The organism is Streptomyces liliiviolaceus (genome assembly GCF_018070025.1).
Classification (GTDB): domain Bacteria; phylum Actinomycetota; class Actinomycetes; order Streptomycetales; family Streptomycetaceae; genus Streptomyces; species Streptomyces liliiviolaceus.
Map to the genome: position 1 here is coordinate 3,894,559 of NZ_JAGPYQ010000001.1, position 55,397 is coordinate 3,949,955.

Annotated in this window: 54 protein-coding genes and 1 pseudogene (2 of these 55 only partly in view); 34 read left to right on the forward strand and 21 right to left on the reverse strand. The window is 70.7% G+C overall.

All coding sequences use genetic code 11. The annotated features are described in order from the left end of the window. The 4 genes from J8N05_RS16990 to J8N05_RS17005 all read right to left on the reverse strand — a co-directional run. Positions 1–440, reverse strand: partial view of a COX15/CtaA family protein gene (locus J8N05_RS16990; RefSeq protein WP_210890225.1) — the 5' end (the start) only. It extends 550 nt beyond the left edge of the window; 440 of the gene's 990 nt are visible here — the first part of the coding sequence; the start codon lies at positions 438–440; its stop codon lies beyond the left edge, outside the window. An 86-nt stretch (positions 441–526) separates the two neighbouring features. Further along, a complete protein-coding gene (locus J8N05_RS16995; RefSeq protein ID WP_210883716.1) occupies positions 527–1,342 on the reverse strand; it encodes an ABC transporter permease in 816 nt (271 codons plus the stop codon). Continuing rightward, the gene (locus tag J8N05_RS17000; RefSeq protein ID WP_210883717.1) at positions 1,339–2,262 is read right to left on the reverse strand and encodes an ABC transporter ATP-binding protein; all 924 of its coding nucleotides are present in this window, start codon (positions 2,260–2,262) and stop codon (positions 1,339–1,341) included. The genes J8N05_RS16995 and J8N05_RS17000 overlap by 4 nt, the downstream gene beginning before the upstream one ends. A gap of 68 nt (positions 2,263–2,330) precedes the next feature. Next, a complete protein-coding gene (locus J8N05_RS17005) occupies positions 2,331–3,194 on the reverse strand; it encodes an aminoglycoside N(3)-acetyltransferase (RefSeq protein WP_210883718.1) in 864 nt (287 codons plus the stop codon). 160 nt (positions 3,195–3,354) lie between these two features. Here J8N05_RS17005 and J8N05_RS17010 point away from each other — a divergent pair, with 160 nt between their 5' ends. The 8 genes from J8N05_RS17010 to J8N05_RS17045 all read left to right on the forward strand — a co-directional run bounded on the left by J8N05_RS17010 (position 3,355) and on the right by J8N05_RS17045 (position 9,983). Further along, complete coding sequence (locus J8N05_RS17010) at positions 3,355–4,143, forward strand: helix-turn-helix transcriptional regulator (protein ID WP_210883719.1); 789 nt, start codon at positions 3,355–3,357, stop codon at positions 4,141–4,143. Continuing rightward, complete coding sequence (gene sufB / locus J8N05_RS17015; RefSeq protein ID WP_210883721.1) at positions 4,140–5,564, forward strand: Fe-S cluster assembly protein SufB; 1,425 nt, start codon at positions 4,140–4,142, stop codon at positions 5,562–5,564. The genes J8N05_RS17010 and sufB overlap by 4 nt, the downstream gene beginning before the upstream one ends. A gap of 65 nt (positions 5,565–5,629) precedes the next feature. Further along, the gene (gene sufD / locus J8N05_RS17020; RefSeq protein ID WP_210883723.1) at positions 5,630–6,808 is read left to right on the forward strand and encodes a Fe-S cluster assembly protein SufD; all 1,179 of its coding nucleotides are present in this window, start codon (positions 5,630–5,632) and stop codon (positions 6,806–6,808) included. Then, on the forward strand, positions 6,808–7,128 hold the full coding sequence (locus J8N05_RS17025; RefSeq protein ID WP_210883725.1) for a non-heme iron oxygenase ferredoxin subunit: 321 nt from the start codon (positions 6,808–6,810) through the stop codon (positions 7,126–7,128). Before sufD ends, J8N05_RS17025 begins: the two co-directional genes overlap by 1 nt. A gap of 7 nt (positions 7,129–7,135) precedes the next feature. Next, positions 7,136–7,900 carry a Fe-S cluster assembly ATPase SufC gene (sufC, locus tag J8N05_RS17030; protein ID WP_210883727.1) on the forward strand — a complete coding sequence of 255 codons (765 nt, stop codon included), beginning with the start codon at positions 7,136–7,138 and terminating at the stop codon, positions 7,898–7,900. Then, entirely contained in the window at positions 7,897–9,171 is a 1,275-nt protein-coding gene (locus tag J8N05_RS17035) for a cysteine desulfurase (protein ID WP_210883729.1), read from the forward strand. Before sufC ends, J8N05_RS17035 begins: the two co-directional genes overlap by 4 nt. A gap of 15 nt (positions 9,172–9,186) precedes the next feature. Further along, a complete protein-coding gene (sufU, locus tag J8N05_RS17040; RefSeq protein ID WP_210883730.1) occupies positions 9,187–9,654 on the forward strand; it encodes a Fe-S cluster assembly sulfur transfer protein SufU in 468 nt (155 codons plus the stop codon). After that, the gene (locus J8N05_RS17045; RefSeq protein WP_107017666.1) at positions 9,651–9,983 is read left to right on the forward strand and encodes a metal-sulfur cluster assembly factor; all 333 of its coding nucleotides are present in this window, start codon (positions 9,651–9,653) and stop codon (positions 9,981–9,983) included. The genes sufU and J8N05_RS17045 overlap by 4 nt, the downstream gene beginning before the upstream one ends. Before the next feature lie 85 nt (positions 9,984–10,068). On the opposite strand, the gene J8N05_RS17050 is transcribed toward J8N05_RS17045, so the two are convergent. Both J8N05_RS17050 and J8N05_RS17055 read right to left on the reverse strand, forming a co-directional pair. After that, on the reverse strand, positions 10,069–10,932 hold the full coding sequence (locus J8N05_RS17050) for an AbfB domain-containing protein (protein ID WP_210883731.1): 864 nt from the start codon (positions 10,930–10,932) through the stop codon (positions 10,069–10,071). A 388-nt stretch (positions 10,933–11,320) separates the two neighbouring features. Further along, on the reverse strand, positions 11,321–13,108 hold the full coding sequence (locus J8N05_RS17055) for a hypothetical protein (protein ID WP_247706304.1): 1,788 nt from the start codon (positions 13,106–13,108) through the stop codon (positions 11,321–11,323). A gap of 207 nt (positions 13,109–13,315) precedes the next feature. Between J8N05_RS17055 and J8N05_RS17060 the strand changes: the two genes are divergently transcribed. From J8N05_RS17060 to J8N05_RS17080, 5 genes are all read left to right on the forward strand, one after another. Next, positions 13,316–13,636 (forward strand): DMT family transporter, encoded by a 321-nt coding sequence (locus tag J8N05_RS17060; RefSeq protein ID WP_107017831.1) that lies wholly within the window; start codon positions 13,316–13,318, stop codon positions 13,634–13,636. Between the two features lie 46 nt (positions 13,637–13,682). Next, complete coding sequence (locus tag J8N05_RS17065) at positions 13,683–14,219, forward strand: TetR/AcrR family transcriptional regulator (RefSeq protein WP_210883732.1); 537 nt, start codon at positions 13,683–13,685, stop codon at positions 14,217–14,219. A 159-nt stretch (positions 14,220–14,378) separates the two neighbouring features. Beyond that, complete coding sequence (dapD, locus tag J8N05_RS17070) at positions 14,379–15,368, forward strand: 2,3,4,5-tetrahydropyridine-2,6-dicarboxylate N-succinyltransferase (protein ID WP_210883733.1); 990 nt, start codon at positions 14,379–14,381, stop codon at positions 15,366–15,368. Positions 15,369–15,953: 585 nt separating this feature from the next. Next, positions 15,954–16,508, forward strand: coding sequence for a SigE family RNA polymerase sigma factor (locus tag J8N05_RS17075; protein WP_210890227.1), 555 nt, complete (start codon positions 15,954–15,956; stop codon positions 16,506–16,508). Continuing rightward, on the forward strand, positions 16,505–17,719 hold the full coding sequence (locus tag J8N05_RS17080) for a WD40 repeat domain-containing protein (RefSeq protein ID WP_210883734.1): 1,215 nt from the start codon (positions 16,505–16,507) through the stop codon (positions 17,717–17,719). The genes J8N05_RS17075 and J8N05_RS17080 overlap by 4 nt, the downstream gene beginning before the upstream one ends. Positions 17,720–17,748: 29 nt before the next feature. Here the strand turns inward: J8N05_RS17080 and dapA are convergent, their stop codons facing one another. Further along, positions 17,749–18,669 carry a 4-hydroxy-tetrahydrodipicolinate synthase gene (gene dapA / locus J8N05_RS17085; protein WP_210883735.1) on the reverse strand — a complete coding sequence of 307 codons (921 nt, stop codon included), beginning with the start codon at positions 18,667–18,669 and terminating at the stop codon, positions 17,749–17,751. A 175-nt stretch (positions 18,670–18,844) separates the two neighbouring features. On the opposite strand from dapA, the gene J8N05_RS17090 reads away from it, so the two are divergent. From J8N05_RS17090 to J8N05_RS17115, 6 genes are all read left to right on the forward strand, one after another. Then, a complete protein-coding gene (locus J8N05_RS17090) occupies positions 18,845–18,994 on the forward strand; it encodes a hypothetical protein (RefSeq protein WP_210883737.1) in 150 nt (49 codons plus the stop codon). Next, on the forward strand, positions 18,991–19,671 hold the full coding sequence (locus J8N05_RS17095; protein WP_210883738.1) for a hypothetical protein: 681 nt from the start codon (positions 18,991–18,993) through the stop codon (positions 19,669–19,671). The genes J8N05_RS17090 and J8N05_RS17095 overlap by 4 nt, the downstream gene beginning before the upstream one ends. A 56-nt stretch (positions 19,672–19,727) precedes the next feature. Continuing rightward, positions 19,728–20,141 (forward strand): phage holin family protein, encoded by a 414-nt coding sequence (locus J8N05_RS17100; RefSeq protein ID WP_210883739.1) that lies wholly within the window; start codon positions 19,728–19,730, stop codon positions 20,139–20,141. Further along, entirely contained in the window at positions 20,138–20,581 is a 444-nt protein-coding gene (locus J8N05_RS17105) for a DUF3618 domain-containing protein (protein ID WP_210883740.1), read from the forward strand. Before J8N05_RS17100 ends, J8N05_RS17105 begins: the two co-directional genes overlap by 4 nt. 430 nt (positions 20,582–21,011) lie before the next feature. Then, positions 21,012–22,658 (forward strand): MFS transporter, encoded by a 1,647-nt coding sequence (locus tag J8N05_RS17110; RefSeq protein WP_210883741.1) that lies wholly within the window; start codon positions 21,012–21,014, stop codon positions 22,656–22,658. 190 nt (positions 22,659–22,848) lie between these two features. Further along, complete coding sequence (locus J8N05_RS17115; protein ID WP_383942378.1) at positions 22,849–23,832, forward strand: Lrp/AsnC family transcriptional regulator; 984 nt, start codon at positions 22,849–22,851, stop codon at positions 23,830–23,832. Positions 23,833–23,937: 105 nt separating this feature from the next. Here J8N05_RS17115 and J8N05_RS17120 read toward each other — a convergent pair whose 3' ends face one another. Continuing rightward, positions 23,938–25,770, reverse strand: coding sequence for an endonuclease/exonuclease/phosphatase family protein (locus tag J8N05_RS17120; protein WP_210883743.1), 1,833 nt, complete (start codon positions 25,768–25,770; stop codon positions 23,938–23,940). A gap of 332 nt (positions 25,771–26,102) precedes the next feature. Here J8N05_RS17120 and J8N05_RS17125 point away from each other — a divergent pair, with 332 nt between their 5' ends. Then, entirely contained in the window at positions 26,103–27,542 is a 1,440-nt protein-coding gene (locus J8N05_RS17125) for a hypothetical protein (protein ID WP_210883745.1), read from the forward strand. 216 nt (positions 27,543–27,758) lie between these two features. Here J8N05_RS17125 and J8N05_RS17130 read toward each other — a convergent pair whose 3' ends face one another. Next, positions 27,759–27,938: a hypothetical protein gene (locus J8N05_RS17130; protein WP_247706305.1), complete on the reverse strand. Its 180-nt coding sequence runs from the start codon at positions 27,936–27,938 to the stop codon at positions 27,759–27,761. A gap of 331 nt (positions 27,939–28,269) precedes the next feature. Here J8N05_RS17130 and J8N05_RS17135 point away from each other — a divergent pair, with 331 nt between their 5' ends. The 4 genes and pseudogenes from J8N05_RS17135 (at position 28,270) to J8N05_RS17150 (ending at position 32,574) form a co-directional block, all read left to right on the forward strand. Beyond that, complete coding sequence (locus tag J8N05_RS17135) at positions 28,270–29,748, forward strand: alkaline phosphatase PhoX (protein ID WP_210883750.1); 1,479 nt, start codon at positions 28,270–28,272, stop codon at positions 29,746–29,748. A 405-nt stretch (positions 29,749–30,153) separates the two neighbouring features. Beyond that, positions 30,154–30,804, forward strand: a pseudogene (locus tag J8N05_RS17140) (TROVE domain-containing protein); the annotation flags it as partial. Positions 30,805–30,882: 78 nt separating this feature from the next. Further along, positions 30,883–31,527 (forward strand): GntR family transcriptional regulator, encoded by a 645-nt coding sequence (locus J8N05_RS17145; RefSeq protein ID WP_210883752.1) that lies wholly within the window; start codon positions 30,883–30,885, stop codon positions 31,525–31,527. 30 nt (positions 31,528–31,557) lie between these two features. Further along, positions 31,558–32,574 carry a 1-aminocyclopropane-1-carboxylate deaminase gene (locus J8N05_RS17150; RefSeq protein WP_210883753.1) on the forward strand — a complete coding sequence of 339 codons (1,017 nt, stop codon included), beginning with the start codon at positions 31,558–31,560 and terminating at the stop codon, positions 32,572–32,574. 268 nt (positions 32,575–32,842) lie between these two features. Here the strand turns inward: J8N05_RS17150 and J8N05_RS17155 are convergent, their stop codons facing one another. From J8N05_RS17155 to J8N05_RS17190, 8 genes are all read right to left on the reverse strand, one after another. Continuing rightward, positions 32,843–34,045 carry a TerD family protein gene (locus tag J8N05_RS17155; RefSeq protein WP_210890228.1) on the reverse strand — a complete coding sequence of 401 codons (1,203 nt, stop codon included), beginning with the start codon at positions 34,043–34,045 and terminating at the stop codon, positions 32,843–32,845. Between the two features lie 72 nt (positions 34,046–34,117). Then, positions 34,118–34,339: a hypothetical protein gene (locus J8N05_RS17160; RefSeq protein WP_210883755.1), complete on the reverse strand. Its 222-nt coding sequence runs from the start codon at positions 34,337–34,339 to the stop codon at positions 34,118–34,120. Positions 34,340–34,580: 241 nt separating this feature from the next. After that, positions 34,581–35,570: a zinc-dependent alcohol dehydrogenase family protein gene (locus J8N05_RS17165; protein WP_210883757.1), complete on the reverse strand. Its 990-nt coding sequence runs from the start codon at positions 35,568–35,570 to the stop codon at positions 34,581–34,583. Beyond that, the gene (locus tag J8N05_RS17170) at positions 35,567–36,445 is read right to left on the reverse strand and encodes a carbohydrate ABC transporter permease (RefSeq protein WP_210883759.1); all 879 of its coding nucleotides are present in this window, start codon (positions 36,443–36,445) and stop codon (positions 35,567–35,569) included. The genes J8N05_RS17165 and J8N05_RS17170 overlap by 4 nt, the downstream gene beginning before the upstream one ends. Further along, on the reverse strand, positions 36,442–37,383 hold the full coding sequence (locus tag J8N05_RS17175) for a carbohydrate ABC transporter permease (RefSeq protein WP_210883761.1): 942 nt from the start codon (positions 37,381–37,383) through the stop codon (positions 36,442–36,444). Before J8N05_RS17175 ends, J8N05_RS17170 begins: the two co-directional genes overlap by 4 nt. Next, positions 37,380–38,750 carry an ABC transporter substrate-binding protein gene (locus J8N05_RS17180; protein WP_210883764.1) on the reverse strand — a complete coding sequence of 457 codons (1,371 nt, stop codon included), beginning with the start codon at positions 38,748–38,750 and terminating at the stop codon, positions 37,380–37,382. The genes J8N05_RS17175 and J8N05_RS17180 overlap by 4 nt, the downstream gene beginning before the upstream one ends. A gap of 122 nt (positions 38,751–38,872) precedes the next feature. Further along, complete coding sequence (locus J8N05_RS17185) at positions 38,873–39,643, reverse strand: DeoR/GlpR family DNA-binding transcription regulator (protein ID WP_210883766.1); 771 nt, start codon at positions 39,641–39,643, stop codon at positions 38,873–38,875. 299 nt (positions 39,644–39,942) lie between these two features. Beyond that, complete coding sequence (locus J8N05_RS17190) at positions 39,943–40,779, reverse strand: NAD-dependent epimerase/dehydratase family protein (RefSeq protein WP_210883768.1); 837 nt, start codon at positions 40,777–40,779, stop codon at positions 39,943–39,945. Between the two features lie 298 nt (positions 40,780–41,077). On the opposite strand from J8N05_RS17190, the gene J8N05_RS17195 reads away from it, so the two are divergent. Together J8N05_RS17195 and J8N05_RS17200 are read left to right on the forward strand one after the other, a co-directional pair. After that, positions 41,078–42,019 (forward strand): 5-dehydro-4-deoxyglucarate dehydratase, encoded by a 942-nt coding sequence (locus tag J8N05_RS17195; RefSeq protein WP_210883769.1) that lies wholly within the window; start codon positions 41,078–41,080, stop codon positions 42,017–42,019. After that, positions 42,016–43,185 (forward strand): hypothetical protein, encoded by a 1,170-nt coding sequence (locus tag J8N05_RS17200; protein WP_210883770.1) that lies wholly within the window; start codon positions 42,016–42,018, stop codon positions 43,183–43,185. Before J8N05_RS17195 ends, J8N05_RS17200 begins: the two co-directional genes overlap by 4 nt. 36 nt (positions 43,186–43,221) lie before the next feature. On the opposite strand, the gene J8N05_RS17205 is transcribed toward J8N05_RS17200, so the two are convergent. Together J8N05_RS17205 and J8N05_RS17210 are read right to left on the reverse strand one after the other, a co-directional pair. Then, complete coding sequence (locus J8N05_RS17205; RefSeq protein ID WP_210883771.1) at positions 43,222–44,469, reverse strand: MFS transporter; 1,248 nt, start codon at positions 44,467–44,469, stop codon at positions 43,222–43,224. Positions 44,470–44,570: 101 nt separating this feature from the next. Next, complete coding sequence (locus tag J8N05_RS17210) at positions 44,571–45,548, reverse strand: NAD(P)-dependent alcohol dehydrogenase (protein WP_210883772.1); 978 nt, start codon at positions 45,546–45,548, stop codon at positions 44,571–44,573. A 231-nt stretch (positions 45,549–45,779) separates the two neighbouring features. Between J8N05_RS17210 and J8N05_RS17215 the strand changes: the two genes are divergently transcribed. Then, positions 45,780–46,394: a TIGR03086 family metal-binding protein gene (locus J8N05_RS17215; protein ID WP_210883773.1), complete on the forward strand. Its 615-nt coding sequence runs from the start codon at positions 45,780–45,782 to the stop codon at positions 46,392–46,394. A 49-nt stretch (positions 46,395–46,443) separates the two neighbouring features. Here the strand turns inward: J8N05_RS17215 and J8N05_RS17220 are convergent, their stop codons facing one another. Together J8N05_RS17220 and J8N05_RS17225 are read right to left on the reverse strand one after the other, a co-directional pair. Next, the gene (locus J8N05_RS17220; protein ID WP_210883774.1) at positions 46,444–47,538 is read right to left on the reverse strand and encodes a sensor histidine kinase; all 1,095 of its coding nucleotides are present in this window, start codon (positions 47,536–47,538) and stop codon (positions 46,444–46,446) included. Next, a complete protein-coding gene (locus J8N05_RS17225; protein ID WP_210883776.1) occupies positions 47,531–48,235 on the reverse strand; it encodes a response regulator transcription factor in 705 nt (234 codons plus the stop codon). The genes J8N05_RS17220 and J8N05_RS17225 overlap by 8 nt, the downstream gene beginning before the upstream one ends. A gap of 87 nt (positions 48,236–48,322) precedes the next feature. On the opposite strand from J8N05_RS17225, the gene J8N05_RS17230 reads away from it, so the two are divergent. The 7 genes from J8N05_RS17230 to J8N05_RS17260 form a co-directional block, all read left to right on the forward strand. Then, on the forward strand, positions 48,323–48,979 hold the full coding sequence (locus J8N05_RS17230; RefSeq protein WP_210883777.1) for a M15 family metallopeptidase: 657 nt from the start codon (positions 48,323–48,325) through the stop codon (positions 48,977–48,979). Beyond that, a complete protein-coding gene (locus J8N05_RS17235) occupies positions 48,976–50,097 on the forward strand; it encodes an endonuclease/exonuclease/phosphatase family protein (protein ID WP_247706306.1) in 1,122 nt (373 codons plus the stop codon). The genes J8N05_RS17230 and J8N05_RS17235 overlap by 4 nt, the downstream gene beginning before the upstream one ends. Positions 50,098–50,285: 188 nt before the next feature. After that, complete coding sequence (locus J8N05_RS17240; RefSeq protein ID WP_210883778.1) at positions 50,286–50,942, forward strand: GntR family transcriptional regulator; 657 nt, start codon at positions 50,286–50,288, stop codon at positions 50,940–50,942. Continuing rightward, complete coding sequence (locus J8N05_RS17245) at positions 50,939–51,856, forward strand: dihydrodipicolinate synthase family protein (RefSeq protein WP_210883779.1); 918 nt, start codon at positions 50,939–50,941, stop codon at positions 51,854–51,856. The genes J8N05_RS17240 and J8N05_RS17245 overlap by 4 nt, the downstream gene beginning before the upstream one ends. Beyond that, a complete protein-coding gene (gene araD, locus J8N05_RS17250) occupies positions 51,853–53,616 on the forward strand; it encodes an L-arabinonate dehydratase (protein WP_210883780.1) in 1,764 nt (587 codons plus the stop codon). The genes J8N05_RS17245 and araD overlap by 4 nt, the downstream gene beginning before the upstream one ends. Positions 53,617–53,797: 181 nt before the next feature. Then, a complete protein-coding gene (locus tag J8N05_RS17255) occupies positions 53,798–54,736 on the forward strand; it encodes a carbohydrate ABC transporter permease (protein WP_210890230.1) in 939 nt (312 codons plus the stop codon). A gap of 20 nt (positions 54,737–54,756) precedes the next feature. Then, a protein-coding gene (locus J8N05_RS17260; RefSeq protein WP_383937701.1) for a carbohydrate ABC transporter permease crosses the window boundary here: on the forward strand, positions 54,757–55,397 show its 5' portion. 241 nt of this gene lie beyond the right edge of the window; the window shows 641 of its 882 coding nt (coding positions 1–641); the start codon lies at positions 54,757–54,759; the stop codon falls past the right edge of the window.

A 55,397-nucleotide genomic window follows, 5' to 3' on the forward strand; every position in this document is an offset into this window, starting at 1 on the left:
TGCGCGGCGACCGTGTACGGGTTCAGGCCCACGAGGACGACGATCCCGCCGAGGATCGCATTGCCCATGACGACCCAGAACTGCGTCCAGCCGAGCCGGGTCAGGCTGCGGCGGTACGGCTTCTGCGAGCGCGCGGCGACGATCGCCCAGCCGACCGCCGCGCACAGCACGTACGTCAGCATGCGGTTGCCGAACTCGATGACGCCGTGCACGCCCATCTCGCTCGTCGTGGTGAGCGAGTTGTCGGTGCACTTGGGCCAGGTCGGGCAGCCGAGGCCCGAGCCGGTCAGCCGGACGGCACCACCGGTCACCACGATCAGCACCGCCATGACGAGCGCGGCGAGAGCGGCACGCCGGACCGTCCGGGGGGACGGGGTCCAGCGCCCTGCGATGAAGGCGAGCGGGTTGCGCACGGCTTGAGCGGCGTCCGCTCGGGTCACGTTCGGCACGGCTCCATCGTAGGGGGCCGCTTGTGCACGCGTTCACGAGGCCCCTCCGGCCCGCCGCGCGCCGTCACCGCCGGCCGTCACTCCCAGCGGAAGAACCGCCCGGCCGCCGCCAGACCGACGACCGCCCACACGGCCAGGATCCCGAGATTGCCCCAGGGTATCCCGGCCCCGTGCTGGAGCACGTCCCGCAGCCCCTCCGAGAGGGCCGAGATCGGCAGCAGACCGAGGACGTCCTGCGCTCCTTGCGGGAACCTGTCCAGCGGGACGATCACCCCGCCGCCGATGAGCAACAGCAGGAAGACCAGGTTCGCGGCGGCCAGCGTGGCCTCCGCCTTCAGCGTCCCGGCCATCAGCAGACCGAGCCCCGAGAACGCCGCCGTGCCGAGGACCAGCAGGAGCAGCACGGCGAACGGATTGCCGTGCGGGGACCAGCCCAGCGCGAGGGCGATCACCGTCACGAGGATCACCTGGAGGACCTCCGTGACCAGCACGGACAGGCTCTTCGCCGTCATCAGGCCCCAGCGGGGCAGCGGGGAGACGGCGAGCCGCTTCAGCACGCCGTACCGCCGCTCGAAGCCCGTCGCGATCGCCTGGCCGGTGAACGCCGTCGACATCACGGCCAGCGCCAGGATGCCCGGCGCCAGGAAGTCGACGGCCTCGCCGTCACCGGTGTCGACGACGTCCACCGCGCTGAACAGCACGAGCAGCAGCGTCGGGATGATCACCGTCAGCAGCAGCTGCTCGCCGTTGCGCAGCAGCATCTTCGTTTCGAGGGCCGCCTGCGTCGCGATCATGCGGGGCAGCGGGGCCGCTCCCGGCTTCGGCGCGTAGGTGCCCGCGGCCGTCGACCGGGCGTCCGTTCCCGCCCCCGTGCCCGTCGTTTCCGCGCTCATCCGCGCAGCTCCTTACCGGTGAGCTCCAAGAAGACGTCCTCCAGAGTGTGCCGCTCCACGGAGATCTTCTCCGGCATCACGCCGTGCTGGGCGCACCAGCTCGTCACGGTCGCGAGCAGCTGCGGGTCGATCTTGCCGCCCACCCGGTACGAGCCCGGGGTCAGCTCGGCCGCCGTGGAGTCCGCCGGGAGGGCCTTGAGGAGGGAGGCCACGTCCAGGCCGGGGCGCCCGCCGAACCGCAGGGTGTTCTCGGCGCCGCCGCGGCACAGCTCCTCGGGGGAGCCCTGCGCGATGACCCGGCCGGCGTCGATGATCGCCACGTCGTCGGCGAGCTGCTCGGCCTCGTCCATGTGGTGCGTGGTCAGGATCACCGAGACCCCGTCGGCGCGCAGCTCGCGGACGAGTTCCCAGGTGGCCCGGCGTGCCTGGGGGTCCAGGCCCGCGGTCGGCTCGTCCAGGAAGACCAGCTCGGGGCGTCCGACGACGGCCATGGCGAGCGCGAGGCGCTGCTGCTGACCGCCGGACAGCCGCCGGTACGTGGTCCGGCCGCAGCTGCCGAGGCCGAGGCGCTCGATGAGGGCGGCCACGTCCAGCGGATGCGCGTGCAGCCTGGCCACGTGCTGGAGCATCTCGTCGGCGCGGGCGCCGGAGTAGACGCCGCCGGACTGGAGCATCACACCGATCCGGGGGCGCAGGGCCGGGGCCTCGCGCACCGGGTCGAGGCCCAGCACCCGGACCGTTCCGGCGTCGGGGCGCCGGTATCCCTCGCAGCTCTCGACGGTGGTCGTCTTGCCCGCGCCGTTGGGTCCGAGTACGGCCGTGATGCCCGCTCGGGCCACCAGATCCAGGCCGTCCACGGCGGTCTTCCCGCCGTAACGCTTCACCAGACCGCTGACCTGGACGACGGGGTCACTTCGCATGGGCGGCCTCACTTCGCATGGTCGCCAAGTCTAGGGACGGCCGGGCGGGCACATGAGGGCGGGGCGCGTCACGGGCGGCGCGGGACGGCGCGCGGGGCGGCGCGTGAGAGGGGCACGTTGTCGGTGATCCACTCCTCGCGCGAACGGTGCACCGCGAGCCACCGCTCCGCGTAGGCGACCGCGTCCGCCAGCGGGAACAGCCGTGCGTCGGCCGCGCCCACCCGGCCCCGTACGACCGGCCGGTCCCTCTCGAAGTCGGCGCCCAGGGTGTCGAACCCGTCCGAGCTGATCGAGACCTCCGTGACCGTCTCCCAGCGGGGCCCCTGCGGGGTGCGGACCGGGCGTCCCACCTCGACGCGGGGCGCGGGTATCCGGTACTCGGCCAGGTGGAAGCCGGTGCAGGTGTCGTAGCCCGCGCCCAGCAGCAGGACCCGGGCGCCCTTCTCCTCCAGGCGCGCCAGCGGGCTGTGCTCACCGAGACGGCAGTCCGGCGCGTGGTCCTCGACGATCGCCGCCGCGGCCGGGCCGACGGCCGCGAAGGAGGTCTGCGGATGCGCGCTGCGCAGGGCGCCGGGCCAGGAGCGCACGGTCTCGGGGACCACGCCCACCCCGCGCGAGGGCGTCACGAGCGGGTCGTACACGGGCATCGTGGCGCGGATCGCCGGCCACCACTCCTCGGGCACGGGCGGGCTGCTCCACAGGGCCGGGTCGGAGAGGTCGCCGGACTGGGTGGGGACCACGAGCGTGCCGTCGGGGCCGAGTGCGTCGAGGAGTCCCTGGACGACGGCGACCGCTCCTCCGTTGACCCATCCGAGGGAACGCAGTGACGAATGTACGAGGAGCGTCTCGCCGGGGCGTACGCCCAGGGCGCGCAGGTCCGTGGCGAGGGTGGCGCGCGTGACGAGAGGGCCGGTGGGAGGGGGTGTCGGCATGGTTCGCCAGTCTTGCCGACGGCCCCGGTCGATGCCACCGAATTGATCGATCAAAGATCGTTCCCGCAGGTCAGATTAGGTTTACCTAAGTGATGCACCGCACCCCATCGGGCGCGGACGCGGCTTGTCACTCTCTGAGGAATTACGCAACAATGGTGTTGTGAAATACGTCGGCGAGGCTCAGGAGACCCCCACGGGGGCCCCTCAGGAGGAACTCGCGACCGGGGAGCGCTCCACGCGCAACCGGGTCGCGCGGTCCATCCTGGACCACGGCCCGTCGACCGTGGCCGATCTCGCCGGACGGCTGGGTCTGACCCAGGCGGCCGTCCGCCGGCACCTCGACGCCCTCGTCTCCGACGACGTCGTGGAACCCCGCGAACAGCGGGTCTACGGCGCTCGTACGCGCGGACGGCCCGCCAAGGTGTTCGCCCTGACCGACTGCGGCCGGGACGCCTTCGACCAGTCCTACGACCAGCTCGCCGCGGACGCCCTGCGCTGGATCGCCGAGCGCGAGGGCGGGGAGGGGGCGCTCGTCGCCTTCGCCCGCGCCCGGATGGCCGCCCAGGCCGGCGCCTACCGCGAGGCGGTCGAGTCCGCCGCTCCCGAGAAGCGGGCCGAAGCCCTGGCCAAGGCCCTGAGCGAGGACGGGTACGCTGCTACGGCGCGCAGCGCACCGGTCGGTGAGCAGCTCTGCCAGCACCACTGCCCGGTCGCCCATGTCGCCGAGCAGTTTCCGCAGCTGTGCGAGGCGGAGACCGAGTTCTTCTCCCAGCTGCTGGGTACTCACGTGCAGCGGCTGGCCACCATCGCCCACGGCGACGGCGTCTGCACGACCTTCATCCCCAAGATTTCCCACACCCCGAAGATTTCCAAGGCTCCACCAGTCTCCACGCCTTCCAAGACCACTGATAACGCATCCGCAAGTACCGCCGGGAGGAACCCCGCATGACGCTCCCCATCGAGGAGACCGCCCACCCCGAGCTTGAGGGTCTGGGCAACTACGAATACGGCTGGGCCGACTCCGACGTGGCTGGTGCCTCTGCCAAGCGCGGTATCAACGAACACGTCGTCCGGGACATCTCCGCCAAGAAGAACGAGCCGGAGTGGATGACCAAGCTCCGTCTCAAGGGCCTGCGCCTGTTCGACAAGAAGCCCATGCCGAACTGGGGCTCGGACCTCTCCGGCATCGACTTCGACAACATCAAGTACTTCGTGCGCTCCACGGAGAAGCAGGCCCAGTCCTGGGAGGACCTGCCCGAGGACATCAAGAACACGTACGACAAGCTCGGCATCCCCGAGGCGGAGAAGCAGCGCCTCGTCGCCGGTGTCGCGGCCCAGTACGAGTCCGAGGTCGTCTACCACCAGATCAACGAGGAGCTGGAGGCGCAGGGTGTCATCTTCATGGACACCGACACCGCGCTGAAGGAGCACCCGGAGCTCTTCAAGGAGTACTTCGGCACCGTCATCCCGGTCGGCGACAACAAGTTCGCGTCGCTGAACTCCGCGGTGTGGTCCGGCGGCTCGTTCATCTACGTGCCGAAGGGCGTGCACGTCGAGATCCCGCTCCAGGCCTACTTCCGTATCAACACGGAGAACATGGGCCAGTTCGAGCGGACCCTGATCATCGTCGACGAGGGTGCCTACGTGCACTACGTCGAGGGCTGCACCGCCCCGATCTACAAGTCGGACTCGCTGCACTCCGCGGTCGTCGAGATCATCGTCAAGAAGGGTGGCCGCTGCCGTTACACGACCATCCAGAACTGGTCGAACAACGTCTACAACCTGGTCACCAAGCGCGCCGTGGCGTACGAGGGCGCGACCATGGAGTGGATCGACGGCAACATCGGCTCCAAGGTCACCATGAAGTACCCGGCCGTCTACCTGATGGGCGAGCACGCCAAGGGCGAGACCCTCTCCATCGCCTTCGCGGGCGAGGGCCAGCACCAGGACGCCGGCTCCAAGATGGTCCACATGGCGCCGAACACGTCCTCGAACATCGTGTCGAAGTCCGTGGCGCGCGGCGGCGGCCGTACGTCCTACCGCGGTCTCGTCGAGATCGGCGAGGGCGCCCACGGCTCGAAGTCGAACGTGCTGTGCGACGCGCTGCTCGTCGACACCATCTCCCGCTCGGACACGTACCCCTACGTGGACGTTCGTGAGGACGACGTGTCCATGGGGCACGAGGCGACCGTCTCCAAGGTCTCCGACGACCAGCTCTTCTACCTCATGAGCCGCGGCCTCTCCGAGTTCGAGGCGATGGCCATGATCGTGCGCGGCTTCGTCGAGCCCATCGCGAAGGAGCTGCCCATGGAGTACGCGCTGGAGCTCAACCGGCTGATCGAGCTGCAGATGGAAGGCGCGGTCGGCTAGGACCCGCCCCCGGAGCAGTCGCCAGATTTCTGACGTAGACGTAGGAAGAGAGCAGACCGACAGCCATGGCTGAGGCTCAGAACATCCCGGTCGGCAGTACGACCGCCGGCCAGATCGCGGTGGCCGCCGAGTCGACCGTCGCCACGCGCATGAGCGCGCCCCCGTCCTTCGACGTGGCGGACTTCCCCGTCCCCCACGGCCGCGAGGAGGAGTGGCGGTTCACGCCGCTGGAGCGGCTGCGCGGGCTGCACGACGGCACCGCGGTCGCCACCGGCGACGGCGTCAAGGTCGACATCGAGGCGCCCGAGGGCGTCACGGTCGAGACCGTCGGCCGCGACGACGAGCGGCTCGGCCGGGCGACCCCGGTCGACCGGATCGCCGCCCAGGCCTACTCGGCGTTCGAGAAGGCCGGTGTGGTCACCGTCCCCAAGGAGACGGTCCTCACCGAGCCGATCCGCATCGCCGTGCACGGCGCGGGCGGGGTCGCCTACGGCCACCAGGTCATCGAGCTGGGAGCCTTCGCCGAGGCCGTCGTCGTCATCGACCACACCGGTGACGCCGTCCTGGCCGCCAACGTCGACTACGTCCTGGGCGACGGCGCCAAGCTCACCGTCGTCTCCGTCCAGGACTGGGACGACAAGGCCGTCCACGTCGGCCAGCACAACGCGCTGATCGGCCGCGACGCCACCTTCAAGTCCTTCGTGGTCACCTTCGGCGGCGACCTCGTACGCCTCCACCCGCGGGTCGCCTACGCGGGCACCGGCGGCGAGGCCGAGCTGTTCGGTCTGTACTTCACGGACGCCGGCCAGCACCAGGAGCACCGCCTCCTGGTCGACCACAACACCCCGCACTGCAAGTCGAACGTCGCCTACAAGGGCGCGCTCCAGGGCGACGGCGCCCACGCGGTGTGGATCGGCGACGTCCTCATCGAGGCCGCCGCCGAGGGCACGGACACCTACGAGATGAACCGCAACCTGGTTCTGACCGACGGTGCCCGGGTCGACTCCGTGCCGAACCTGGAGATCGAGACCGGCGAGATCGTCGGCGCCGGACACGCCTCGGCGACCGGCCGCTTCGACGACGAGCAGCTCTTCTACCTGATGGCCCGCGGCATCCCGGCCGACGAGGCCCGCCGTCTGGTGGTCCGCGGCTTCTTCGCCGAGCTGGTCCAGCAGATCCGCGTCCCCGACATCCAGGAACGCCTTCTCGCCAGGATCGACGAGGAGCTGGAGGCGTCCGTCTGATGACTGCCTTCGTACGCGTCTGTGGGCTGAGCGAGCTGGAGGAGGACACCCCGAGACGGGTGGAACTCGACGGCACGCCGGTCTCGGTCGTGCAGACCGAGGGGGAGGTGTTCGCGATCCACGACATCTGCTCGCACGCGAACGTCTCGCTCTCCGAGGGCGAGGTGGAGGACTGTCAGATCGAGTGCTGGCTGCACGGCTCCGCGTTCGACCTCAGAACCGGCAAGCCGTCCGGCCTTCCCGCGACGCGCCCCGTCCCCGTATACCCCGTAAAGATCGAAGGGGACGACGTACTCGTCTCCCTCACCCAGGAGTCCTGAGGAACCCATGGCAACGCTTGAAATCCACGACCTGCACGTCACCGTCGAGGCCGACAACGCCACGAAGGAGATCCTCAAGGGCGTCGACCTCACCGTGAAGCAGGGCGAGACGCACGCCATCATGGGCCCGAACGGCTCCGGCAAGTCGACTCTCGCCTACTCGCTCGCGGGACACCCGAAGTACACGATCACCGGCGGCACCGTCACCCTCGACGGCGAGGACGTCCTGGAGATGTCCGTCGACGAGCGCGCCCGCGCGGGCCTGTTCCTGGCGATGCAGTACCCGGTCGAGGTGCCCGGTGTCTCCGTCTCCAACTTCCTGCGCACCTCCGCCACCGCGATCCGAGGCGAGGCCCCCAAGCTCCGCCTGTGGATCAAGGAGGTCAAGGAGGCCATGCAGCGGCTGAACATGGACCCGGCCTTCGCCGAGCGCAATGTGAACGAGGGCTTCTCCGGCGGCGAGAAGAAGCGCCACGAGATCCTTCAGCTGGAGCTGCTCAAGCCGAAGATCGCGATCCTCGACGAGACCGACTCCGGTCTGGACGTCGACGCCCTGCGCGTCGTCTCCGAGGGCGTCAACCGCGTCCGTGAGAGCGGTGAGGTCGGCACCCTGCTGATCACGCACTACACGCGCATCCTGCGCTACATCAAGCCCGACCACGTGCACGTTTTCGCGAACGGCCGCATCGCCGAGTCCGGCGGCGCCGAGCTCGCCGACCAGCTTGAGGCCGAGGGCTACGACAAGTACGTGAAGGGTGGAGCATCAGCGTGACGCAGCTGCCGGGCCTCCTCACGGGAACATCTCAACTACTTGACGAGGCGATCCGTAAGGACTTCCCCATCCTGGACCGCCAGGTCCACGACGGTAAGAAGCTCGTGTACCTGGACAACGCGGCGACCTCGCAGAAGCCGCGCCAGGTGCTGGACGCCCTCAGTGGTTACTACGAGCAGTACAACGCCAACGTCCACCGCGGTGTGCATGTGCTCGCGGAGGAGGCCACGGCGCTGTACGAGGGCGCGCGCGACAAGGTCGCCGCGTTCATCAACGCGCCGAGCCGCGACGAGGTCATCTTCACGAAGAACGCCTCCGAATCGCTCAACCTCGTGGCCAACATGCTCGGCTGGGCCGACGAGCCCTACCGGGTCGACCACGAGACCGAGATCGTCATCACGGAGATGGAGCACCACTCCAACATCGTGCCGTGGCAGCTGCTCGCGCAGCGCACGGGCGCGAAGCTGAAGTGGTTCGGCCTCACCGACGACGGCCGGCTCGACCTGTCCAACATCGACGAGATCATCACGGAGAAGACGAAGATCGTCTCCTTCGTGCTGGTGTCGAACATCCTGGGCACGGTCAACCCGGTCGAGGCGATAGTGCGCCGTGCGCAGGAGGTCGGCGCGCTGGTCTGCATCGACGCCTCCCAGGCCGCCCCGCACATGCCGCTGGACGTCCAGGCCCTGCAGGCCGACTTCGTGGCCTTCACCGGCCACAAGATGTGCGGCCCGACCGGCATCGGCGTCCTCTGGGGCCGCCAGGAGCTGCTGGAGGACCTGCCTCCGTTCCTCGGCGGCGGCGAGATGATCGAGACGGTGTCGATGCACTCGTCGACCTACGCTCCCGCCCCGCACAAGTTCGAGGCGGGCACCCCGCCGATCGCCCAGGCGGTCGGTCTCGGTGCGGCCATCGACTATCTGAGCGCGATCGGCATGGACAGGATCCTCGCCCATGAGCACGCGCTCACCGAGTACGCGGTGAAGCGGTTCGCCGAGGTCCCGGGCCTGCGCATCATCGGCCCGACGACCGCCGAGGACCGCGGCGCGGCGATCTCGTTCACGCTGGGTGACATCCACCCGCACGACGTGGGCCAGGTTCTCGACGAACAGGGCATCGCGGTCCGGGTCGGACACCACTGCGCACGGCCGGTCTGCCTGCGGTACGGAATTCCTGCGACCACACGAGCGTCGTTCTATCTGTACTCCACGCCGGCCGAGATCGACGCACTGGTCGACGGTCTGGAGCACGTACGGAACTTCTTCGGCTGAGGAGCTGGCTGAGTCGTGAGGCTTGATTCGATGTACCAGGAAGTCATCCTGGACCACTACAAGCACCCCCACGGGCGCGGTCTGAGGGACGGCGACGCCGAGGTGCACCACGTCAACCCGACGTGCGGCGACGAGATCACCCTGCGGGTGAAGTACGACGGCACGACGATCAGTGACGTCTCGTACGAGGGCCAGGGCTGCTCCATCAGCCAGGCCTCCGCCTCCGTGCTGAACGAGCTGCTCGTGGGCCGGGACCTGGCCGAGGCGCAGAAGATCCAGGAGACCTTCCTGGAGCTGATGCAGTCCAAGGGTCGTATCGAGCCGGACGACGCGATGGAGGAGATCCTGGAGGACGCGGTCGCGTTCGCCGGGGTCTCCAAGTACCCCGCGCGCGTGAAGTGCGCACTGCTGAGCTGGATGGCCTGGAAGGACGCGACGGCCCAGGCCCTGGGCGAGGCCGGCGCCGAGAGGAAGACGGCATGAGCGAGACCATCGAGATGAAACCGGCCTCCGAGGAAGAAGTCCGCGAGGCGCTGTACGACGTCGTCGACCCCGAGCTGGGCATCGACGTCGTCAACCTCGGACTGATCTACGGGATCCACATCGACGACGCGAACATCGCGACGATCGACATGACCCTGACGTCGGCGGCGTGTCCGCTCACCGACGTCATCGAGGACCAGGCCAAGTCCGCCACGGACGGCATCGTGAACGAACTCCGCATCAACTGGGTGTGGATGCCGCCGTGGGGCCCGGACAAGATCACGGACGACGGCCGTGACCAGCTCCGGGCGCTCGGCTTCAACGTCTGAGCACCTGGCACCCGTCCGTACGTGCGGCCCCCGGCGATTGCGCCGGGGGCCGCGTGCGTGGTGCCTCGGCTCGATGTCGTACGGCTCAGCCCAGGCCCTTGACCAGGCGGAACGCCGAGTCGGCCTGGTAGAGACGGCTGTTCTCGTACGGGTCCAGACGGAGCCGGAAGTCGCGGTGGCGCAGGAAGCGTCCGCGGTAGTTGACCGACTCCAGCATGACGGCGCCGGAGAACGCCGACGGGCGCGGGCAGAAGGTGGCGTCCTTCTTGAACAGCTCGGAGCCGTCGCGGCGGTCGGCTCGCAGCCGGAACTGGGCGTGCCGCAGATAGCGGCCGTTCCCCAGCGAGAACGAGACGCAGTCGGCGTCGGCGAGGCCCGGGACCAGCCTGAAGGAGGCCTCCTGCCCGGTCCGGGAGGAGCCGTGCGCGTCCACCCGGTCGAGCCGCACGGAGTCGTGGTCGACACGCCAGTGGCGGTCGGGGTAGTTGACCGACTGCACGGACTTCCGCGCGGACGACGGCTTGGCCGCCGGAGGCTTCCCGCCGGACGCGGGCGTCGACTTCGAACTCGACGGCTTCGGTACGGGGTCGGCGCCGCCCCGCTGCTCGGCGGGCGACGCGGAGCCGTCCTGAGCGCTCACGGAGGGTGAGGCGGCGGCCAGCCCGCTCTTCCCGCTGGGCGCGGTGGCGGCGACGGGCGGAGCGACCAGCAGCGGCTCGTCCTGGGCGGAGGTGTTCTCCGTGCGGTCCTTCGCGGAGGTCCGTTTGTCCTCGTCCAGCAGGGCGACCGTGGTCACCGTGGAGGCGAGGACCGCCAGCAGCAGCGCTCCGGCCAGCCAGAGCCGGCGTGTCCCGGGTATGGGGGACTGGTCCAGGGTCTCGCCCGTCTCCCACACCTTCGGGAGGTGGGGGGACGGGACGGGAGCGGACTCGGTGTTTCTTTCGGGCATGCGCGGTTCCCCCCGGCGTCGCCGATGGCGGACGCGGTTCGGTCATTCTTCGTGGCACATCTCGTGGCACATGAGGAGGCGGAGGTCGCGGGCGCACGGGACGGCCATGGCCGGGCGGTCCGTGTACGCGACGAGGGGAACATTAGTGGAACTCGTGCGGGTCGAGTAAGCGTTCCTGAGAGCGGTTTCTGCCTGAACTGGCTTGACCGGGCCGCGAGTTGGCGCCGGGCTGTGGACCCGGCGGCCGAGAGGGATAGTTCAAGGCTTAAGGATTCGAGATCAGGGCCCCGAGGAGGGGGTTCCGGCGCCCGAGGGGGCGCTCGGGCGCCGGTGGGGGAGCTTCCGGTTCGGCCCGGAGAAATTCCTCTCCGGGCCGAACGGGAACTGGTCAGGGGCGCTTCCCGAAGGCGGACAGGAGCGTGGCGATCCGTTCGCGGCTTCCGTCGTTCTGGACCGGGGCCGCGGTGAGGACGTCCAGGTGCTGGTAGCCGGGGAGCACGACGGGGTTCCTGTCCGCCGGGACGCGGTCCGCCAGGATGCCGTCGCCCGCGACGAAGGTGATCACCGGACGGGCGGTCGGGCCCTCGGGGTGCGCCATGTGCCGGGCGATCCGCGCGTCGTCCACCAGCGCGAGATCCGTGACGAGCTTCGTCGGGAAGTAGTCCTCGGTGAGGTCCAGCGGCTGCTCGGAGAGGCTGCGGGCCAGTTCCCCGATGTCCGAGACCTCCTTGGCGGCCGTGGTGAACGGCGTGCCGTCGGCCGAGCGGTGCACCGGGTCGTCCGGCGCGCCCACCCGGTCGAAGCCGCGCCAGGTGTAGAGGGGGCCGTCCGGCTCGTCCGGGATCGCCTTCGGTTCCGTACCGAACAGGGCGGGGGAGCCCTGGACGTCGTTCGAGACGGGGAAGTCCTTGTCGGCTAGGCGGCCGCCGTCGAAGAGGCCCACGCTGGTCTGGATGAAGGACAGCGGGGCCGAGTTGTCGTCCATGAAGGCACCGAGAACGGCCTCGTTGGTGAGCCGGAAGTCGCGGATCGTCGGCCTGCCGCTCAGGAACACGGCCGCGTTCTTCGAGAACATCGTGCGCGTCGTCGTCTCGATGTTGTCGTTCGCGGGCAGGGCGTTCCGCAGCGTGGACAGGGCGTCGGGCGCGGTGCGCGCGGCGAGGCCGCTGATCGCGAGCAGGTTCATGATCTCCGGGTTGATCACCGCGGGCAGCGCCAGGAAGCGGGGCAGGGCGCCGGAGCGCAGACCGGCCTGTACGACGGTGTAACCGAGGTCCGTCCCCGGGACCGTGCCCCGGGGCAGCAGGCCGCCGTCGAGCGTTCCCGAACCGCCGTTCAGGTCGTCGAGGTTCACGGCGATCGTGGTGTCCAGGGCGAAGTAGCCCGCGCACTGGTTGTAGCCCGCGTCCGCCTTCGTCGCGCTGTCACCGTCGAAGTCCCAGGTGGAGAAGACGCCGGTGAGCACCCCGCCGAGCGAGTGCCCGCCGCACAGCACCTTCTCCTTGCGCAGCCTCTGGTCGGGCAGTTCGGCGGTCAGCAGGTCGTACTGGTCCCGGACGGTCTGCTCCAGGCCGACCTCGCCGAGCCAGCCGACCTGGTCGCTGGTGAGGAAACCGTCGAAGGCGCGGCCGTCGATCCGCCGGCCCTCGTAGTAGTAGCCGACCGCCCGGCTCACACTGCCCGTCGCGATCCCGGTGTTGTCCTCCAGGCAGTTGGAGCGCCGGTCGAGGGCCCAGAACTCGATGTGCTCGCCCCGGTCGGCCGCCGCCCGCACCGTGTTGCGGGCCACGCTGTCGAAGGCGCCCGCGCCCTCCAGGATGCCGGGCTGGGCGACCAGGACCCGGTCGGCGTCGGCCGATGCCGTCGGTCCGTCGGAGGAGCGGTAGCGCAGGTACGACAGCCGGTCGCAGCCTGCCGGGTGGCTCCCCGCGGAGGCGGGCAGCGGGATCCGCAGGGAGACCTGGGTCTCGGCGACGCCCGCGACCGGGGAGGCGGAGGACACCGGTGTTTCGGTGCGGGCCGTGCCGGCGGCGGCCGGGGTCGCGTCGGCGGGTGCGCCGCAGGCCGAGGGGGCCGCGGTCAGGGCGGCCACGGCGAGCGCGCCCGCGAGCAGGGGGCGCGGCCATCGGGCACGGCGAGGGGGGAGAGGGGGGAGAGGAGGGGCTCCTGTGCTCATGATGCTCTCCGTCGGAAGAGGGCGGGGGGAGGTGGCCCGGTGGCGCCGGGTGGTCCGGAGTGCCGCACGGTACCTAGCGGTAACTACCCCTTGCCATAAGGGAATTGAGTGAACCGGGAGTGCGTGCCGCGCACATTTCCACAGGCGTCGGACGGATCGGCCCGGTTCTGTGTACGGTCGTACGCATCGATGCGTACACTCGTACGCATGGGATACGTGCTGCTCGCCGGAGCCATCGCCGCGGAAGTGGCCGCCACGACCGCCATGAAGTACAGCGACGGTTTCAGCAGGCTCTGGCCCTCGCTGCTGACCGCCCTCGGCTACGTCGTCGCCTTCCTGCTGCTGGCGCAGACGCTCAAGACGGTGTCCGTCGGCACGGCGTACGCGATCTGGGCCGGGCTCGGCACGGCGGCCATCGTCGTGATCGGGGCGGTGTTCCTCGGGGAGGGGCTGAGCTTCGCCAAGTTCGCCGGTATCGCGATGATCATCGGCGGGGTCGTGGTGCTCAACCTGGGCGGGGCGCACTGATGGCCGCGGGCGGCGGGTGCACGGGCTGCTCGGACGGTGACCGCTGATGGCCCGGCGGTACGACCCCGAGCGGCGGCAGCGGATCATCGACGCGGCGATCCGGGTCGTGACGGCCAAGGGCATCGCGGGGCTGAGCCACCGCTCCGTCGCGGCCGAGGCGGATGTGCCGCTCGGCTCGACGACGTACCACTTCAAGACCCTCGACGAGCTGCTGGTCGCCGCGCTGCGCCAGGCGAACGAGGGCTTCGCCAAGACGGTCGCCGCGCGCGAGGCCCTGCGGGACGTCGGCGCCGACCTCGCCACCGAACTGGCCGGGCTCGTCGGCGAATGGCTCGCGGACGACCGTACGGGGGTGGAGGTGGAGTACGAGCTGTACCTCGCCGCCCTGCGCCGGCCCGTGCTGCGGCCCGTCGCCGACGAGTGCGGCCGGGACCTCGCCGACCTCCTCGCCCGCCGCACCGACCCGGTGACCGCGCGGGCGCTGGTCGCGCTGATCGACGGCATCTGTCTGCAGGTGCTGCTGACGGGGGCGCCGTACGACGAGGAGTACGCGCGGGAGGTTCTGGCGCGGGTGACGGGTTGAGCGAGCCGGCGACTGGTTGAGCGGGTGGCGGGCGGCGCGTGGCGCGTGGCGGGTCGAGTGGGCAACCGGTGGCGGGCGGCCGTGGTGCGGGTGGCCGGTACCTGAGACGGTGGGGGCGCTGGTTGGCTCGGGCGGGGGCCGCCACGTTAGGTTTCTGTCATGACCGACACGACTGCTACACGCACCACCGGCGCCGTCGCCGCCGGGCTCGCCACGATCGCCCCCGACGGCACCGTCCTCGACACCTGGTTCCCGGCCCCCGAACTGGCCGCCGAACCCGGCCCCTCCGGCTCCGAGCGGCTGCCCGTCGAACGCGCCGTGGAACTGCTCGGCGAAGGTGCCGTGAAAGCGATCGGCCCGGACGCCCGCCGGGGTGTCGAGGTGGTCGCGGTCCGCACGGTCATCTCCTCGCTCGACGAGAAGCCGGTCGACGCGCACGACGCGTACCTGCGTCTGCATCTGCTCTCGCACCGGCTGGTCAAGCCGCACGGGCAGAGCCTGGACGGTCTCTTCGCCCACCTCGCCAATGTCGCCTGGACCTCGCTCGGGCCGGTGGCCGTCGACGACGTCGAGAAGGTCCGGCTGAACGCCCGTGCCGAGGGGCTGCACCTCGCCGTGACGTCCATCGACAAGTTCCCGCGCATGACGGACTATGTGGCGCCCAAGGGTGTCCGCATCGCCGACGCCGACCGGGTCCGGCTCGGGGCGCACCTCGCCGAGGGCACCACGGTCATGCACGAGGGCTTCGTGAACTTCAACGCCGGCACGCTCGGTACGTCGATGGTCGAGGGCCGTATCTCCGCGGGTGTCGTGGTCGGTGACGGTTCCGACATCGGGGGTGGCGCGTCCACGATGGGGACGCTGTCCGGTGGCGGCAATGTGCGGATCACCATCGGGGAGCGGTGCCTCATCGGGGCGGAGGCGGGGGTGGGGATCGCCCTCGGGGACGAGTGTGTGGTGGAGGCCGGGCTGTACGTCACCGCCGGTACGCGCGTGACGATGCCCGACGGGCAGATCGTCAAGGCGCGTGAGCTGTCCGGGGCGTCGAACATTCTGTTCCGGCGGAACTCGGTTACGGGGAAGGTGGAGGCTCGGCCGAACAATGCGGTGTGGGGTGGGCTGAACGAGGTTCTTCACAGCCACAACTGAGCTGTGGGGTTGCTTTGACGGCTTGACGTTTTGACGCGAACGCCTTTCCGCTGCTGCTGAGCGGGAGGGCGTTCGTCGTGTTCGGGGACGGGTTCGTGTTCGGGTGCGGGTCCGGTGGGGGCTTGTCGCGCAGTTCCCCGCGCCCCTGGGGTGGGTGGGGGTGCCGTGAGGTGTCCTGTGCGGGTCGGGTGTGGCTGGCCGCGCAGTTCCCCGCGCCCCTAAAAGCGGGGCTGCGCCCCTGCTTTTGGCCCCTAGGGGCGCGAGGAACGGCGCGCGCAACCACATCGGACCCGCACGAGACGTACGACGGTCACGCCCCCTAGGGGCGCGGGGAACGGCGCGCTCAGCCCACGCGTGCCCGCACGAGTTCCACGACCGTCACCCCCCTAGGGGCGCGGGGAACTGCGCGACAAGCCCCCACCGGGCCCGCACAAGACATACGACCGTCCCCCCCCAGGGGCGCACCGGGCCCGTACTTTGCGGTGGTGGGGAGGAAACGTGGGGGTCGAGGCATAGCGGGGGTTCGGTTCGGGCGTCAGTACGGGTGGGAGCGGGGGAGACGCCCGCGGGGAAGAGGCGGTGACGATGGATGCCCAGGGGCACGAGGCGTTCAGGGAGTTCGTGGAGAACAGGTCGACGACGCTGCTGAGGACCGCCGTGCTGCTCAGCGGCGGCGACCGCCACGCGGCCGAGGACCTGCTGCAGAACGCGCTGATCAAGGCCGCCGGACGATGGCACCGTATCGACGAGCCGGAGGCGTACGTACGGCAGATCCTGTACCGGCAGCAGGTCAGCCGCTGGCGGCTGAAGTGGCGTCGGCGGGAGCTGACCGTCGCCGAACCGCCCGAGCGGACGGACGCGGACGCCGCCTCCGCGACCGAGCTGCGGATCCTGATGCGCGGAGCGCTCGCGCGGCTCACCGCCCGGCAGCGGACCGTGCTCGTCCTGCGGTACTTCGAGGACCTGCCGGAGGCCGACGTGGCCCGGATCCTCGGCTGCTCGGTCGGCACCGTGCGGTCCACGACGCACCGCTCGCTCGCCAAATTGCGCGTGCTCGCGCCGGAGCTGACCGCCCTCGGCCCGGCCGACGCCGAACAGAGCCCTTCCCGCGACTTCTCGCCCGTGGAGGTTCGTCCGTGAACATGGATCAGCTCGTACGCGACGCCCTGCACGAGCAGGCCTCGGAGGCCACCGCCCCGCCGCCGGACTTCGGCAGCCGTGTCCTGGCCGTCCGGCGCCGCCGCCGGACCCGGAGGCTGGCCGGTGCCGCGGTGGCCATGGTGGTCGCGGTCGCCGTCGCGGTGGGGGTGCCGGTCCTGAACGGCGAGGACGAGCCGCGGCTCGCCAGCCAGATGAACCGGAGCGACATCATCGCCCACCCGGACCAGACACCGCCGCGCGACCTCATCGCGGCGGGCGACACCGCGCTGGCCGCCTACTACACGGCCAGGACGGTCAAGGAGACCCCGGACCGGGGCGTCTACCTGCGCACCTACAGCCTCCTCGACCAGGAGACCGGCAAGTATGTGAAGACCACGAAGTGGTCCTTCCTCGACGTCGCCCCCGGTATGCGCACCGCCGCCGTCCTGGAGAAGGATCTGCCCACCAAGCGGATCGGGCTGCTCGACCTGCTCACCGGCGAGGTCGAGCGCTGGATCACGGTCGACCGGGCCGTCGCGAGCGTCGCCTTCTCGCCCGACGGCAGCAAGCTCGTCGCGACGACGTACAGCAAGAACCCGGACCTGCGGTTCCGGGCGGACTACGACAGCGACGGGGACGGCAAGAACAACGACTGGGACGCGCGGTTCGGCCAGTCGGACCGGACCGGCTTCTATGTTCTCGACGTCGACTCGGGGGACGGCACCTGGAGCAAGGTCACGGGCCACGAGGACGACCTCAACGTCCGCCAGGACTTCGCTTTCAGCGAGGACGGCAAGCTGGTCTACTCCGGACTCACCTCGGAACCCCACATGCAGTACTACGACTTCGAGGGCGACGAAGTGGAGAAGCCCGCGAAGGAGAAGTACCTGTACTGGTTCGTCGAGGCCGGGCTGTCCCCGGACGGCAAGCTCGCCGCGGGCGACTTCGCGGGCGGCGCCAGGACGGCCGCCTCCGCGATCAACGACCCCTACACCGGCAAGCGGCTCTACAAGATCCCCGGTCAGCAACTGCTGGCCTGGGTCGACAACAAGCGGCTCATCGCCTGGGACATCACGCCCGGTACGAACGAGTTCCGCAACCGGCTCGTCCTCGTCACGATCGGCAACAAGAAGACCGTTCCGCTGAGCGGGTTCCGTCAGGGGAACGACGGCGCGGGCGGACGCTGGGATCCGGTCTTCGCCGCACGCTGATCAGCCGGCGGGGGATCAGCCGACGGGGATCAGCGGGCGGCCGTCAGGTGCTCGTAAGCGGTCAGCAGTCCGTCGGTCGTCCCGCGGCCGGCGGGCCGCAGCGGCGCCCTCACCGGACCGGCCGGCAGGCCCAGGGCGCCCAGCAGCGCCTTCGTCGTCACCGTGCCCGGCAGCCCGGACGTCATCATCAACTCGGTCAGTGGGATGGCGAGTTGCTGCAAGCGGGCCGCCTCGTCCGTCCTGCCCCCGTCGAACGCGTCGATGATCGAACGGAAGTGACGTGGGATCACATTCGCCACGGTGCTGATGTATCCGGCACCGCCGATCGCGTACAGGGCCAGGACGTATTCGTCGCAGCCCGTGTAGTACGCCAACTCCGTTCCGGCCAGCACCTTCTGTGTGCCCAGCAGGTCGTAGGCGCAGTCCTTCACCGCCACGATCCGCGGGTGCTCCGCGAGCCGCAGCATCGTCTCCGGCTCGATACGGGTGCCGGTGCGGCCCGGGATGTCGTACAGCGCGAGCGGTAGTCCGCAGGCGTCCGCGATCGCCCGGAAATGTGCCTCGACGGCGTCCTGCGGCGGCCTGCTGTAGTAGGGCGTGACGGCCAACAAGCCGTCCGCGCCCGCCTTCTCGGCCTCCAGCGCGAGCTGGACGGAGTGGCGGGTGTCGGCGGTCCCGATGCCCGCGACGACCGCGGCGCGGTCCCCGACGGCCTCGGCCACCGCCCGCACCAGCGCGGACCTCTCGGTGTCCGTCAGGGTCGGCGACTCCCCGGTGGTCCCGGACAGCACCAGTCCGTCGCAGCCCTCGGAGACCAGCCGTTCGGCCAGCCGCCGGGCACCGTCCAGGTCGAGCAGTCCCTCGTCGGTGAAGGGCGTGACCATCGCGCACAGGGCGCGGCCGAAGGGGCGGGAGCGGGGGCGGAGGAGTGGGGGTGAGGTCGTGGTCATGGGAGTAGTCTCGGGGCGCCGACCTGGAAGCTCCACTTAATTCTTCTATGGCGTACAGGTAAGTGATGCTACTGGGTTGTTGCTCAAGTGCGCCCTAGGCACCTGCTCCGGTTTGCGTCACCATGACGGGGACGGCAGTCGGTGATATCGGTGATGATCGGTCACGGGAGGCGTTATGAGGCTCGGCAAGGCGCTCGCCACCGGAGTCGCGGAGGAACGACCGCGCGCGACGGACGACGAACTTCTGCTCGGCGAACAGATCGATGAGACCGAGAAGGTGGCGAAGTCGGAGTCCGCGTCCGAAGAGGTTCCGGTCGCGCGATGAGGATGCGGCTCCCCGAGGAACGTCCGGCGGAGCCGCCGACCGGATTCAAGATCGCCCACCCGATGCTGTCCCAGGACGGCGGCCGGGCCGGGTTCACCGGAGTGTCGCTGGGCGGCGCGCTGCCGTACGGGGTCCTCGACGAGGCGCACTGCGTCTACGGTCTGCGGCACCGGGCGCCGCACCGCCGCTGCGACTGCGGCTTCCACTGCGTGCACGACCGCTCGGCCGCCGAGGCGATGCTGTGCACGGCCGAGCACCGGGCCGCCGTACTCCTCGAAGTGACGGTCCTCGGCGCGTACATCCGCTTCGAACTCGGCTTCCGGTACGCGCGGCAGCGGGTGCGCGCCGCCACCGTCGGGCCCTGCGCGTGCGGCGCGGTCGCCGTCGCGCTGGCCGACGCCGGCTGGGGCAGACCGGGCTGGCGGGGCCTGGCGGCCTCCTGCGCCGGATGCGTACGGGGGCGTACGGCCGTGTCCCTGGCGACCTTCGCCCGGCTGGGCGGGGAGGGGCTGCGCGTGCGGGCCGGGGGCGGGGGCGTGGAGCCCGCCGGTGCCCGTCCGGCTGAGGGGCCGGGTGTCTCCGAGCTCGTCGCCGAGGCCGCTCTGCTGCAGGCCCGGCTCGACTGGTTCCAGAGCCAGCTGGCGCGGCTCGGCGAGCGGGGGTCCGGGAAGGGGTAGTGGCGGCCCAGCCGGGTACCCGGGCGTTCCCCCCGGACGAAAGGAGGCGGAACGCCATGACCGGGACCATGAACCGGCGGCCGGACGAGCAGCACTCGGTGGGTGAACTCGTCGGGCAGGCCACAGAACAGCTTTCCGAACTCGTACGGCAGGAAGTGCGGCTCGCCAAACAGGAGCTGACCGAGAAGGGGCGGCGCGCGGGGCGCGGCGGCGGGCTGCTCGGCGCGGCCGGCGCCGTCGCCTACGTGGGGCTGATGGCCCTATCGGCGACCGGTGCCGCCGCGCTCTCCCTGGTGCTGCCCGTGTGGGCGGCGGCGCTCATCGTCACCGCCGTGCTCTTCGTGGTCGCGGCCGTGCTGGCGAAGACCGGCCGGGCGCAACTCGGCCGTGCCACCCCTCCGATGCCCGCAGAGGCGCTCGACAGCGTGCGGGCCGATGTCGACGAGATCAAGGAAAGGGCACACCGATGAAGGACACGAAGGGGCCGAACGGTCCGAGCGGTCCGAGCGGTCCGGGCGGTCCGGGCGGTCCGGTCGAGATCGGCGGGGTCTCGGACAAGCCCGCCGCCGGGACCGAGGGGCCGGAGGAGCTGAGGCGCCAGATCGAGGAGACCCGTACGCAGCTCGGCGACACCGTCGAGGAGCTGGCGGCGAAGGCCGATGTGAAGGGGCGGGCGAAGGCGCGGGGGGCCGAGCTGAAGGACAGGGCGTCCGAGGCGGGGCACTCCGTGCAGGGCAAGGCGGTGCGGGCGGGGCATGTCGTGCAGGAGCGGGTGCCTCAGCCGGTGCGTCATGCCGCGACGGCGGTTGTTCAGGCCGGGTTGCGCAATCCCAAGCCGGTGCTGATCGCCGGGGCGGGGGTTGTGGTCGCGGCGGGGGTGTTGCGGCGGCGTCGCAACGGGCGCGGTTGAGTGACGGCTCGGCCGTGTTGTATCGGGGGCCCCTCGGGAGCGTTGTGATGCGTCTGCGGACTGGTGGGGGCTGAGCGCGCAGTTCCCCGCGCCCCTAAAAGCGGGCCGGTTTTGTGTCTGCGGGCCGGTGAGGGTTGGTCGCGCCGTTCCTCGCGCCCCTCAAAGCGGGCCGGTTCTGTGTCTGCGGGTCTGTGGGGGCTGGTCGCGCCGTTCCCCGCGCCCCTGAAGATGGGCCGGTGGGGGCTTGTCGCGCTGTTCCTCGCGCCCCTGAAGGGCGCTGGTGGTGGGTCGGGAAACCCTGTCGGATGTGGGTTCGGTGTCGGATTTCCTGGGAAACTTGGACCTGGCTGGCTCCGGGTCGGTGGTGGTGTCGAAAGTGGGCGCCGTAACAGCCGACCGCGGCGTGTGGCGCCGCGAGGGGGAGAGTTCCTTGAACGTCACCACTACGGCGAGCGTCCCGCAGGGCCGGCGGGCAGCCACGCTCGTCATGGCCTGCGTGGGCGTGTTCGTCGCCTATCTGCCGGTCACCACCGTCTCGGTGAGCCTGCCGGCCATCCAGCGGGCGCTGCACGCGTCGACCGCCCAACTGGCCTGGGTGTCCGACGCCTTCGTCCTGCCCATGGCCGCCCTCATCCTCACCGCCGGAGTCGTCGGTGACGTCCACGGCCGCAAGAAGGTCTTCCAGGCGGGCCTGGCCTTCTGCGCCGCGGGCGCCGTCATAGCCCTGTCCGCCCAGTCGATCGAGGTCCTCTGGATCGGCCAGGCCTTCGCGGGCATCGGGGCCGCGGCGCTGCTGCCCACGACCCTCGCGCTGATCAGCCATGCGGTCCCCGACCACCGCGAACGCGGCAAGTTCATCGGCCTGTGGGCGACCTCCCTGCTGTCGGCCCTGGCCCTCGGCCCGATCATCGCGGGGCTCGTCCTCGAACACTTCGCCTGGCGGTGGATCTACCTCCTGGCGGTCCCCGCCTCGCTCGTCGCCATGGTCTTCGCGGCCCGGCTGCTGACCGACTCCCGCGCCGCCGGCTCGCGCAGGCTGGACTGGCCCGGCCAGCTCACCGCCGCCCTGGCGATCACCGCACTCGTCTACGGGGTCATCGAGGGCGGCGCCGGGTCCTTCACGGACACCAAGGTGCTGGTGGCCCTGTTCACGGCCGTCGTCGCCGGGGTTGCCTTCGTGCTGGTGGAGCGGCGCAGCGACAGCCCGATGCTCGACCTGAAGCTGTTCCGCAGCGCCGCCTTCAGCGCCACCACCCTGGTCGCCATGATCAGCTTCCTGGGCCTGATCGGGTTCTTCTTCGCCCTCAGCCTCTACTTCGGCATGGTCCAGCAGCTCAGCACCCTGGAGGCGGGCGCCCGGCTGGTGACGGTCAGCCTCATGGCCATCCTGGTGGGAGCGCCCGTCGGCCGCCTGATGCACCGGGTGTCGGCACGCCTCCTGATCACCGGCGGCCTGCTCGTCAGCGCGGGCGCCCTGCTGTCCCTGACCACGATCGACGCCGGCACCTCGTACGGCTCACTGGTCTGGCGGCTGGCGCTGCTGGGCCTCGGCATGGGCCTGGTCATCACGCCCATGACCGCCACCGCGGTCGCCTCCGTACCGCACCACCTCGCGGGCATGGCCGCCGCCGGGAACAACGCCTTCCGGCAGGTCGGCGGCGCCCTCGGCCCCGCCGTCCTGGGCGCCCTGCTCACCAGCCGGGCCACCGATTCCCTGTCCGGACACCTCACCGACGCGGGTCTGACGGGGGCACAGCGGCAGAGCGTCCTGTCGGCCGTGGACGGAGGCGGACTGGGCGCGGTCGCGCGGATGGACCTGGGCCCGGCCCAGGGGCGCGCCCTGGGCGCGCTGTCCGAGGCCTTCCTCGACGGCCTCCACCTGTGCCTGATCGTCTCCGCGCTGCTGACCCTGCTCGCCGCGGCGGTCGCGGCCGTCCTGCTGCGCGGCCCCCGGCAGACGACGATGCCGGTGGCCGGATCCGGGGCGGGATCGAAGGCCGGCTCCGGATCCGGGGCGGGATCGAAGGCCGACTCCGCCCCGGGCGTCGAAACCGGAACCCGATCGGCAGTGGGATGAACCCGCGGCGGTGATCCGACGTCTTACCGGGTGCCCTCCGTGGGGACGGGACGGGCGCCGGTGCGAGGCCCGGACCCGGGAACACACTCCCGGGTCCGGGCCTCACTCTCGCTCCGCGACCCTGCCCGATGGGATGATCGTCGGCGGTTCCCCGTCCATGCCGTCCCGGCCAGAGAGCGGAAGCGCGCCCGTGGAGTCCCGCACGACCGACCCCCTCGACCCCCTCGATCTGAAGCTGCTGCAGGCGCTGCAGCTGGACGGCCGGGCGCCGTTCAGCCGGCTCGCGGAGGTCCTCGGCGTCTCCGACCAGACCGTCGCTCGCCGCTACCGGCGTCTGCGCACCACGGTGGGGCTGCGCGTGCTCGGCATGACCGACGAGAGCCGGCTCGGCAGACAGAGCTGGGTCGTCCGGCTGCGCTGCACGCCCGACGCGGCGGAACAACTGGCCGCCGCACTGGCCCGGCGCCCCGACACCTCGTACATCGGGCTGTTCTCCGGGGGCACCGAGCTGATGTGCGCGATGAAGCCGCGGTCCAGTCAGGAGCGGGACGAACTGCTCTTCGACCGGCTGCCGCGCACTCCGCGCGTCATCTCGGTCAGCGCGCACTGCCTGCTGCACTCCTACTACGGCGGCCCGCTCGGCTGGCTCAACAAACTGCGGGCCCTCGACCCCCACGAGGAGGCCGCGCTGACCCCGCCTCCCGTCGCCACGCCCACCGATCCCGTCACCCTGGACGCGCAGGACGAGGCGCTGCTCGCCGTGCTCCGGCGCGACGGCAGGACCCCGCTCACCGCACTCCAGAGCGGCACCGGGCAGACGGAGTCGGCGGTCAAACGGCGCCTGGACCGGCTGCGTGCCTGCGGGGTCCTCTACTTCGACGTCCAGCACGACCGCCAGTCGCTGGGGCACTCCAGCGACGCGATGCTCTGGCTCACGGTGGCTCCCTCCGCCCTCGACGCGGTCGGGCGCGCGCTGGCGGGGCACCCCGAGGTCGGCTTCGCCGCGGCCGTCACCGGCCAGGCCAACATCGTCGCCGCCGTCCTGTGCCGCGACACCGGCGCCCTGTACTCGTACCTGAGCGAGCGGATCGGGGGCCTCGACGGCGTCCAGGCCGTGGAGACCGTCCTCACCCTGCGCCAGATCAAACAGCTCACCTACGAGCCCGGCCGCTGACCGCCTGCCGTCCCGTGCGCGGACACGACCGGGCCCGGCCCCCCTGACATCGGGGCCGGGCCCGGCGGCGTACGGCCGGAGTCAATCCGGCCGGGACCCGGACGGCTACGGGCGGAACCGCAGCACCTGCGGGTCGTGGTCGCTGATCTGGTCGGAGAACTCCGAGTTGATGTGCACGCTGTCGAAGGTGAAGTCGCGGTCCTTGCGGATCGACGGGCTGATCAGGATCTGGTCGAGGACCTGGCTGTTGCCCTGGTAGTCGTAGCTGTAACGCTCGCTCCTCGGCAGGGACTTGACGGCCGACCAGAGGGCGCCGTCGGCCTCCAGGAGCTTCGTCGTCGTCGAGAACTCGAAGTCGTTGATGTCGCCGAGCGTGACGACGTCCGCGTTCCGCTGCTTCGCCAGGATGTCCTTGACGAAGGCGTTCACCGCGGTCGCCTGGAGGTGGCGCTGCGTCTCCGAACTGCGCGACGGCGGCTGGAACTGCGAGTGCAGCGCCTGGTCGCCGCCCTTGGACGCGAAGTGGTTCGCGATCACGAAGACCGACTCGCCGCGGAAGGTGAACTCGCCCGCGAGCGGCTTGCGGCTGTTCGTCCAGGCCGCGTTCGCCGGGTCGATACGGCCGGGGGAGGCCGTCAGCCGCGCCTTGCCGCGCACCTTCGTGACCCCGACGGCGGTGGTGGCGTCGCCGCCCGGGCGGTCGACGAAGGAGACCCGTGCCGGGTTGTAGAGGAACGCCTGGCGGATGTTGCCGCCCGGCTCACCGCCGTCCGCGAGGTCCACCGGGTCGATGGACCGCCACTCGTAGGCAGGGCCGCCGGCGGCCACGATCGCGTCGGTCAGCTTCTTCAGCGTCAGGTCGGCGGCGACCGTACCGTCGTTCGTCGCGCCGTTGTTGTCCTGGATCTCCTCCAGGGACACGATGTCGGGCGACTGCAGGTGGTCCACGATCGCGGCCGCGTGATCGGCGAACGTACCGTCGCCCGGGTCGAGGTTCTCGACGTTGTACGTGGCGACCGCGAGCTCCGTGCGCGACTGCTTGCGGGTCGTCTCGCGCTCCAGGCCGCCGGCCTCGACCGTGCCGATGGTGCGGGCGGTCAGCGTGTAGCCGCCGAACTGGTTGTAGTCGAGCGGGCCTTCGGTGGTGCCCTTCAGGGTGTCCCCGACGTTCGCCGTCGGGAACGGCTGCGTGGCGGTCGGGATCAACGACTGGATCTGCAGCCGGCCGGTGTTCTGCGCGGAGTACGAGCCGTACACCGTGCCGCCGCGGCGGTTCGGGTTCTCGTGCGGCTTGACCGTCACCCACAGTTCCGAGTACGGGTCGGTCGCCGTGACCACGCGCGACGAGCCGATCGCGACGTTCATCCCTTCCAGGGACTCGTAGAAGTCCAGGGCGTACTTCTTCGGCCGCAGCGTGAGGTTGTTCGTCGAGCCGGCCGCCGCCGGGTCGCCCTCGGGAGCGTACGCGGCGGGTACGGAACGGCTGTCGACGACGGTGGCCGCGGGCAGCGCGTTGCCGCTCGACACGACCGTGACCGTCGGACGGGTGATCTCGGTGACCGACTGGTTGCCCGTCGAGGCACCGCCCGGTACGAACTCCGTGACCGTGCCCGAGACGGTGACCGAGTCGCCGACGGCGACCTTCGGCGTGGAGCTGGTGAAGACGAAGACGCCCTCACTGGTGGCCGGGTCGTCGTCCGGGGCCGTGCCCTGGATCCAGAAACCGCGGGACGAACCGTAGGTCCGTACGCCCGTGACGATTCCGGCCACATCCGTGACCTGCTGACCCGCGAGCGGGGACGTCCGGGTGGAGCCCTGGATGTCGTGGACGGCCACGGCGTCCGCGTGGGCGGGCGACGTGACGACCACCGAGGAGACCGTGGAACAGACGGCGGCGACGGTGAGCGCGGCGATGCGTGCGGAAGACTTGCTCGGCAACGAAATCCCTCCGGGGACGTGCGTGGGCGCCGGGACGAGGGTGGGACGGAGTGGGGCGAGGGTGGAATCTACGCGCGTCAATCTCGTGCCAGGCCAGGGCACTTGTCAAGGTTTCCTGGCTTAACACTTCTGACAGGTTCATGAACCGGGCGGCATGGGCCCAAATCCGTCTAGGCTGAGGTCGTGTCTCCGGGCGGCCGGAGGGCGTTCTCCCGGGCGGCTCCGGGGCGCCGCGTCGCGCGTCCGGACGGGCGCCGGACACGCGAGTCGAGTACAGCCGGGCGCCGAGATACGAGATCGACGTCCGACGTTCGTCCTAGGAGAACCAGCCGATGTCAGACAGCTCCCCCCTGCCGCCGGTGCGTCTGCACTCCGAAGCGGAGCTCGCACGGGACGCGCTCGCCACGCCGCTCCTGTCGCGTGCCGTGCGGCTCGCCCGCTGGGCCGGCCCGGACACCCGGGTCGGCGCCGGAGGCGAACTCGTCGAGGAACAGCTCGCGGCCGCCGCCGCGGAACTGGCACTCGACGGCGAGGACGCCGCGGCCTACGCCAGCGAGGCCTGGCGGGTGGCCGTGGACACCGGGCTCGTCGCGGTCGTGGACGAGGAGGAGGGCACGGTCGCCGCCGGCGCCGATCTGACCCTCGTCCTCTCCGGAGCACCGCAGGACGTCCTCGGACTGTGGCTCGGCGCCCTGGAGACGGTCCTCGCCGACGCGAGCGTGCCCGACCTCGACGACCTCGTGGACGCCATGGACGAAGGCGGCGAGATCGACTTCTCCACGCTGGACTGGGACCCCGAGGCCGAGGCCGAGTTCCTCGACGGCGTCCTCGGCAACCTCTACCTCCTGACCGCCAGCGAGGACGGACCCGGCGACGGCCCGGTGCCGCTGCCCGCGCTCGCCGCGTCGATGATCGTGCCCGACGACATGGGGGAGCCCACCAACGACGTCCTGGAGCAGGTCTCGGACGCGATGATGCGGCTCGACGACCAGTTCCGGGTGCTGGAACTGGTGGGGCTCGTCGACTTCCAGCCGGTCGACGAGGCGCTCATGGCCGAGGTGGGCGAGGAACCCGCCGCCTCGTCCGCCGAGGCCGTGGACGACACGGACGTCTCCCGGTACGGGATGGTGCGGCTCACCCCGCTCGGGGTGTACGGCATCCGGGCGCGGCTCCTGGAGGCCGGGTTTGCGGCGCCCGCGGTGGGCGACCTCGCGGACAAGGGCGCCGACGTCCTCCTCGACAGCACGTCCGCGTTCCCGCCCATGGCCGCGCAGGCGGAGACCGAGCAGTGGCTCGCCCGGCGTGAACCCCTCGCCGCCGCGCGGGAGTTGCTCGCCGCGGCGCGCGGGGCCGACGCGGGGGCGCCGCTGCGGCGGCTGCGCTGTCAGCAGGCACTGTCCCTCGTCGGGACCGAGGCCGCGCCCGCGCTGCACGAGGTGCTCGACGACGGCGAGCTGGGTGGGCTCGCGCGGGTCTGGCTCGCCGAACGGGGCGTTCCGGACGTGCCGCCGCCGTCCGAGGAGATGGTCTTCTGGCTGACCGTCGACACGATCGCCGCGCAGCTCGCGGCCGAGGGGAACTCCGAGGAGTTGCAGGCGCTGGTGGAGGGGCTCGCGGCGCAGCACGGGTCGTTCTTCGCGGCGGCCTGGCGGGTGGAGCATCCTGCTACGCCGGATGTGCTGGAGGCGATGGGGCGGTTGCATCCGGACAAGAAGGTGGCGAAGGAGGCGCGGAAGGCTGCGTTCAAGGCTCGGTCGCAGCAAGGGGGGTAGGGGGTTTGTTGTTTTCGCCCCCGCCGCCCCTACCCGTCCCGTCACTGACTCGGGGGCCAGCCCCCGAACCCCCGCTCCTCAAACGCCGGAGGGGCTGAAACGTATTCAGCCCGTCCGGCGTTTGAGGACGAGCGCGGAGCGCGATACGGGGGCGAGGGGGCGCAGCCCCCATGCAGTGACGGGAAGGGTAGGGGCGGCGGGGGCGGGAAACGCGGGTCAGGGGTCGGACGGGTCGTCCATGGAGAGGACTCGCACCGGGATGCCCTCCAGGGCGTCCGGGATCGTGTCCTCGGGGCGGAGCCCGTCGCGGGGCACCTTGCGCGTGACGAACACGACGACGACATCCTCGCCGGACTCCTCGTCCCGCCCCGTCCCGACCCCACTCACATTGGCCATCGCCAGCAACCGCTCCTCATGAAGATGGCGTGCCTGACGTGCGTCCACTTCAGCTCGCCTCCCATGCGCCGTCCGGTCCTGCCGGTTCTGCCGGTCCTTGGTTCCGAGATTATTCCGGTCCGCACTGCGGGTGCGAGGGCTGATGGGCCGTATGGGGGGGGCGTGGGGCCGAAGGGACGGATCGGGGCGCGTTCACACAACGGGGGCCCGGAAAGTCGGACGGCGTTCAACCGGCGTTCAGTCACGGGCGGGACCGTGTGGCCGACCCCCGGGTCCGCCGCACCCCGCTCGCCGCTCGCCACGGTCACACTCCACCGTCACAGGAGACAGCATGTCGCTCACCCGCAGGGACTTCGCCAGACGATCCGCGATCACCGGTGCCGGTGTCGCCCTGATCGGCAGCGTCGGCACACTCGCCACCGCACCCGGCGCCCTCGCGTCCACCGACACCGAGACCTCGGGCGACGACGGCGACGACGGCTACGGCGAAGGTGACGCCGGCGAGCGGCACGGCGGGACCGTCGGGTACGGGCCGCTGCTGCCCGACCCCAAGGGCGTCCTCGCGCTGCCCGCCGGGTTCTCGTACCGCGTCGTCACGTACAGCGGGAAGACCAGGCTGGAGTCCGGCGAGTACACCCCCTCCAACCACGACGGCACGGCCACCTTCGACGGTCCGCGCGGCACGACCCTCCTCGTCAACAACCACGAGCTGAAGGGCCCGCGCGCCAACTGGACGTACCCGGTGCCGCTGACCGAGGGCCTCGTCTACGACCCGGCCGCCTCCGGTGGCTGCACGGTCGTCGAGGTGCGTCCCGGCGGCGCGGTCGCCGAGTGGGTCGGCATCGCGGGCACCTCCACCAACTGCGCGGGCGGCAGCACGCCCTGGGGCACCTGGCTCACCTGCGAGGAGAACTCCGACCGGGCCGGCGAGAACGGCATGACCAAGGACCACGGTTACGTCTTCGAGGTCGACCCGGGCGACCGGCGGGCCAACCGCGACCCCAAGCCCCTGAAGTTCTTCGGCCGGTACGACCACGAGGCCGTCGTCATCGACCCGAAGCGCGGCCACGCCTACCTCACCGAGGACGACTCCGAGCCCAACGGCCTGTTCTTCCGCTGGAAGCCCCCGCACGGCTTCACCCACGGCCGCGGCAGATTCCGTACCCTCGCGGACGACGCCGGGGTGCTCCAGGCGCCCAAGTGCTATGACTCCGGCGGCCGTTACGTCGACGACCTGTCCCGCGCCACGAAGATCGGCACGGTGTACGGGGTCGACTGGATCGACGTGCCCGACCGGGACGGGAAGACCGTTCCGGTGCGCGAGCAGTTCGACACCGGCGAGGTCACCCGCGCCCGCAAGCTCGAAGGCATGTGGTGGAGCGACGGCGGCGCGTACATCGTGTCCTCGTACGCCCGTGACGAGAGCCCCGTCCAGCACGACGGGCAGGTCTGGTTCTACGACCCCAAGCGCCGCACGCTGACCCTGAAGGTGCTGCTCGGGGTGAACCCCGACCCGTCGAAGGACGGCGCCTTCGACGGCCCCGACAACATCACCGTGTCGCCCTACGGCGGTCTCGTCATCGCCGAGGACGGCGAAGGCGTCTCGCACCTCTTCGGCGCGACGGACAGCGGTCGTACGTACCCAATAGCCCGCAACGACCTGAACATCGGCACCGAGGAGGAGCCCGAGTTCAGCGAGTTCACCGGCGTCACGTTCTCACCCGACGGAAAGACCCTGTACGCCAATATCCAGGTGCCGGGCATCATGGTCGCGATCAAGGGGCCCTGGAAGCGGCAGAAGCGTCGCTGAAATGCGTTACCCGTAGCGGGAATTTAATCGCTCGCCCGGTCCGTGACACGCCTTCTACAGTGGACAACGTCCAGGTGCGAGGCGGGATCTGCTTCGACTCGCGCTGGACACACAAGTTCATGCACCTCCCGGTGCGATGGCTGCGGCTACTTCTCTTCCAAAGAATCCAGGCCGCAGTCGACTTGATCTCGGGAGGCGCGGCAAACGGTGTGTGCCCGGTGCGCAGGCAGCGGTTACTTCATTGGATCGGACGGTTGCGGGTTCAAGTCCCGTCATCAGCCTCGGGCCGGTGTAGCTCAATTCGGTAGAGCATCTGGAAAAAGTCCGCCGCCGACCCTTGAACTCGGGCACGCTCCCTTTGCTGCGCCTCCCTCCGGAACATTCATGAATTCGGGGGAATTCACCATGGCGCGGTTCAACACCAAGGCGGCGAAGGCCCGGGGCACCTCGCGTGTCACCTCCACGGGGCGGGTGCTGCGGACGTACGAGGGCGGGCGGGGGGCCGAGCGGGATCCCCGTTCGGAGCTGTTCCTGCTCTCCATCGCCAACTTCGTCGCGCAGAAGACCTTCTACGAGAGCGGCGAGGCGCGCGACGACCGGTTCGCCGCGCTCGTACGGCAGCTCGCCGTCGCCGACCCGTCGTGGACGGCCGCCCTGCTCGACTGGCTGCGCGGCGAGGGCAACATGCGGACCGCGTCGATCGTGGGCGCCGCCGAGTACGTCAAGGCGCGCCTCGACGCGGGCGCCACGGACGGGCCCGCGAACCGGCAGGTCGTCGCGTCCGTGCTGCGGCGCCCCGACGAGCCCGGTGAGCTGCTCGCGTACTGGACCTCGCGGTACGGGCGGGCCGTGCCCAAGCCCGTGAAGCGCGGGATCGCCGACGCCGTACGGCGGCTGTACGGGGGCAGGTCGCTGCTGAAGTACGACACGGCGTCCAAGGGGTACCGCTTCGGGGACGTCCTGAATCTCGTGCACGCCGCGCCGGATCCGGAGAAGCCGTGGCAGGGCGAGCTGTTCCGGTACGCGCTCGATCGTCGGCACAACCCGAGGGTTGCGAGTGGGTCCGTGTTCGGGTGCGGGCCCACTTCGGGCTTGGGCTTGTCAGGGGCTTGAGTGACATCTAACATTTTAGTTATGACTATTCGGCCGGTGTCGCGGACGCTTCTTCGGGATCAGGCCTACGCGTCCATTCGTGACGCCATCGTGGCCGGGGAGATCGAGCCCGGTGCCGTCGTCAGGGACGCCGAGTTCGCTGAGCGGCTCGGGCTGTCCAGGGCGCCGGTGCGGGACGCGTTCGCGCGGCTCGTCGACGAAGGGCTGCTGGAGAGCAAGCCGCAGAGCTATACGCGCGTGACCGCGGTTGTCGCCGCCGATGTGCGGGACGCGGCGGCCGTGGTCGGGGCCATGCACGAGCTGGCCGTGCGTGTCGCCGTGCCGCGGCTGCGGGGGGCGGACGTCAATGCCATGCGGTCCGCCAACGCGCGGTTCTCGCACGCCGTGCGGGCGGGGGATGTCGACGCCGCCCTGCGTGCCGACGACGAGCTGCACGATGTGCTGGTCCGGGTGAGTGGGAATCGGGCGGCCGCGGCCACCGTCGCGCGGTACACGCCCTTGATCCGGCGGCTGGAGCGGCGGCGTTTCGGCGAGGGGGGCAACTGTCGCTCGGCCGGGTTGCACGAGCGGCTGATCGAAGCGTGTGCGGACGGTGATGTGGACGAGGCGGTTCGGGTCACCTCGGAGATCTGGCGGGGGCTCGAAGGGCTCGTCGACCTTGACTGATACGGCTGTTCGATCTTGGAGGGTCCACCTATGTCCCTGGATTCGTACGAGCGTTATCCCCTGCTGTTCGGGCCCTCGCCCGTGCACCGGCTGGAGCGGTTGACCGCGCATCTCGGTGGGGCCTCGCTCTGGGCCAAGCGGGAGGACTGCAACTCCGGTGTCGCGTACGGGGGCAACAAGACCCGCAAACTGGAGTACCTCGTCGCGGACGCGCTCGCCCAAGGGTGCGACACGCTCGTGTCGATCGGCGGAGTCCAGTCCAACCACACCCGGCAGGTCGCTGCCTGCGCCGCTCGGGCCGGGCTCAAGTGCGTGCTCGTGCAGGAAAGTTGGGTGGACTGGCCCGACTCCGTGTACGACAAGGTCGGCAACATCCTGATCAGCCGGCTGGCCGGCGCCGATGTGCGGCTCGTGCGGGCCGGGTTCGGGATCGGGTTCAAGGAAAGCTGGGAGCTGGCGCTGCGGGAGGTTGGGGAGGCGGGTGGGAAGCCGTACGCCATTCCCGCGGGAGCTTCTGATCATCCGCTCGGGGGGCTCGGGTTTGCCGGGTGGGCCTATGAAGTCGCCCAGCAGGAGGCGGAGTTGGGGGTTTTCTTTGACACCGTTGTGGTGTGCTCTGTTACCGGGTCCACTCAGGCGGGGATGGTGGCCGGGTTCCGTGCGCTGGAGGAGGGTGGGGGGCGGGTGCGGCGGGTTGTCGGGATCGATGCGTCGGCCGAGCCCGATCGGACTCGGGAGCAGATTCTTCGGATCGCTCGGAACACCGGGGGGCTCATCGGTGTGCGGGAGGAGATCACGGAGGCCGATGTCGAGTTGGACGCGCGGTATCACGGGGGGACTTATGGGATTCCCGATGACGTGACGCTGGAGGCCATGCGGCTTGCCGCTCGGACCGAGGGCATGATCACCGATCCCGTGTACGAGGGGAAGTCCATGGCCGGGATGGTGGATCTGGTGACTCGCGGGGAGATCGGGCCGGAGTCTGTGGTGTTGTACGCCCATCTGGGCGGGCAGCCTGCGTTGAATGCGTACAGCGGGTTGTTCTGAGGGGTGTTTGTTCTGAGGTGCGCCCGCGGTTCTGAGGTGCGCCCGCGGTGGGGGTGGCTGGGGGTGGGGGCGGGGCCGTGCCGGTGTGTCCGTTCGCAGCCTCCCGTGCGCACTGCCCTGTGTTTCCACGGGGGTGGGCGTTTCCAGCGGGAGCCGTACGCTGCGAACGTGACACACCGGCACGGCCCCGCCCCCACCCCCGCGTGCGTTTGCGGGTGCGGGGGATCGCACACCCGCCGCCAGGTGCGTCGGGAGTGGGAGTGGGCGGCTACAGGGCCTGGGCCGAGGGCTTGACCATTCCTCGAACCGTGCGGGACTTGACGAAGTTGCCCAGGGCCGTCATCTCCCATTCGCCGGAGAACTGCTTGATGAGCTTGGCCATCATCACGCCGGTCTGAGGCTCTGCCGAGGTGAGGTCGAAGCGGACCAGTTCCTCGCCCGTGGCCGCGTCCAGGAGGCGGCAGTAGGCCTTCGCCACTTCGGTGAACTTCTGGCCGGAGAAGCTGTTCACCGTGAAGACCAGGCCCGTCACCTCCTGGGGGAGACGGCCCAGGTCCACGACGATCACCTCGTCGTCACCGCCGCCCTCACCCGTGAGGTTGTCGCCGGAGTGCTTGATCGCGCCGTTCACGATCGAGAGCTTGCCGAAGTAGCAGCTGTCGATGTGGTTGCGCTGCGGGCCGTAGGCGATGACCGAGGCGTCGAGGTCGATGTCCTTGCCCCGGTACGCCGGCTCCCAGCCCAGGCCCATCTTCACCTGGGAGAGGAAAGGACTGCCGCCCTTGGTGAGGGAGACCGTTTGGTTCTTCTGGAGGCTTACTCGGCCCTTGTCGAGGTTGATCTTGCCGGTGCCCGGGGCGGGGGCGGGCGGTGCCACCGGGGGCGCCGGAGGTACGGGCGGGGCCGCCGGTGTGGTGACCGGGGGTGCCGGCGGGGGCTGGTGGAGGGTGGGGGCCGGTGCTGCCGCCGGGGCCGCCGGCTCCTCCACCGTCACGCCGAAGTCCGTGGCGATGCCCGCCAGGCCGTTCGAGTATCCCTGGCCTACCGCGCGGGCCTTCCACGCGCCGTTGCGCAGGTAGACCTCGACGATGACCAGCGCCGTCTCCGCGCCGAGCTGGGGCGGGGTGAAGGACGCGAGGACCGAGCCGTCGTCCGCGTTGCGGATCGTCGCCGTCGGTTCGATGCCCTGGAACGTCTGGCCCGCCGCGTCCGGGCTCGCGGTGACGACGATCTTCTCGATGCCCTGGGGCACGGCTGTCGTGTCGACCGTGATCGAGTCGGGGGAGCTGCCGCTGCCGGAGCGGTACGTCACGCCCTGGCCGGACGGCTGGTTGTAGAAGATGAAGTCGTTGTCGGAGCGCACCTTGCCGTCGGCGGTGAGCAGCAGGCCCGATACGTCGAGCCGCACCGGGGCGGCGACGTCCACCGTCACGCGGGTGACGGGGAGAGGGATGTTCGAGCCGGGGGTCATAGCTGTCATGCCGGGTGAACGAGCGGACCGGCTTTGCCGTTCCCTTACCAAGTGGGGAATCGGCCGACCGGGTCAGCGGCGGTTGCGGGGGTGGTTGCGGGCGGTTCGTTCGTTGCCGTGTTTGTAGTTGCCCGTCCAGCGGGCCATGACCAGCTGAGGGTCGCCCTTCTCCACTTCCGCGAGGAACTGGGTGGCTCTTGCGCCGCGGAGGGTGGTGGCGGGGCGGGGACCGTGGGTGATCGTGACCGTGTCGTCGGGGTGGTGGGTGTAGGTGAAGCCGCGTGGGTTTGGCATGGGGGGATGGTAGGGGCGGGGGCGTGGGGTGGCCCAAGGGTTTTTCGCCCCCGCCGCCCCTACCCGTTCCCGTCCCTGCATGGGGGCTTCGCCCCCGGCCCCGTGGGGGTGGGCCCAAAGGATTGCGCAGTTCCCCGCGCCCCCAGGTACCTGGGGGCGCGGGGAACTGCGCAAAGGGGGGGTAGGGGGCGGAGCCCCCATGCAGTGACGGGAAGGGTAGGGGCGGCGGGGGCGAGGAAGGTTAGGGGACCACCACGATCTTTCGGCCGATGCCCGAGGCGAACTGGTCCAGGGCCTGGGGGTACTGGTCCAGCGGGAGGCGGTCGCTGATGAAGATGTCCGGGTCCAGGACACCCGTCGAGAAGAGCTCCGCCGCACGCTCGAAGCTGTGGAGCACCGCCATCGAACCGGTGATCGTGATCTCCTGGTTGTAGATGCGGTACGGGTCGATGGACACCCGCGTCGCGTAGTCGGCCACCCCGAACTGGAGGAACGTGCCGGCCTTGGCGACCCGCTCCAGACCGTCCTGGATCGCCGCCGCGTTGCCCGTGGCGTCGACCACCAGGTCCCAGCCCTGCGGCCGGTCCAGCTCGTCGGCGCTGGTCGCGGACGCGGAGACGCCGAGCTTCTGGGCGGTGGTGAGACGCTGCTCGTTGATGTCGACCATGTCGACGCTCGCCGCGCCCGTCCGCTTCGCCAGCTCCAGCATCATCAGGCCCATCGTCCCGGATCCGTAGATCAGGACATGGGAGCCGAGGCGGGAGTTGAGGACGTCGTAGCCGCGTACCGCGCAGGAGAGCGGTTCGATCAGGGCCGCGTCCTGGGTGCGTACGTGCTCGGGGAGCTTGACGCAGTTCGCCACCGGTGCGACCGCGTACTGGGCGGCGCCGCCCGCCGTGGTCACGCCGATCGCGGCCCAGCGCTCACAGAGGTTGTTGTGGCCCGTACGGCAGTAGCGGCACTCGTAGCAGTAGAGGGAGGGGTCCACGGCCACCTGGTCGCCGACCGAGAGTTCCGTGACCTGTCGGCCCACGCCGACGACCTCGCCCGCGAACTCGTGGCCGGGGACGATCGGCAGCTTGGGCGCGAACTCGCCCTGGAGGATGTGCAGGTCCGTGCCGCACAGTCCGCACGCCGACACCTCCACGACGACCTCGCGGGGGCCCGGTGTCGGGTCCGGGACCTCGGAGACGACGGCCTTTCCCACGGACTCGATGACGGCGGCCTTCATTTCACGGCTCCCAGCGACAGGCCCTGGACCAGTTTGTCCTGGGCGGCGAACCCTGCGGCGAGCACCGGCAGGGAGACGACGAGCGACGCGGCGCACACCTTCGCCAGGAACAGGCCCTGGCTGGTGATGAAGCCGGTGAGGAAGACCGGGGCGGTCTCCGCCACCACGCCCGTCAGCACGCGGGCGAACAGCAACTCGTTCCAGCTGAAGATGAAACAGATGAGGGAGGTGGCGGCGATACCGGGGAGGGCGATCGGAGCCACGACGCGGGTGAGGATCGTGGGGAGTTTGGCGCCGTCTATCTGCGCCGCCTCGATGATCGCCACCGGGACCTCGGAGAGGAAGGACTGCATCATCCACACCGCGATCGGAAGGTTCATCGAGGTGTAGAGGATGACCAGGAGCCAGATGTTGTCCAGCATCCCGGTGTTCTTCGCGAAGAGGTAGATCGGGAGGAGGCCCGCGACGACCGGCAGCATCTTCGTGGAGAGGAAGAAGAAGAGGACGTCCGTCCACTTCTTGACCGGGCGGATGGAGAGCGCGTACGCGGCGGGGAGGGCGAGGATCAGGACGAGGAGCGTCGACGCCAGGGACGCCACGGTCGAGTTGATCAGGGACGGCCAGGGGCTCGCCCCGCCGCCCGTGCCGAAGAACTCGCGGTAGCCGTCGAGGGTGAGCGGTGCCGCGAAGGACGGTGGGTTGGTCGCCGCGTCCGATTCGGAGTGGAAGGACGTCAGGGCCATCCAGGCGATGGGCAGGAAGAAGACGATGCCGGCCAGCCAGGCGACCAGGCCCAGGCCCCGTCCCTTGGGGCGGCGGGGGCCGGGGTCGGCGGACTTGGTGCTGGGACGGGCTTGTACGGCGGTGGCGGTCATGCGCGGGACACCTCCTCGCGGAACAGGGACGAGACCACGCGCAGCGCGAAGGTCGCGATGATGATCGAGCCGATGACGACCAGGACGCCGGCCGCGGAGGCGAGGCCGTTCTCGTGGGCCTGGTAGAAGGTCTGGTAGACGGTGTAGGGGAGGTTCGCCGTGCCCAGACCGCCGGACGTGATCGTGAAGACCGCGTCGAAGTTCTGCACGATGTAGATCGAGCCGAGCAGGGCGCCCAGTTCGAGGTAGCGGCGCAGGTGGGGCAGAGTGAGGTAGCGGAAGACCTGCCAGTTGCTCGCGCCGTCGACCCTGGCCGCCTCGATCTGCTGGTGGTCCCGGCTCTGCAGGCCCGCCAGCAGGATCAGCATCATGAAGGGCGTCCACTGCCAGACGAGGGACGCCTCGATGGCGAGCAGCGGGGTGTTGGAGATCCAGTCGGGCTGTGGGCCGCCCACATAGTGCAGCAAGCCATTGAGCAGGCCGTACTCAGGGTTGTAGAGCACATGCTTCCAGAGCAGGGCGGCCGCTACGGGCACCACCAGGAAGGGTGCGATCAACAGGGTGCGGACCAGGCCGCGGCCCCGGAACTTGCGGTCCAGGAGGAGGGCGAGGCCCAGGCCCAGGACCAGGCTGGCCAGGACGACGGAGACCGTCAGCAGGATGGTCACCCAGACCGACTTGCGCAGGGCCGCGTCGGTGAGGACCTCCGTGTAGTTGCCGAAGCCCGTGAAGCTGCGGGCGTCCGGATACAGGGAGTTCCAGTCGAAGAAGGAGATCACCAGCGTGGCCACGAACGGCAGCTGGGTCACGGCGATCATGAAGATCAGGGCGGGCAGGAGGGGGGCCCGGGTCGCCCAGGCGCGGATGCGGCCGGAGGGCTGCCTCTTCTGCGTGTCTACGGATGGTGCGGCCACGGGGGCTGTCGTTGTCGCGGTCATCGTCCCTCGTACTCCTCGGCGATCTCCTCGGCCAGCTTCTGGGACTTCTTCAGGGCCGACTCGACGGACTGGCGTCCGGCGATGGCCGCGCTGATCTCCTGCGAGACCTTGGTGCCGAGATCGGTGAACTCGGGGATGCCGACGAACTGGATGCCGGGCGCGGGCCGCGGCTGCACGCCGGGATCGGTGGGCCGGGCGCCCTCGATGGCTTCCTTGGTCATCTCCTGGAAGGCGCCGGCCTCCTTGCGGTAGTCGGCGTTGGTGTACGTCGAGGCGCGCTTGCCGGCCGGCACGTTGGACCAGCCGATCTCGTCGCCCACCAGCTGCTCGTACTCCTTGCTGGACGCCCAGGAGACGAACTTCCACGCCTTGTCGGGGTTGCGGGAGGCGTCCTGGATGCCCCAGGCCCAGGTGTAGAGCCAGCCGGAGGACTCCGTCTTGTCGACCGGCGCCGGTGCGTAACCGATCTTGCCCTTGACCGGGGACTTCGCCGCCTCCAGGGAACCGGCCGCGGACGTGGCGTCGTACCACATGGCGACCTTGCCCTGGGTCAGGTTGTTGAGGCACTCGGCGAAGCCGGACTGGGCCGCGCCGGACTCGCCGTGCTTGCGGACGAGGTCGACGTAGAACTTGGTCGCCTTCTCGAACTCGGGGGAGTCGAGCCGTGCCTTCCAGTCCTTGTCGAACCAGGTGCCGCCGAAGGTGTTCACGACCGTGGTGAGCGGGGCCATGATCTCGCCCCAGCCGGGCAGGCCGCGCAGACAGATGCCCTTCATGCCGGACTCGGCGCCGTCGGCCTTGGCGGCGAGGTCGGCGATCTCGTCCCAGGTCGGACGGTCGGGCATCGTCAGGCCCTTCTTCGCGAACACGTCCTTGCGGTACATCAGGAAGGACGACTCGCCGTAGAAGGGCTGTCCGTAGAGCTTGCCGTCCTCCGCGGTGAGGGACTGGCGCATGGGCTTGAGGACGTCCTGCTCGTCGTAGCCCGGGTCCTTGGCGACGTACGAGTCCATCTCGCGCAGCCAGTCGTTCTTGGCGTAGATCGGTATCTCGTAGTTGGAGAGCGTCGCGACGTCGTACTGGCCGGCCTGGTTGGCGAAGTCCTGGCTGATCTTGTCGCGGACGTCGTTCTCCGGCAGCACGGTGAAGTTCACCTTGATGCCGGTCTCCTTGGTGAAGTGGGCCGCGGTGAGCTTCTGCAGCTCCACCATCTGCGGGTTGTTGACCATGAGGACGTTGATGGAGTTGCCACCGGAGCCCGCACCGCCCGCTCCGGCCCAGCAACCGGAGAGCAGCGGGGCGAGCAGCGTCCCTGCGGCGGCCGCGGCGAACATCGCGCGCGGCCTCCGTCGGCTCTGGGTTCGCATGGATCACTCCTGGATGTATCAGTACAAATGGGATGACATGGGGATGGCAGGGGCTCACGAGGGGCCGGCAGGGGGAGTGTGGTGCCGTTGTGGTGGGTCGGTCGGGTTTTCGGACTCCTGGGTCAGACTCGGATGACCTGAGGGCCCTGCATCGAGTAGCGGTGGGCCTCGGAGGTGGGGAGGAACGTGCTGGTGACGATCGCCTCCAGGGCGCTGATCTCCGCGAAGCGGCAGAAGCTGACCGCGCCGAACTTGGTGTGCACGCCCGCGAAGACCGTGCGGCGCGCGGCCCGGACGGCCTGTGACTTGACCTCGCTGACGGCCGGGTCGGGGGTGGTGAGGCCGTGTTCGCGCGAGATGCCGTTGGCGCCGATGAACGCCAGGTCGATGACGAAGCCCGCGAGCATCTTCGTCGTCCAGTGGTCGACGGTGGCCAGCGTGCCGGGCCTGACCCGGCCGCCCAGCAGCAGCACCGTCTTGTTGTCGGCCTCGGCGAGCGCGCCCGCGGTGGCCAGGGACGCGGTGACCACGGTCAGCGGTCGGTCCCTGGGCAGTGACTCGGCGATGAGCTGGGGGGTGAAGCCCTCGTCGACGAAGACCGTCTCCGCGTCCCCGAGCAGCTCGGCCGCCGCGGCGGCGATCCGGCGCTTCTCGGGTACGTGGCTGGTGGCGCGGAAGGCGAGCGTCGTCTCGAAGCCGGCGCTCTCCACGGGATAGGCGCCGCCGTGGGTGCGGCGGACGAGGCCGTGGTCCTCCAGGGCGCGCAGATCGCGGCGCACGGTCTCCCTGGCGACACCCAGCTCGGCCGCGAGCTCGTTCACGTCGACGGCGCCCGTGCGTCGGGCGGTCTTCACGATCGCCCGCTGCCGTTCTTCCGCGCTCATGCCCGACACCCGCTTCCGCTCCCTTGCGTACGTGCCTACTGCCCGTTCGGGCCCGTTCGACCCATGGGGGAAGTTCTACAGCGGGTACGCGCCACTGACCAGGTCTGTTGCGGGTCCGATGACGCCCGTGTGTGCCCGTTGGGTGAGACGGGCGCCCGCTGCGGACCTGCGGCGGAGCGTAATTCGGGCAGGGGGCGTGCCCGAACGGCGGGGCGGACGGGCCCGTTCGGTGCCCGTCCGCCCTGTGGGGTCGTCCGTATGGGGTGGCTTGAAGTGTCGGCGGGGCCCGCCGCGGGCGGCCGGGAGCGTCAGTGGGGCCACACCGGGGGGTTGGTGACGAAGGCGCCGCCGAGGCGGGCGTGGTCCGGGTTCGACGGGTCCAGTTCGCCCTGGTCCGCGATCAGCTTCTCGGCGTACTGCTCGGAGTCGTCCTGCGGCTCGTAACCCAGCGCGCGGGCGGACGACAGGTCCCACCACAGGCGGGTGTTGGCGGAGGAGCCGTGGACGACGCTGTGGCCGACGTGCTCGGCGGTCAGGGCCGCGTGGAAGAGGCGGGCGCCGTCGCCGGGGCTCATCCAGACCGACAGCATGCGCACGGTGGTCGGCTCCAGGAAGCAGGAGCCGATGCGCACGGAGACGGTCTCCAGGCCGTGCTTGTCCCAGTAGAACTGAGCCAGGTCCTCGCCGAAGGACTTGGAGAGGCCGTAGAAGGTGTCCGGGCGGCGCGGGGTGTCGATGGGGATGAGGGCGCCCGGCTCGTGGGGCGCCTCGCCCTCGGGGCGCGGGGTGAAGCCGACCGCGTGGTTGGAGGAGGCGAAGACGATCCGCCCGACGCCCTCCTCGCGCGCGGCCTCGTACAGGTTGTAGGTGCCCTCGATGTTCGCCTTCAGGATCTTCTCGAAGGTGGATTCGAGGGAGATGCCCGCGAGGTGGATGACGGCGTCCGCGCCCCGGACGGCCTCGCGCAGGGCCTCCTTGTCGCCGAGGTCCGCGGTGATCGCGTCCGGCTCGCCCTCGATGGGCAGCATGTCGAGGAGGCGCAGTTCGTAGCCGTAGGCGGGGAGCAGTCCGCGCATCAGGGTGCCGAGGCCTCCGGCGGCGCCGGTGAGCAGGACGGTGCGGGGAGCGGTGCGCGGAGCGGGCATCCTCGGGTCTCCTAGAATCAGCAGCCGTATGCATATGCGTAAGCGTGTACGGCATTCACATCCATGGACACGCTATGGATCGTTCGCCGCTCGCGTCAAGTGTCGCGCGAAGGGTCCGGATCCGCTGTCGGTCGGCGTCGTTTCCGGTGCTTTCTTGCTCCGGAATTGCTTCGGGAATGCGGGTTTGCCCGCTTGACCGGCCGCGACGGCGAGCTCTAGCGTGGGCGAGTTCAGGGATATGGACGTAAGTCAGAAACGTGCACGGGTGGCGTGTGCGTACATGCTCTAGGGAGAGCCCGTGTCGTCAGCCCCCCTCGCCGCTCGACTCAGTATCCCCAGTGGGCCGCTGTTCTTCCCCGTCACCGCGTACGACCGTGACGGAGCCGTCGACCTGGACGTCTACCGCGAGCACGTCCGGCGGGGCGTCGAGGCCGGTGCCGCCGCCGTCTTCGCCTGCTGCGGCACCGGCGAGTTCCACGCGCTCACGCCCGAGGAGTTCCAGGAGTGCGTCCGGGCCGCCGTCGAGGAGACCGCCGGCCGGGTGCCCGTCGTCGCCGGCGCCGGCTACGGGACCGCCCTCGCGGTGCGCTACGCGCGGCTCGCCGAGGAGGCCGGCGCCGACGGACTGCTCGCCATGCCGCCGTACCTCGTGGTCGCCGGACAGGAGGGGCTGCTGCGGCACTACACGGAACTGGCCGGCGCCACCTCGCTCGACATCGTCGTGTACCAGCGGGACAACGCCGTGTTCACCCCGGAGACCGTGGTCGCGCTGGCCCGCACCGAGGGCGTCATCGGCTTCAAGGACGGCACCGGCGACCTCGACCTCATGCAGCGCATCGTCAGCGCCGTACGGTCCGAGGCGCCCGGCGAGTTCCTGTACTTCAACGGGCTGCCGACCGCCGAACTCACCGGCCTCGCCTACCGGGGCATCGGCATCACGCTCTACTCGTCCGCCGTGTTCTGCTTCGCGCCCGAGATCGCCCTCGCCTTCCACCGTGCCATCGGCTCCGGCGACGACACGACCGTCAACCGGCTGCTCGACGGCTTCTACCGGCCGCTCGTCGAACTGCGCGCCCAGGGCCGCGGATACGCCGTCTCGCTCGTCAAGGCCGGTGTACGGCTGCGGGGGCTCGACGTGGGCGAGGTACGGCCGCCGCTGCACGAACCGTCCGAGGACCACCTCAAACAGCTCGCCCAGCTCATCGAACGCGGCCACGCGCTGCTGGAGGAGGCCAAGTGAGGGCGTCGGCGTTCGTCTATCCGTGGGACGTCAACGGCGACCCCGGGGCGGCGGCACGCATCGCCGGACTCGGCGTACGGCAGGCGACCCTCGCGTCCGCGTACCACTCCACGCGCGCGCTGACCCCGAGGCACCCCCGCCACCGCATCGTCACCGCGCCGCACGCCGCCGTCCTCTATCCGCCGGACGCCGGACGCTGGCAGGGGCGCAGGCTGCGGCCGTACGCGGCCGGGGACTGGGCGCCCGGCGACGCGTACGGGGAGGCCGCCGAGCAGCTCGCGGGCGCCGGGCTCGACGTGCACACCTGGGTGGTCCTCGCCCACAACTCCCGTATGGGCGAGGAGTTCCCGGACACCTCCGTCACCAACGCGTACGGGGATCGCTATCCGTGGGCTCCTTGCATCGCGCAGCCCGAGACCCGCGCCCATCTGACCGACCTGGCCGTGGAGGCGGCCGTACGCCCGGGAGCGGCGGGCACGGAACTGGAATCCCTCGGCTGGTACGGGCTCCCGCATCTGCACGCCCACGACAAGACGTCCGGTGTGGCGCTCGGGGACGCCGGGACGTACCTGATGTCACTGTGCTTCTGCTCCTCGTGCCGCGACGGGTATACGCAACTGGGTCTCGACGCCGATGAGTTGGCTGTCTCGGTCCGGCGCGCCCTGGAGCCCGTGTGGCGCGGCGGGACGCCCGCCGGGGGCTGGGAGGCCGTGGAGAAGCTGCTGGGCGGCGAGCTCGCGACGGCCACGCGCGCGTGGCGCGACTCCACCGCCCGCTCCCTCCAGACGGACGTCGTCGGCGCGGTCCGGGCGGCGGCTCCCGTGGGCTTCCGCATCCTGCTGCACGCGGACCCGGACTCGTACCACGTGGGCGCGAACGCCGGCGTGGACCCGCAGCACATCCTGACCGTCGCCGACGGCGTGGTCGTCCCGTGCGGGGGAGGGTCCGGGCTGCTGACCCCGTTCGCGGCACACGCCACGGAGGGAAACGTGCTGGCGGCCAACTTCCCCGTGGTGGCGGGAATGGGCGGCAGCCCGGCGACTCTCTACGAGGACGCGACGCAGGCGGTCGAACGAGGAGCCACTGAACTACGTCTCTACCACGCGGGGTTGGCGTCGGAGGGGGACCTGGTGCTGGTCGCGGAGGCGCTGAGGCGGCTGGGCTGACGGCAGCGCTGAAAGGCAGGGGCGAAGCCCCGCCTTTCAGGGGCGCGGGGAACTGCGCGGCCAGCCACACCCGGGCAGCACCGTGACGAGCCGCGCAACCCCCACGGCCACCAACAGCCCCTGATACGGAACGAGTTCCACCAGCCCCGCACCGACCGCGAGCCCCACCGCGTTCGGCGCGAACAGCAGCGTGTGCGCGGTCGCCGCCGTACGGCCGAGCAGCGCATCCGGAGTCTCGCGCTGCACCGCCGTGAGCGCCGCGATCAGCACGCACGGCAGCCCGGCCCCCACCGCCACGGCCGAGCCGAGCGCCACCGCGTCGTACGGGAGCGCGCGAGCCGTCACGGCCACGGCGGTCAGCGCGATGCCGTACCGCGCGAACCGGCGTTCGCCCAGCCGGCGCAGGAGCGGCCCCGCGGCCGGACCGATCGCCACCGAACCGGCGCCCTGGGCGACGTACAGCAGCCCCACGTACGCGGGGGAGTGGCCGAGGCCCTCCGCCACCGCGTAGACCGTCGCGCCGTTGACGCCCGCGAAGAGCATCGTCGTGCCGCCGGCGAGGACGAGCGGGCGCAGGACCGCGTGGCCCCGGAGAAAGCGGGTGCCCTCGACGGTCCGGGCACGCCATCCGTCGGTGCCCTCCACGAGGCGCGGCGGCGGCTCGTGGACGCGCAGGAGTGTGTAGAGGCCCGCGGCGAGGACGAAGGTGACGGCGTCCAGGAGCGCGACGCGCGCGCCCCCGTACGCCGCGTACAGGCCCGCTCCGGCGAGCGGGGCGATCAGTTTCATGCCCTCGTTGGCCGTCATCCGCAGCCCGTTGAAGTCGCCGAGGAGCCGCTGGTCGACGGCGGTGGCCACCAGCGCCGCCTCCGCCGCGTCATGCACGACGCCCGCCGCCCCGTACACGAGGAGCACGGCGAACAGGATCCACAGGGTGCCCGGTGAGCCGACCGCGCAGAGTGGCAGGAGGAGCGCGGCCAGGCCCAGGTTCGTCCACACCAGCAGCGGTCGGCGGCGGGTGCGGTCGGCGAGAGTGCCCAGGGCCGGGCCGATCAGCGTGGGCGCCCACAGGGCGAAGACGCAGAGGGCGGCCAGGCCGTCCGAGCCGGTCAGGTCCTTCACCCAGATCCCGGCCACCAGCCACATCGCCGACGAGCCGAAACCGGAGACCACGACTCCGCCCAGGTACAGGGCGGCGTCGCGGTCCCGCAGGACACGGACCACCGCCCACGCCGGGCGGGCCGCCGGGGTCGTCCGCGGTGCCCGCGGCGCTTGTTCCGTCATGCCTGGTCATCGTGGGGCTAAGGCCCCGGGGCGGGGATCGGGCAGGTGCCTTAGACGGGGTACGCGGCAGGGGTGCCGGGGGACGGCCTCCGAGGGACCCTCTAAGGGACGGTGACGACGAGTTTGCCCCTCGGGTGGCCCTTCTCCAGATGGCGGACGGCCTCGGCGGTCTCGGCGAGGGGATAGGTGCGGTCGACCGGCGGGACGAGCTTGCCGCTCTCGGCGAGGTCCTTGAGGGCCAGCAGGTCCTCGCGGCGGGTGACGGCGACGAGGCTGCGGAGATTCTGCCCGGTGAACGGCGAGAGCAGCACGGCCCGCAGCCCGCGGCTCAGCCCGCCGAGCAGCGCGGTGCCGCCCTCGCCGCCGACGATCACGAGGGTGCCGCGCGGGGCCAGGACACGCCGCAGCACGGGCAGCGGACGCTGCCCCGCGTTGTCGACGATCACGTCGTAGCGGTGCGGGTGCGGGCCGTCGCCGATGTCCTCGGTGGTGTAGTCGATGACGTGCGCCGCGCCCTGGGCCCGTACGAAGTCCGCGCCGCCGGGGCCGCAGACACCGGTGACCTCGGCCCCGTACATCGTGGCGAACTGGACGGCGTAACAGCCGACGCCGCCGGAGGCGCCGATGACGAGGACCTTCTGGCCAGGCTTCGGGCGGGCCGGGCCGCTCAGGGCCTGGCGGGCGGTCGTGGCCGACACGGGCAGGGCGGCGGCCTGCTCGAAGGGGAGACCGGCCGGCTTGAGGACGACCTTGGCGGCCTTGGCACGCGCGAACTCGGCGAACGAGCCCTCGCAGTTGCCGAAGACCTCGTCGCCCGGCTTGAAGTCGGTCACCTTCGCGCCGACGGCCTCGACCCGTCCGGCGCCGTCCCAGCCCTGTACCGGATTCCTGGGCCTGCGGAGCCCGAGGGCGACGCGCGCCACCAGCGGGCGGCCCGTCATGAAGTGCCACACCTCGGGGCCGAGGCCGGCCGCGCGGATCTCGATCAGCACCTCGTCGTCGCGGGGGACCGGACGCTCGATCTCCCGCAGTTCCAGCAGATCCGCCGATCCGTAGGCATTCTGGACGATCGCCTTCATGGCGTGGCTCCCCTCGTGGTCCCCGGCTCCGGGAATCCCGGCAGTCCCGAGCATTCCGGCAGTCCCGAGCATTCCGGCGGGGCGAACGCCTGGCCAGATTCCTGAGCACGATCGTGGGAGGAGAAGCGATGAGTTTCCGTACGACCGACGGTCTACCCCCTGACGACCCCGAGACGGACCCTGATCACCCCTGATCACCTCCTGATGACCCTGTGACGAGAGGAACCCACCATGGGCGACGGCGAGAGCACCGCGACGACCCTCGACCTGGGGCCGCAGGCCCTGATCGTGGCGCGCATCGCGGACGCGGTCCGCGAGGACCAGCTGGAGGACGCCACACCGTGTCCGGACTACGCGGTACGCCATCTGGTCGGGCATCTGACCGGACTCGCCGCGGCCTTCCGCGACGCCGGACGCAAGGAGCTGGGGGCCACGACGGACACCCCGCCCACCGCCGGGCTGCCCGACCTGACTCCCGGCTGGCGCGCCGAACTGCCCAAGCTGCTGGTCGAGTTGGCCGAAGCCTGGCGTGACCCGGCCGCGTGGACGGGGCAGACACGGGCGGGCGGAGTGGATCTGCCCGGCGAGATCGCGGGCATCGTCGCCACCGACGAACTCGTCGTGCACGGCTGGGACCTGGCCCGCGCGACCGGACAGGAGTACGTGCCCGACGAGGCGGCCCTGCGGGCGGCGTACGGGATGCTGGCCGCGTCCGTGGACGACCCGTCGCGCGGCAGCATCTTCGGCCCGGTGGTGGCCGTCCCGGAGGGTGCGCCCCTGCTGGACCGGGTGATCGGGCTGAGCGGACGGGACCCGGGGTGGCGGGCCGCCGTCGGGGAGCGCTGAGGGGATCTCCGGACCTGGGCCTCAGGCTCCGGGCCTCGAACCCCGGTTCTCAGGCCCCGGGCAGTTCGACCGTGACGAGCAGCCCGCCGGCGGGGCGCGGGGTCAGGGCGAGCGTCCCGTCGTGTGCGTGGGCGATGGTCCTGACGATCGCCAGGCCGAGGCCGACGCCCCCGTGATCGGTGTGGACGCGTTCGGTGCCGCGCCGGAACGGCTCGGTGAGGGTCGAGGCGAGCTCCGGGGAGATCCTCTCGCCGGAGTTCTCGACCGTGAGCACCACACCGCCGGGCCGGACGTCGGTCCGCACCCACACCCTGCCCCGGTCGGGCAGATTGTGGACGATCGCGTTCTGGACGAGGTTCGTGGTCAGCTGGAGGAGCAGCGCGTGCGATCCGGTGGTGGGGGTGATGTCGCCTCGGGTCTCCAGGGCGACGCCCCGCTTCTCCGCGAGCGGCAGGAGCGTCTCGGCGGCCTCCTCGGCCAGCAGGGACAGGTCGACGTCCTCACGGGTGAACGTCCGCTGCTCGGCGCGGCCGAGCAGGAGCAGTGCCTCGGTGAGGTCGATGGCCCGGGTGTTGACGGCGTGGAGGCGTTCGATGACCTCGCCGCTGTCGTGGTCCGGATCGGAACGGGCCACATCGATGAGGGCCTTCGAGACCGCCAACGGGGTGCGCAGTTCGTGCGAGGCGTTCGCCGCGAACCTCCGCTGTTCGGCGACGTGTTCTTCGAGCCGGCCCAGCATCGTGTCGAAGGCGTCGGCCAGTTCGCGGAACTCGTCCTTGCGACCCGGCAGCCGGATGCGGTGCGAGAGCGCCCCGGCCGAGGCCAGCCGGGTGGCGCCGGTGATGCGGGTCAGCGGGGCGAGCATCCGGCCCGCCAGGACCCACCCGCCGACCAGGCCGAACACCAGCAGGAACGCCAGCACGGCGGCCGCCCGCGGAGCGAACTCGCGCAGCAGGGCGGACCGGATGGGAAAGACCCCGTTCATGGCGCCGTCGTCGGCGTTGATGAGCATCGCGCGGTCGGGGACGTACCGCAGGAGGAACAGCCACACCGCCGCGAGCAGCAGGACACCGGCGAGCATGAGGAAACCGGCGTAGCTGAGGGTGAGCCTGGCGCGCACGCTCAACCCGGGGGCCCTATCCACGCTCGTCTCCGTCACGTTCGGCATCTCCTGCCTCCGGTCGTGGCTCGATGCGGTAGCCGACGCCCGGCACGGTGGCGATGATCCAGGGTTCGCCGAGCCGTTTGCGCAGGGCCGAGACCGTGATGCGCACGGCGTTGGTGAACGGGTCGGCGTTCTCGTCCCACGCGCGTTCCAGCAGCTCCTCGGCGCTGACGACCCCGCCCTCGGCGGCGACGAGGACCTCCAGCACGGCGAACTGCTTCCTGGTCAGCGCGACATACCGGCCGTCGCGGTACACCTCGCGGCGGAACGGGTCCAGACGCAGGCCCGCGATCTCCCGCACCGGCGGCCTGCTGTGGGCGCGTCTGCGGTCGAGCGCTCTGAGCCTGAGGACGAGTTCCTGGAGGTCGAACGGCTTCGTGAGGTAGTCGTCGGCGCCCAGCTCGAACCCGCTGGCCTTGTCGTCGAGACGGTCGGCGGCGGTCAGCATCAGGATCGGCATACCGCTGCCGGAGGCGACGATGACCTTGGCGATCTCGTCACCGGACGGCCCGGGGACGTCCCGGTCGAGTACGGCGATGTCGTACGCGTTGACGCCCAGCAGTTCCAGCGCGGTGTCGCCGTCGCCCGCGATGTCCGCCGCGATCGCCTCCAGGCGCAGACCGTCGCGGACCGCTTCCGCCAGATAGGGCTCGTCCTCGACGATCAGCACACGCATGTGCTTGAGGCTACGAGGCGACACCTATCGTCGGCGTATCGAAAACCGGATACATGCGGGCAACATCGCGCCGCCTTCACTGGCGGCATGACTCGAAACCCACCACCCGCGCGCTTACCGACCCGCCGGATCCGCCCGCTCCTCCTCGTCCTCGTGGCGGGCGCCCTGACCGGCGTCGTGGCAGGCGTGGCGGCGATCGCCATGGCCCTCGGCCCGCAGTCGCCGATGTCCTGGTTCTCGTCGAAACCCCCGGTGAAGCCCCCGGCGAAGTCCTCGGTGAGGTCCTCGCTCTCCTCGGCCGACGGTGTCGTCCCCGACGGCGTGACGGTCTTCGACGACACCCTCGACGCCGTGACGAAGCTGGATCCGAAGCTGCTCGACGCCCTGCGCCGGGCCGCGACGGCCGCCGCGGCCGACGGGATCGAGTTCTACGTCAACAGCGGCTGGCGTTCCCCGGAGTACCAGAGCCGGCTTCTGCGCGAGGCGGTCGCCGCCCACGGTTCCGAGGACGAGGCCGCCCGATGGGTGGCCACCCCGGCGACGTCTCCGCACGTGTCGGGGGACGCCGTCGACATCGGGCACCCCGACGCCGCGAAGTGGCTGTCCGAGCACGGCGTCGACCACGGGCTGTGCCAGATCTACCGGAACGAGCCCTGGCACTTCGAACTGCGGACCCGGGCGATCGGCCGTCGCTGCCCACCCATGTACGCCAACCCCACCGAGGACCCGAGGATGCAGCAGTGACCGACAGTGAGCCGGGACGGACGATGACACAGGCCGACGCGGCTGACGTGACCGACCCGGCTGACGCGACCGACCCGGTGGGCACGACGGCCGGGCCCGTTGTCCGCCGTGCGATCCGCGCCGTTCTGCGCCCGGACCTCTGGAAGCGCCCGGACCCCTGGAAGCGCGGCCCGGTGCTCACGGCCCTGGCGCTGCTCCTCGGCCTGACCCTGCTGCTGCACGCGAGCGTCCCGAACCGGATCGGGAACCTCGGCAGCCTGGTGGAGACGTTCCTGCCCTGGTCCGGCCTCTTCGTCCCGGTGCTGCTCGCCGGGGCGCTGTGGCGCCGCTCCGCCTCCGCCGTGGTCGCGCTGCTGCTGCCGGTCACGGCGTGGCTGAACCTCTTCGGCGGGCTGCTCGGCGACAGGTCCCAGCCGGGCGGCGACCTCACCGTGGCGAGCCACAACGTCGGCGCCGCCAACCCCGATCCGGCCGGCACCGCCCGCGCCCTGGCCGCCTCCGGCGCGGACGTGCTGGCGCTGGAGGAGGTGACCCCGCAGGACCGGGGCACGTACGAGAAGGGGCTGGCGCGGGCGTACCCGCACCACACGGTGCTGGGCACGGTCGGGCTGTGGAGCAGGCTGCCCCTGTCCGACACCCGGCCGGTCGACATCAGGACGGACGTCGGACCGCTGGCGAGGACCAAACCGGCCGACGCCACGACGGCCGAGAACCGGGCGCTGCGTACCACGGTGGCCACCGGGCACGGGCCGCTGGCGGTGTACGTGGCCCATCTGGGATCCGCCCGGGTGAACCCCCGGTCGGGTTTCTGGACGGACTCGCGCGACAGGAACGCGAAGGCGCTCGCAGAGGCCGTCGCCGCCGAGCCGAACGAGCGGGTGGTGCTGCTCGGCGATCTGAACGGCACCCTGGACGACCGCGCGTTCGCCGGGCTCACTTCGCAACTGCACTCGGTCCAGGACGCGGCCGGGGACGGCTTCGGCTTCACCTGGCCGGCGGGTTTCCCGGTGGCGCGCATCGACCAGATCCTGGTCCGCGGAGTGGAGCCGAGGAGCGCGCGGGTGCTGCCGTCCACCGGCAGCGACCACCTGCCGGTGGCGGCCGCGATCGACTGGTGAACCCACGGCCGCCGGACGGCGACCACAACTTCTTTTGTCGGAAGCATTGACGAAACACAGAGGCGCTTCTAGCTTCATCGCGTCGTACTTCGTACGTCATATATGAGACGCGATACGCGAGATCAGATACGCGAGCTCTCGATCCCTGAGGGCTCCGCGCCACCGATCCGTGCCACCGAGAGGCGAGCATGACCTCTGTGCCCACGCCGATCCCCTCCCGCACGCAGTTCGTGCAGGAGGGGATCAAACACCGCATCCTCACGGGGCAGTTGACCCCGGGGCAGCCCCTGGTCGAGACCGAGCTGGCCGCACAGTTCGGGGTGTCCAAGACCCCGGTGCGCGAGGCGCTCAAGACCCTGGCCGGCACCGGGCTCGTGGTGATGAACCAGTACAAGGGCGTCACGGTGCGCATGGTGGACGCGGACATGGCGCGCGAGGTGTACGACGTGCGGCTGCTGCTCGAACCGGAGGCCCTGCGGCGCTCCGTCCTGCGCGGCACCTCCCTCGACACGGCGCGTGAGGCGCTGGAACGCGCCGACGCGGCCACCGACACCGCCCAGCGGTCCCTCGCCAACCGCGAGTTCCACCGCTCCCTGTACGTCCGCTGCGGCAACCCGCTGCTCGGCCGGATGCTCGACGAGGTCCGGGACCAGGCCGCCCTGGTCTCCGCGGTGGCCTGGGCCGCCGACCCGTCCTGGGAGCGCGAGGCCGCCGAGCACCGGGAGATCCTGCGGCTCGCCCTCGAAGGCGACTCGGACGGCGCGGCGCGCGCCCTGCACTCGCACATCGCCTCGTTCGTGCAACGGGCCTTCCCCGAGGCCCAGGGAAAGGGTGAGCAGGAATGACCGCGACCACGACCACGTTCGAGGCCCAACGGGCCGCCCTCGCCGACGTGGTGGCGATCCCCGTGACCCCGTTCGCCGAGGACGGCTCCATCGACAGGGACGTGCACCGCGCGCTGCTGCGCCGGGCGCTCGACGGCGGCGTCCGCATCGTCACCCCGAACGGCAACACCGGCGAGTTCTACGCCCTCAGCCCCGAGGAGCGGCGCCTGGTCACGGAGTTGACCGTCGACGAGGCGCGGGGCCGGGCCACCGTCCTGGTCGGCGTCGGGCACGACCTGCCGACCGCCGTCGCCTCCGCCCGCCACGCCCGGCAGCTCGGGGCCGAGATGGTGATGGTCCATCAGCCCGTGCACCCGTACGTGTCGGAGGACGGCTGGGTCGACTACCACCGGGCGATCGCCGAGGCCGTCCCCGAGCTGGGCGTGGTCCCCTACATCCGCAACCCGGTGCTCGCCGGCGCTCGCCTCGCCGAACTGGCCGACGCCTGCCCGAACGTGATCGGTGTGAAGTACGCCGTGCCGGACGCGGCCCGCTTCGCCGCCTTCGCCCGGGACGCGGGGCTCGAACGCTTCGTATGGGTGGCCGGGCTCGCGGAGCCGTACGCGCCCTCGTACTTCTCGGCGGGCGCCACGGGCTTCACCTCCGGTCTCGTGAACGTCGCCCCGGCCGTCTCGCTGAACATGATCGAGGCGCTGCGCTCCGGCGACTACGCGGGCGCCATGAAGGTCTGGGAGCAGATCCGCCGCTTCGAGGAACTGCGCGGGGCCAACGGCTCCGCCAACAACGTGACGGTCGTGAAGGAGGCCCTGGCCTCGCTCGGCCTGTGCCGCCGGGACGTCCGCCCGCCGAGCAGGCAGCTCCCCGAGTCCGAACGGGCCGAGGTCGCCGCCATCGCCGGGGGGTGGTCCATATGACCGACGTCAGCCCGTCGACGCCCGAGGGCGGTGAAAGCCGGGCTCCGGAGCGGCAGTTGCGCAGCCACCAGTGGTACGGCACCGAGGGCCTGCGCTCCTTCAGCCACCGCGCCCGCACCCGTCAGCTCGGCTACCTCCCCGAGGAGCACCTCGGCAAGCCGGTCATCGCGATCCTCAACACCTGGTCCGACATCAACCCCTGCCACGTCCATCTGCGCGACCGGGCCCAGGCGGTCAAGCGGGGGGTGTGGCAGGCCGGCGGCTTCCCCCTCGAATTCCCGGTGTCGACGCTCAGCGAGACCTTCCAGAAGCCGACCCCGATGCTCTACCGCAACATGCTCGCGATGGAGACCGAGGAACTGCTGAGGTCGTACCCGGTCGACGGGGCCGTCCTGATGGGCGGCTGCGACAAGTCCACGCCCGCGCTGCTGATGGGCGCCGCGTCCGTCGACCTGCCGACCGTGTTCGTGCCCGCCGGTCCCATGCTGCCGGGGCACTGGCGCAACGAGATCCTCGGCTCCGGCACCGACATGTGGAAGTACTGGGACGACAAGCGCGCCGGGCTCATCGGCGACTGCGAGATGACCGAACTGGAGAGCGGTCTGGCGCGCTCGCCGGGGCACTGCATGACGATGGGCACGGCGTCCACGCTCACCGCGGCGGCCGAGGCGCTCGGGGTCACCGTGCCCGGCGCCTCCAGCATCCCCGCGGTCGACTCGGGGCACGACCGGATGGCCGCCGCCTCGGGGCTCAGGATCGTCGAACTGGTCCGCAAGGGCCGCACGTTGTCGGACATCCTCACCCAGGAGGCCTTCGAGGACGCGGTGACGACCGTCCTCGGACTCGGCGGCTCCACCAACGCGGTGATCCACCTGATCGCCATGGCGGGACGCGCCGGGGCCCGGCTCACCCTCGACGACTTCGACCGCATCGCCCGTACGGTGCCGGTCCTCGCGAACGTACGGCCCGGTGGTCAGAGGTACCTCATGGAGGACTTCCACTTCGCCGGCGGACTGCCCGGGTTCCTCTCGCGCATCACCGATCTGCTGCACCTGGACCGGCCGACCGTCTCGCACGACACCCTGCGCGAACAGCTCGCCTCCGCGCAGGTGCACGACGACGAGGTCATCCGCACCCGGGAGCACCCCGTCGCCACCGAGGGAGGCGTCGCCGTCCTGCGCGGCAACCTCTGCCCCGACGGCGCGGTCATCAAGCACATCTCCGCCGAGCCGCACCTGCTCAAGCACACCGGCCCCGCGGTCGTCTTCGACGACTACCGGACCATGCAACGCACCATCAACGAACCGGAGTTGGGCATCACCGCCGACACCGTACTGGTGCTGCGCAACGCGGGCCCCAAGGGCGGTCCGGGCATGCCCGAGTACGGGATGCTGCCCATCCCCGACCATCTGCTGAAGCAGGGCGTACGGGACATGGTGCGGATCTCCGACGCCCGGATGAGCGGCACGAGTTACGGCGCCTGTGTGCTGCACGTGGCACCGGAGTCGTACATCGGCGGGCCGCTCGCCCTGGTCCGCACCGGTGACAGCATCACGCTCGACGTCGACGCGCGTTCGCTGCAACTGAACGTGGACGAAGAGGAGTTGGAGCGGCGGCGGGAGCAGTGGACCGCGCCGCCCGAGCGCTTCGAACGCGGCTACGGCGCGCTCTACAACGACCAGATCACGCAGGCCGACACCGGCTGCGACTTCGCCTTCCTGGCCCGGCCGGGCAAGGTGCCGGACCCGTACGCGGGCTGATCCGTACCACCCGGGACCGCTACGCACTTCGCGGTCCGGCCTCCGCACACCGTACGTGAAAGCGCTTGCCATCAAGATCGCGCGCCCGTACCACCGGCTCGATCCGTACGACCTTGATCCGTACGACCGGTTCGACCCGCACCACCGGCTCGACCCGCACACCCGAGAACGGAGAACAGTCATGGCACAAGCCGCAGCCGTGGCGAAGCAGCCCGCGCCACCGAGGCGGCGCCGTGGCTCGGCGACGCCCCGCAGGCTCCCGTATCTGCTGATCGCCCCGGCGGGACTGCTGATGCTGGGCTTCATCGCCTACCCGGTGCTCAGCGTCTTCTACTACAGCCTGCAGAACTACAACCCCACCAAACCGTGGCGCAACGGCTACGCGGGCTTCGACAATTTCACCCGCATCTTCACCGAGGACCCGCAGTTCTGGGACACGCTGATCTTCAGCGCCAAGTGGGTCGTCGTCGAGGTCGGGCTCCAGCTGCTGTTCGGCCTGGCCCTCGCGCTGATCGTCAACCAGACCTTCGTGGGCCGCTCGCTCGGCCGCGCCATGGTCTTCTCGCCCTGGGCCGTCTCCGGTGTGCTCACCTCCGCGATCTGGGTCCTGCTCTACAACTCCCAGACGGGCATCACCCGTTACCTCGCGGACATGGGCATCGGGGAGTACGGCACCAGCTGGCTCTCCGACACCTCCACGGTCTTCCCCGCGGCGGTGGTCGCGGACCTGTGGCGCGGTGTCCCCTTCTTCGCCATCCTCATCCTCGCCGACCTCCAGTCCGTGTCGAAGGACCTCTACGAGGCCGCCGAGGTCGACGGCGCCAGCCGCCTGAGGCAGTTCCTGCACATCACCCTGCCCCACCTCAAGGACGCGATCATCCTCTCCACGCTGCTGCGCGCGGTGTGGGAGTTCAACAACGTCGACCTGCTCTACACCCTCACCGGCGGCGGACCCGCGGGGGAGACGACGACCCTCCCGCTCTACATCGCCAACACCAGCGTCGACGCGCACAACTTCGGCTACGCCTCGGCCCTGACCACCGTCGCGTTCGTGATTCTCCTCTTCTGCTCGATGGTCTATCTGCGGCTGAGCAAGTTCGGAGTGGGTGGGGACAAGTGATCACCAAGGACATCGACACCATCACCGTGGCCGAGCGGTCCGCACCGGTGGCCGACGAACCGCCGCAGCGCCCCCGCAAGGGCAGGCGCGCCTGGGACGAGGCCCCGCGCTGGCAGATCTACCTCCCGCTCGGCATCTACCTCGTCTTCACCCTCGTCCCCTTCTACTGGATCCTGCTCTTCGCCCTCAGGCCGACCGGCTCCACCTCGCTCGTGCCCTGGCCCATGACGTTCGAGCACTTCGACAAGGTGTGGAACGACCGCAGCTTCGGCACGTACTTCGAGAACAGCGTGTACGTCGGTCTCGCCACGCTCTTCATGACGACGCTCGTCGCGCTGGCCGGCGGCTACGCGCTGGCCCGCTTCGACTTCAGGATCAAGCGCGCCTTCATGCTGGCGCTGCTGTGCTCGCAGTTCGTCCCGGGCGCGCTGCTCCTGGTGCCGCTGTTCCAGATCTTCGCCGAACTGCAGATGATCAACTCGCTGGGCAGTGTCATCATCGCCGAGACCGTCTTCCAGCTGCCGCTGTCGATGATCCTGATCAGCGGGTTCATCCGGAACGTGCCCTACACCCTCGAAGAGGCCGCCTGGGTCGACGGTTGCAACCGCTTCACCGGCTTCCGGGTCGTCGTCCTGCCGCTGCTGCGGCCCGGACTGATCGC

What these genes read in the sequence shown, in the direction of transcription:
- araD (WP_210883780.1), top strand. Translation starts at nt 51,853, where the DNA reads ATGACCGACGTCAGCCCGTCGACGCCCGAGGGCGGTGAAAGCCGGGCT.
- J8N05_RS17145 (WP_210883752.1), top strand. Translation starts at nt 30,883, where the DNA reads ATGACTATTCGGCCGGTGTCGCGGACGCTTCTTCGGGATCAGGCCTAC.
- sufB (WP_210883721.1), top strand. Translation starts at nt 4,140, where the DNA reads ATGACGCTCCCCATCGAGGAGACCGCCCACCCCGAGCTTGAGGGTCTG.
- J8N05_RS17095 (WP_210883738.1), top strand. Translation starts at nt 18,991, where the DNA reads ATGAGGATGCGGCTCCCCGAGGAACGTCCGGCGGAGCCGCCGACCGGA.
- J8N05_RS17005 (WP_210883718.1), bottom strand. Translation starts at nt 3,194, where the DNA reads ATGCCGACACCCCCTCCCACCGGCCCTCTCGTCACGCGCGCCACCCTC.
- J8N05_RS17055 (WP_247706304.1), bottom strand. Translation starts at nt 13,108, where the DNA reads ATGAGCACAGGAGCCCCTCCTCTCCCCCCTCTCCCCCCTCGCCGTGCC.
- J8N05_RS17060 (WP_107017831.1), top strand. Translation starts at nt 13,316, where the DNA reads ATGGGATACGTGCTGCTCGCCGGAGCCATCGCCGCGGAAGTGGCCGCC.
- J8N05_RS17135 (WP_210883750.1), top strand. Translation starts at nt 28,270, where the DNA reads ATGTCGCTCACCCGCAGGGACTTCGCCAGACGATCCGCGATCACCGGT.
- J8N05_RS17125 (WP_210883745.1), top strand. Translation starts at nt 26,103, where the DNA reads ATGTCAGACAGCTCCCCCCTGCCGCCGGTGCGTCTGCACTCCGAAGCG.
- J8N05_RS17165 (WP_210883757.1), bottom strand. Translation starts at nt 35,570, where the DNA reads ATGAAGGCCGCCGTCATCGAGTCCGTGGGAAAGGCCGTCGTCTCCGAG.
- J8N05_RS17025 (WP_210883725.1), top strand. Translation starts at nt 6,808, where the DNA reads ATGACTGCCTTCGTACGCGTCTGTGGGCTGAGCGAGCTGGAGGAGGAC.
- J8N05_RS17130 (WP_247706305.1), bottom strand. Translation starts at nt 27,938, where the DNA reads ATGGCCAATGTGAGTGGGGTCGGGACGGGGCGGGACGAGGAGTCCGGC.
- J8N05_RS17180 (WP_210883764.1), bottom strand. Translation starts at nt 38,750, where the DNA reads ATGCGAACCCAGAGCCGACGGAGGCCGCGCGCGATGTTCGCCGCGGCC.
- J8N05_RS17175 (WP_210883761.1), bottom strand. Translation starts at nt 37,383, where the DNA reads ATGACCGCGACAACGACAGCCCCCGTGGCCGCACCATCCGTAGACACG.
- dapD (WP_210883733.1), top strand. Translation starts at nt 14,379, where the DNA reads ATGACCGACACGACTGCTACACGCACCACCGGCGCCGTCGCCGCCGGG.
- sufD (WP_210883723.1), top strand. Translation starts at nt 5,630, where the DNA reads ATGGCTGAGGCTCAGAACATCCCGGTCGGCAGTACGACCGCCGGCCAG.
- J8N05_RS17240 (WP_210883778.1), top strand. Translation starts at nt 50,286, where the DNA reads ATGACCTCTGTGCCCACGCCGATCCCCTCCCGCACGCAGTTCGTGCAG.
- J8N05_RS17155 (WP_210890228.1), bottom strand. Translation starts at nt 34,045, where the DNA reads ATGACCCCCGGCTCGAACATCCCTCTCCCCGTCACCCGCGTGACGGTG.
- J8N05_RS17150 (WP_210883753.1), top strand. Translation starts at nt 31,558, where the DNA reads ATGTCCCTGGATTCGTACGAGCGTTATCCCCTGCTGTTCGGGCCCTCG.
- J8N05_RS17105 (WP_210883740.1), top strand. Translation starts at nt 20,138, where the DNA reads ATGAAGGACACGAAGGGGCCGAACGGTCCGAGCGGTCCGAGCGGTCCG.
- J8N05_RS17170 (WP_210883759.1), bottom strand. Translation starts at nt 36,445, where the DNA reads ATGACCGCCACCGCCGTACAAGCCCGTCCCAGCACCAAGTCCGCCGAC.
- J8N05_RS17230 (WP_210883777.1), top strand. Translation starts at nt 48,323, where the DNA reads ATGACTCGAAACCCACCACCCGCGCGCTTACCGACCCGCCGGATCCGC.
- J8N05_RS17225 (WP_210883776.1), bottom strand. Translation starts at nt 48,235, where the DNA reads ATGCGTGTGCTGATCGTCGAGGACGAGCCCTATCTGGCGGAAGCGGTC.
- J8N05_RS17210 (WP_210883772.1), bottom strand. Translation starts at nt 45,548, where the DNA reads ATGAAGGCGATCGTCCAGAATGCCTACGGATCGGCGGATCTGCTGGAA.
- J8N05_RS17050 (WP_210883731.1), bottom strand. Translation starts at nt 10,932, where the DNA reads ATGCCCGAAAGAAACACCGAGTCCGCTCCCGTCCCGTCCCCCCACCTC.
- dapA (WP_210883735.1), bottom strand. Translation starts at nt 18,669, where the DNA reads ATGACCACGACCTCACCCCCACTCCTCCGCCCCCGCTCCCGCCCCTTC.
- J8N05_RS17000 (WP_210883717.1), bottom strand. Translation starts at nt 2,262, where the DNA reads ATGCGAAGTGACCCCGTCGTCCAGGTCAGCGGTCTGGTGAAGCGTTAC.
- J8N05_RS16995 (WP_210883716.1), bottom strand. Translation starts at nt 1,342, where the DNA reads ATGAGCGCGGAAACGACGGGCACGGGGGCGGGAACGGACGCCCGGTCG.
- J8N05_RS17190 (WP_210883768.1), bottom strand. Translation starts at nt 40,779, where the DNA reads ATGCCCGCTCCGCGCACCGCTCCCCGCACCGTCCTGCTCACCGGCGCC.
- sufC (WP_210883727.1), top strand. Translation starts at nt 7,136, where the DNA reads ATGGCAACGCTTGAAATCCACGACCTGCACGTCACCGTCGAGGCCGAC.
- J8N05_RS17090 (WP_210883737.1), top strand. Translation starts at nt 18,845, where the DNA reads ATGAGGCTCGGCAAGGCGCTCGCCACCGGAGTCGCGGAGGAACGACCG.
- J8N05_RS17100 (WP_210883739.1), top strand. Translation starts at nt 19,728, where the DNA reads ATGACCGGGACCATGAACCGGCGGCCGGACGAGCAGCACTCGGTGGGT.
- J8N05_RS17245 (WP_210883779.1), top strand. Translation starts at nt 50,939, where the DNA reads ATGACCGCGACCACGACCACGTTCGAGGCCCAACGGGCCGCCCTCGCC.
- J8N05_RS17160 (WP_210883755.1), bottom strand. Translation starts at nt 34,339, where the DNA reads ATGCCAAACCCACGCGGCTTCACCTACACCCACCACCCCGACGACACG.
- J8N05_RS17205 (WP_210883771.1), bottom strand. Translation starts at nt 44,469, where the DNA reads ATGACGGAACAAGCGCCGCGGGCACCGCGGACGACCCCGGCGGCCCGC.
- J8N05_RS17045 (WP_107017666.1), top strand. Translation starts at nt 9,651, where the DNA reads ATGAGCGAGACCATCGAGATGAAACCGGCCTCCGAGGAAGAAGTCCGC.
- J8N05_RS17255 (WP_210890230.1), top strand. Translation starts at nt 53,798, where the DNA reads ATGGCACAAGCCGCAGCCGTGGCGAAGCAGCCCGCGCCACCGAGGCGG.
- J8N05_RS17075 (WP_210890227.1), top strand. Translation starts at nt 15,954, where the DNA reads ATGGATGCCCAGGGGCACGAGGCGTTCAGGGAGTTCGTGGAGAACAGG.
- J8N05_RS17065 (WP_210883732.1), top strand. Translation starts at nt 13,683, where the DNA reads ATGGCCCGGCGGTACGACCCCGAGCGGCGGCAGCGGATCATCGACGCG.
- J8N05_RS17215 (WP_210883773.1), top strand. Translation starts at nt 45,780, where the DNA reads ATGGGCGACGGCGAGAGCACCGCGACGACCCTCGACCTGGGGCCGCAG.